Below are 57,671 nucleotides of genomic sequence, written 5' to 3'. Positions count from 1 at the left end.
GCCTTTATTTTCTAAATGGTGGGAAAGTAAGTATAATCCCAGTGCGGCTGCAAAATACGGTTTAGGTCTTATTTTACTTGGAGTCGGTTTTGGCTCATTGGCTCTCGGTTCTACAGGAATCGAAGCAGGGGCACAGGTAGCCTCGGTTAGTTTAATCTGGTTAGTGTTCGCATATCTGTTCCATACATTGGGTGAGTTGTGTCTCTCCCCGGTGGCTTTGTCCTATATCAGTAAATTGGTTCCGGGACGTATGATCGCCATGATGTTCGGGATCTGGTACGTGGCCATTGCGATTGGAAACAAACTTGCAGGTGTTTTGGGAGGGAATATCGACAAGATTACCGCCCAATATGACATGACTACTTTCTTTTTGATCTTTACCATCGTACCTATGGCGTTGGGATTACTTGCTATCATGTTACATCCATTGATCAAGAAACTGATGCACGGTGTGAGGTAACAAAATTTATAAAACTGTTTTAACACCCTTCTTCGGAAGGGTGTTTTTAATTAACTTCGGAATAGTTTTTGCCAAAGAGAAAGAAAAACGATATGCACAGAATATTACTCAGCTTCCTTTTCCTATTTATTACGGTCACAGCTGCGGTAAATGCACAGGAGATCAAATGGATGAGCATGAATGAAGCGCTGAAAGCTCAGAAAAAGGAGCCGAAAAAGATATTTATGGATGCCTATACCGATTGGTGTGGCCCGTGTAAATTACTCGATAGAAACACTTTTTCCAATAAGGATGTGGCTCAATACATCAACAAGAATTATTACCCTGTAAAATTTAATGCTGAAGGAACTGAAGAGATCCAATACCGGGATATGACCTTTGGCAATCCAAATCACGATCCTAACAGAAGAGGCCGTAACAGTCAGCATCAATTTGCTTCTGCAATGAAAATAAAGGCCTATCCCAGTCTCGTGTTTTTCGATGAAAAAGGGAACCTCTTGGGCCCTATTCCCGGTTATCGGACTCCTCATCAACTGGAGGTGTTTTTGAAGCTTTTTGTGGGAGAAGAATATAAGAAAATCAATACAGCTGAAGCCTTTCAGAAATATTCTGAAGATTTCGAGAACACCTTTGAGGTTTCTCAGTAGATCTATTCTATCCTAAAAGCCCCTTTTTCACCGGTGTAGTAAAAGGGGATTCCGTATTTCCTGCAGGTGGCTTCCCATCTTTTTACCGAATTCCAATAGTTGCTCCCGTCGGCGAGTATTAATTCAGGAGTATAGAACTGCAATGTCCTTTCCAGGTTGATCTTTGGGTTTTTTGAAAGTAGTAAAAGATCGACTCCTGAAGGGATGGCCGGTTGCACAGCAGCAGAATCCAGTACCAGCAGTAGTTTTCCTTTGTGGCTATATACATTCCGAAAGGGATTGGCACTAAGACTGTCAAGATCTTCCCCAATTCTGAAATTTGTGATCATTGCGGCCGTTGATGATTCCTCCTGACTAAAGAGGTCAAGTTTTTGCCCTTTTTGAATCCCTATTATAGTATTGTTTGATTTATGAAATAAGATCAAGGCTTCAGAAGTTCTTGAGCTGCTGTAGAGGTAAAAAGATTGTAGTACGATTATTCCGAAGAGAAAAGTCCGTAGATTTTTATAGTTAAAGCTATACAACAGCACAATTCCCAGGATGATAAGAATGTAAAACCCAAAAAGTTCCCACCTGTTAAAGGCGATCTCTGAAACTATAAAGAAATCCTGCTGCGCGATCCACTGCACTAGATCTGTCATTTGTTTTATTAGCCAGCTGTAAGCTTCCATAAAATATGGAGGTAACAGGTCCAGTAAGGACAGGATCACCAGCAGGATTCCCCCGGAGAGCAAGATTCCCATAAAAGGAAGAATGAGCAGGTTCGAAAGAAAGAACAGGCCCGGGAACTGGTGAAAATAATACAGGCTTAGAGGCAGCACCCCAATCTGAGCAGCAAGGGTGGTGGTCAACAAACTCCAGAAATAGGATAAAAAGACATTTGTTGGCTGCCACAATCGGGCGAGCCGCGGTTGAATCAGCACAATTGAAAGTACGGCCATATAACTGAGCTGAAAACCGGGTTCAAAGATGAACTGAGGTCTTATCATCAGCAAAACAAGTAGAGACAGGAAAACCGAGTTAACCGTGCTTGTGCGGCGATTGATCTGCATGCCCAGGCCTATAAAGCTGAACATGGTCACTGCCCTGACTACCGAAGGTGAAAAACCCGCTAAGAGTGCAAAACCCCAAAGAAATATGATGATAAATACAGCCGAAAGGATTTTACCTTTTTTGCTGCGCTTCAAAGGCCCGAAGAGCCAATTGAGAATGAGAAGAATGATTCCCACATGCAAACCCGAAACTGCCAAAATATGAACGGTTCCTGCAGCCGCAAAATTTCTGTAGACTTCGGGGGAAAGGTCCTGTTTTTGTCCCAATAGTAGCGCCTGAACGATTGCGAGTTCATCCTTTTGGAGTCCGTTTTGGGACAGTTTTTCTGTAATAGTTGCTCTCCATTGCGCGGCAAGGCTGCTGATATTTTCCTCTTTTTCAATGGTGATAACTTTATTAGGGTCCGGTTTGATCTGCTTCAAAACTTCTTTGTTTGCCATGTATTGCCGGTAGTCGAACTGGTGCGGATTAAGAGGAGCGGGTATTTCTTCTAAGCTGCCAAAAGTGTAGAAAATGTTCCCGGTTTGCAGCGAATCCTGTGGAATCAGCTTTCTGTACACAAGGATTTTGCCTTCGGAAGGTTTGGAATCTATTGAAAGAACTTCGGCTATATACTTTCTGTTATAAGCATCCGGTTTTAGTACCTCGGAAACTTTTAGCTTTAAAAGGTGTTGTGGTTTTTCAGCTGAAATCTGGTGAATATAATGAGTGTTCTGGTTTTCCGGAAGATGGAGATTGGTGCAGAAAATTCCGAGGAAGAAAAATAGCAACAGGCTGAACATTCCGAAGGAATGATCCTGAAAAAGCATTTTTTTGGCCCTCAGAAAAGTAACCAGTAAGAGAAGTAGGAATAAAGAGAGAGATGAAAACAGGTAAAATAAAGGAATGGCCAGAAAAAAGCCGGTGATGATACCTCCCAGGAACATCAGGGTTAATTTGATCAATGTTGTGTTGAGAGGTTTCATTATCAAGGTCTTAACCAAGATAATGAATTATTCTATGCGGCGTGCCATGATAAAATGTTCCTTCCAGTAAGCCTCATCAAGACTGGAAATGATCACTCCGCGAGAGGTGGTGGAGTGAATAAAATAGATCCTGTTGTCAGCCAATTCAGTGACCAGGCCCACGTGGTTCACTACTTTTCTTTTTTTGCCGGTGTCAAAGAAAACCAGGTCTCCCGGCACCAGTTCTTCAATATTCAGCCTGGTTCCTACCAAAGACATTTCCCTGGAAGATCTCGGGAGCACGATATTTTCCTTCAGAAAAGCGGTGTTAACAAGACCCGAACAGTCCATTCCTTCGGCAGAAGCGCCGCCATACCGGTAACGGGTTCCCAAAAATCCGAGGGCATGCTCTAGGACGAGGGGAACTCGATCTTCGTCGTAGTTCTCAACCTCAGTATTATAAGTTTCTTCCTGTATGAATTCAGGTTCTTCTGTAACAACTTCCTTCTGAATTTCCGGTTCATTGGGGACCGAAGAGATCGCCTGCCGGTGACTACCACAGGACGCAAGAAATAGAGGGAACAAAATAAAGAATAACCTAACCCTCATTAGAACTGATCTTCTCATAAATAAGCCTCGCGGTTTTTTCACTGGCACCCATACCGCCTAATTTTTGTTCCAGTTCGTAATAATCAGAAAATATCTTTTTTCGATGGTCCTCCTCAAGGATCTTGTGGAGTTCCTTTTTTAGATTCTCTTTGTTGAAATCGTTTTGTATCAATTCCTTCACCACTTCCCGGTCCATAATGAGATTTACCAGGGAAATAAAATCAAGATCAATGATCCTTTTTGCGATCTGGTAAGAGATGAAATTACCTTTGTAGCACACAACTTCAGGAACTTTGAACAAAGCTGTTTCCAATGTGGCTGTTCCCGAGGTTACCAGGGCCGCCTTTGAAATTCCTAACAGGTCATAGGTGCGGTTCATCACCAGGTGAACATTCTTCTTTTTGATGAAGGAGTTGTAGAAATCCTCTTCCTGACTCGGTGCACCGGCGATAACGAATTGATAATCTTTAAAATCTTCGGTGATACTCAGCATGATCTCTAACATCTTTGAGATCTCCTGTTTTCTACTCCCGGGCAAAAGTGCGATCACGGGTCTATCATCCAGACCATATTCCTGCCTGAATTTTTGGACATCTACCGGCGGAAGGTCAGAAATGGCATCGATCAACGGATGACCAACAAAGTTCACCGGATAATTGTGTTTTGCCTCGTAAAATTCTTTTTCAAACGGAAGAATGACATAAAGCTCATCCACATCCCGGCGGATGTCTTTTATGCGGTTTTCCTTCCAGGCCCAAATTTGCGGAGAGATGTAGAAATGTGTTTTGTATCCCTTTTTTCGCGCCCATTTGGCAATTCGAAGATTGAAACCGGGATAATCCACAAAAATGATCACATCAGGCTCAAATTCTTCTATATCCTTTTTGCAAAAGGAGAGATTTCCAAGAATGGTGGGGAGGTTCATAATGACCTCGGCAAAACCCATAAATGCCAGGTCACGGTAATGTTTAACCGGTTTACCGCCCTCCTGTTGCATTAGATCGCCGCCCCAAAATCTGAAGGAATAATCTGGATCCACTTTTTTAAGCGCCTTCATTAAGTTTGAGGCGTGCAGATCACCAGATGCTTCTCCTGCTATTATATAGTACTTCATGCCTAAATGACTACGAATTTTAGAATTCCTATAATAAGTGCGGCTAAAATAGAAGCCATTAAAACACCGCGGGCTCGATAGATCTGCTGCTTTTTGAGGAAAACAAAAAAGGGTAAAAAGTTCAGGATCGCGCCTGCTGTGATTAGGGTGCCTAAAAAGCCATTTATGAGTGATTCTTCCAGGGTGTCATAAAGCGAAATATCAGAAAAGATCCATATATACACAATGATCCCGATAATATTGGAAATGATCCCGGTGAGGAAGCCGATAAATATCTCTTTTTTAATCATTCAGATCCCAGGTATTTAAGTCTCTCAGAAATTTGTGGGCGGTAAGGTCAAATTGAATGGGAACTACAGAAACATACCCCTGGGAAAGGGCAAATTCGTCACTGTCTTCTCCCTCATCCTCATTGACAAATTTTCCTGACAACCAGTAGTAATCCCGGCCCTGCGGATTCGTGCGCTTGTCGAATTCCTCTTCCCAGCGTGCGTTGGCCTGTCTACAAACTTTGATTCCTTTTATTTTAGATTCCGGAAGTTTAGGAAGGTTTACATTGAGCACCACTCCTTTTGGAAGTCCGTGTTTTAGTACCTGTCGGGTGATTCTCTTCACATACTTCTTCGCTGGTTCAAAGTCGGCAGTCAGTGAGTAATCCAGCAGGGAAAAACCAATGGCGGGAATACCTTCAATTCCGGCTTCAACTGCGGCACTCATGGTACCCGAATAAATTACATTGATGGAAGAATTCGAGCCGTGATTGATACCACTCACACAAAGATCCGGTTTTCTATGCAGGATCTCCTGGGTGGCGATCTTTACACAATCTGCCGGAGTACCCGAGCAACTATATTCTTTATGCTTAAAACTTTCTTTAACAGTTACCGGATCGCAAAAAAGAGTATCACTAATGGTGATCGCATGCCCCATTCCGCTCTGCGGACTATCGGGAGCCACTACGATTACCTCTCCTATCTGCTTCATTACCTCGATCAATGCCCTGATCCCGGGGGCCGTTATTCCGTCGTCATTTGTTACTAAAATAAGGGGCTTTTCCTGCGACATTTGTGAAAATTTTATGGATGCTAAATTAAACCAATTTCCTGAGGAAAGCATTATATTCGTATTTTAACAAATATGATGCGGCTGTGCATAGGTTGGCATAGTTTTTAATGTAATTACGTGAATAATAATGATGAAAATACGTAGCATAATGAGAAGGAATTATAAATTACTGGTACTGGTGTTGCTCTTTGCCGCAGCTTCTTGCAGTTTCACGACGAAGACATTCAATGACCCCAATAAAGACAAAACCCTGATCGAATTGATCTCGTATGTTCTTAAGAATGGTCATTACGATGCAAAAGACCTTAATGACTCTTTTTCAAGAGAAGTATATAAGGATTACCTCGAGGCGCTTGACCCGCTAAAAAGGTATTTCTATGCCAGTGATATTAAAGAATTCCAGAAATATCAAGATCAGATCGATGATCAAATCAAGAACAAGGAGATCAGCTTTTTTGATCTGACTCATGAAAGACTGGTAAAAAGGATGGCGGAAACGAAAGATATGTACCAGGAGATCCTGGCACAGCCATTTGACTTTAACCAAAAGGAGGTTCTGGATACCGATTATGATAACCAGAATTATGCTGCCAGTAAAGAAGAAATGAAAGAGCGATGGAGAAAGCAACTGAAGTTTACGACCATTGCCAATTTCTACGACAAGAAACAGGAACAGAAAATGGAGCTGGAGAACGATCCGGACTACGAAGCCAAATCTGATAAAGAACTGGAAGCCGAAGCACGGGAACTTACCCTTTCTTCCATGGAAGAATACTTCGACTTTAGTGATGATCTTGAACGTAAAGACTGGTTCTCGATCTATGTTAATGCTATTGTAGAAGAATTTGATCCGCACACCTATTATTTTGCCCCTCAGGATAAAGATCGTTTTGATATGGCCATGAGCGGTAAGCTTGAAGGTATTGGTGCCCGTCTTCAAAAGAAGAATGATAATGTGAAGATAGTGGAGATCATTTCCGGCGGACCTGCCTGGAGAGGCGAAGAGGTAGAAGTGGGAGATGAGATCATTCGCGTGAAACAAGAAGATGAGAAAGAAGCCGTGAGCGTGGTAGGCATGCGCCTGGACGATGCGGTGAACCTTATAAAAGGCCCAAAAGGAACTAAAGTTACCCTTACCCTTAGAAAGGTTGATGGGACTATAGAGGACGTGGTGATCACCCGTGATGTGGTTGAGATCGAAGAGACCTACGCTAAAGCTGCAATGGTAGAAAAGAATGACAGGCTTTACGGAGTGATCAACCTTCCGAAGTTCTATTTTGATATGGAAGATTATTCCGAAAGAAATGCAGCTTCTGACGTGAAAAAAGAGATAATCCGTCTTAAAAAAGAAGGTATGGATGGTTTAGTGATCGACTTGCGTAATAACGGAGGTGGATCTCTTAAAACAGTAGTTGATATTGCCGGTCTATTCATTAAAGAAGGACCAATTGTACAGGTTAAATCCAAACTGGAAGGGCAGGAAGTTCTAAAAGATACAGATCCTTCAATCTTGTGGGATGGCCCACTTGTGATCCTTGTGAACGAATTGTCAGCTTCGGCTTCAGAGATTCTGGCCGCCGCGATGCAGGATTATAAAAGAGCGGTTATCATTGGTAGTAAGCAGACCTACGGAAAAGGAACCGTGCAAAACGTGCTGGACCTTAACCGTTGGGTGCGTAACAATGACCTTGGAGATCTTGGTGCTTTAAAGCTTACGACACAAAAATTCTACAGGGTGAACGGAGGTTCTACCCAGTTGGAAGGAGTTAAGAGTGATGTGGTAGTTCCGGACAGATACAGCTTTATAGACATAGGTGAGAAAGATCAGAAGAACCCATTACCATGGGATCAAATCGAAGCAGCGAATTATCAGGTTTGGGACGGGTACATTGATTTCGAAGATGCACTGGCCAACAGCCAGGCGAGAATGGCAAACAATGAATATATCAATCTTATTCGCGAGAATGCTGAATGGATAAGAGACCAACGTAATAATCATACTTTCCCACTAAGTTTTGAAGACTATCGTGCAGAAATGGAGTCTAATGAAAAACAGGCGGAGAAATTCAATAAACTGTCTGAATACAAGTCGAACCTAACCTTTGAATCCCTGCCTTATGAAAAGGAACTTTTCACAGTAGATACTATATTGGCTGAAAAGAGGGAGAGATGGCATGAAAGCCTTAGCAGTGACCTTTATATGGAAGAGGCTGTGAATGTGCTGGAGGATATGAAGATGAGTAATATCAAAAAGTCTGAGATCGCACAGATCAAGAACTAGGTTTAAATACAGATAAAAAGAAAAAACCTTTCGCGAAGCGGAAGGTTTTTTTATTCCCTTTTTTGAAACCCTTCAGAAAGCTGAAAGATAACTCTCTGATAATTGTTTATTGATAATTGAACCCTGATTCTTACCAGAACGACATACGTTCCGCATCCAGTTTGATGAAGATAAATAGGAGAATGGTGAAGCCCCAAAGTCCGGAGCCTCCATAGCTGAAGAATGGTAACGGGATACCAACAGTTGGTAGAACACCAATTACCATCCCGATATTGACAAAGAAATGGACGAATAGAATTCCTGCCACACTATAACCGTAGACACGATTAAACTGCGATTTCTGGCGCTCGGCGAGGTAAAGAATGCGCAACATCAAAAAGACGAAAAGCAAGATCACTACGGCGCTGCCCACGAATCCCCACTCTTCACCCACGGTGCTAAAAATATAATCTGTATGCTGTTCCGGCACGAAATTTCCTTTGGTCTGGGTGCCTTCGGTCCAACCTTTTCCAAACCAGCTTCCGCTGCCAATAGCGATCTCACTTTGGTTGGTGTTGTATCCAATTCCGCGGTTGTCCACTTCTTTTCCAAGAACAATATTAAAACGGTCCCTGTGCCTTTGTTCGAAGACATTTTGGAAAATGTAATCTACCGAGAAGGAAAGCGATACCACCATTATTAAAATACTGAGGTAGGCTATAGCTCCGGGACGTTTCTTCTTTCTGAAAAAATAGAGGAGAAGGATAGCGATGAGTGCGCCACTGGAAACCCACCAGGGACTGAATACCAGGGTGAGCACAAAGACCAGTACCCCCGTGGCCCCGGCGATCAAATACACCCCTGAAAGCCCTTCCCGGTATAGTGGGAAAAAGAAAGCGGCATATACCATGGCACTTCCCGCATCTGGTTGCGGAAGTATAATAAGGGCAGGCAGAGCAATAATGATAAATGCTTTGAACTGGTCTCCCAGGTTCCTGATATTTGTTTGTATATCCCCAATAAACTTGGCTAATGCCAATCCTGTTGCAACTTTAGCGAATTCGGCGGGCTGAAGGGTAAAGCTTCCTATAGCATACCAGGAAGTGGCTCCATTGATGGTCTTTCCGAAGAAAAAGAGACCGAGAATGGAAATCAGGGAAAAGATATAGATAACACTTGCGAAGCGTTCATAGAATTTTGCTTCGAGAGATAGCAGTATGACTATAAGAAACACACTAAGCAGGATAAACATCATCTGCTTGCCATAGATCTGGTCAAGGTCTAAAAAAGAGGTGGAGGCGTCATCTAATGAAGCAGAATAGATATTTACCCACCCGATTGCAACCAGTAAAAAATAGATCAAAATGGTCAGCCAGTCGAACTGCGAAATGGTTTTGGACATTCTTACTGATTGATTTTAAAAGGTTGCCCACTGTAGGGTTTGGCATATTCGTCTTCCAAACTGTGTGTCATGATCCAGTCTTCCATATCCTTACGGGTGATCTCTCCTTTCAGGTATTTTTCTATTAACAGTCCGGCGATCCTACCGGCGTAGCGACCTCCCCAATATCCATTCTCAACAAACACAGCCAAAGCGATTTTTGGATCATCAACAGGGGCGAAGGCAATAAAGATAGAATGGTCAGTAAGCTGTACCCGTTTTCCGTCGATCTTGGTAAAGTTTTCGGCTGTTCCCGTTTTACCGGCTATTTCAATTCCCGGCACTCCGAGTGCTGAAGCTGTACCGCTTTTGTACACTTGGTGCATCCCTTCAATAACGGGTTCAAAATGACGGGCTTCAATGGTGGTATATTTTTTCTCAGTGAACTCCGGCTTTTTAATAGGATTGCCATCAACTTCTTTTAAAATATGCGGCGTATAGTACCATCCCTTATTTGCAATGGCCGCGGTCATATTGGCCAACTGAATTGGGGTCATTAAAACTTCTCCCTGCCCAATAGCATTCGAAATAGTTGCAGTTGAAAACCACTTGTAAGTTGGGTAGTTGTAAATATTATCATAGTACTCCGAGGTAGGGATCTTACCCGGTCTTCCTGTTGAAAGATCAGATCCTAAATAACCTCCCAAACCAAAGCTTTTCAAATGATTCGCCCAGGTGTCGACTCCTTCTTGAGGGGTAGGATACTTTTCGACGATACGGCGGTACACATTTGCGAAATAAGCATTGCAAGAATGTGCTATTCCCGGAATCATGCTCAAAGGTCCGGGGTGGGCATGGCATCCCAGTTTTCTACCTCTTCCGTAGTAATATCCCTGCTGGCAGGAGAACCGGTCCTGAGTAGTGACCACTCCTTCCTGTAATGCTATAAGAGCATTGATAGTTTTAAACGGAGATCCGGGAGGATATTCTGCCAATAGCGCGCGGTCATATAAGGGTCTGCTTATGGAATCAAGCCAAAGTTTAGTGAAGTTTTCAGATCTTTTTCTTCCCACCAATTGTGCAGGATCGTAATTTGGAGCAGTTACCATTGCGAGGATCTCACCCGAAGCAGGCTCAATGGCAATGATACCACCACGCTTGTTCTTCATTAGCATCTCTCCATACTTTTGAAGCTCAGCGTCTATTGTGATAGTAAGATCTTTTCCCTTTTTTGGAAGGGTATCGTAAATTCCATCCTTATAGGGGCCAATATCCCTGTTAAAACGGTCTTTTTGGATGTACTTTACACCTTTCACTCCGCGGAGCAGTTCCTCATAATAACCTTCTACTCCCTGTCGGCCAATAAGGTCTCCGGATATATAATAAGGATTCTCATTTACTATACGCTGGTTCACTTCTGTGATGTATCCAAGTATATTGGCTCCATGTTCAGTATAATAATCCCTTAGTGATCGCTTCTGGATGTAGAAGCCTTCGTATTTCCGCATTTTTTCCTGCAGATAGGCATATTCACTTTTTGTAAGCTGGGGAACCACTACTGAAGGTAGTCGGGGAGAATATATTTTAGCTTTATCAAGCCTGGTCACCAACTGTTCCGGAGTAAGATTCAGGATCTTGCAGAACTCAGTAGTGTCAAAAGGCTTCAGGTTTCGGGGGATCACCATCACGTCATAAGAAGGCTGGTTACTCACGAGCAATTTTCCGTTCCTGTCGAAAATAAAGCCCCGCTGCGGATAATCATATACTACTTTAATGGCGTTGTTTTCCGAAAGGCCAACGAAGGAATCGTCCAGGATCTGCAGATAAAACAGCCGGGCTACAAATATGAGTCCTGAGGTAATAATTATTATGTAGAGTAAAATCCTTCTCATCTTTTCTTTCCGTTAAATAGTGCTAGCGTTAGAAACACAAGGATTATTGTAAATAATCCTGAAAAAAGTGTTTTCTTAAGTAGTAGCAAGAAATGTGCAAAATTGAAGAACTCCAGCAAAAACAGAACAAAATGGTGCACAAAGACCATGATCGCGATATAACTTATTCGCGAACCCGGTTGGGTGCTTGAGAATTTTATGGTTTGATAATCGTAACTCACCCCAAATGAAAACCGAAGGAGTACAGGCCGTATGTATGCCACTACCAGGCATGCGGCAGCATTGATGCCTCCACTGTCCTCAAAAACATCTACACCCAATCCCAGCAGGAAACTGAGCAAAAGAAAAAGAGTCTGATTTCCGTTAAATGGATAGAGGATCAAAAAAAGCACGTACAGGTACGGATTTATGTACCCCATGAAATTGATGTTATTGAGCAACAACACCTGTAGAAGGAGGAGTAGGATAAACCTGAGCGTATTTGATATGATCACACTATTCATCCTTGTTTAGATCTTGAAGTTCCTCAACATTTTCTTTTTCTGTATTGTCGATGATATACACATATCCAATATTGGTCATATCATTGAACAGGCTGATGTTGATAGTGTAGTAGCTTTCACTCTGATCAGTGTTATAATCCTTTATCGTTCCAATAGGAAGACCTTTAGGGAAGATAAGTGATCGTCCTCCGGTTATAATGGTATCGCCTTCTGATACAGGGGCAATTGCAGGTACATCTATAAGCTGAACCACATTAGGGTCATCGCCGTTCCAAACAAGCGTTCCAAAATGGTTTGATTTTTTGAGCTGCGCATTGATCCGGGAATTTGAATTCAGAATAGAGATTACGGTTGAATAACGTGGAGACACATTTTCTACTATTCCCACAATTCCCTTACTGGTAACCACTCCCATGTCTCTTTCTACACCAGAAGTTGCTCCTTTTTTTAAGGTGAGGTAATTATTTCTGTTGGCGTAGTTGTTATTGATCACTTCGGCTGCCTTGAAGGTGTAATGCCCTTCATAAGAAGTGGTGTCTTTAAAATCTTTGATCAGTAAGGTGTCCTCGTAGGTAGCCAGGCGGGTACGCAGACGTTGGTTTTCTTCCAGCAAACGATTGTTGTATTCCTCCAGGTTGAAATAAGCGTTGATATTGCTGGTCCAGCTGTAGATCCCTCCACTCAGAAAATTTGCGGAGCTGATGAATTTACTTTTTTGATAGGAATGAGCCTGGATAGTTAAAAACAGGGAAAAGCCGAGCAGCAACAAGAATAAGATATTGTTCTTATTGCGAATAAGAAAATTTATTATTTGCTGCATAAGCTAACTCCTACTTTATCAAGATCCCCTTATAACGGTGAAGGGTTTTTAGGCAAATACCGGTTCCGCGCACAACTGCCCGTAGTGGATCTTCAGCGATGTACACCGGAAGATCGGTCTTTTGGGAAAGTCGTTTGTCAAGTCCGCGTAGCATAGATCCACCACCGGCAAGATAGATTCCGGTGTTGTAAATGTCAGCTGCCAGTTCAGGAGGGGTTTGAGAAAGGGTTTCCATCACGGCATCCTCAATACGCAATATTGATTTATCCAAAGCTTTGGCGATCTCCCGGTAGGAGATATTCACCTGTTTTGGCTTTCCGGTCAACAAGTCACGTCCCTGAACGTTCATTTCGTCTGGTGGGACTTCCAGGTCTTCGGTTGCAGCCCCAATCTGGATCTTTATTTTTTCCGCAGTACGCTCACCTACATAAAGGTTGTGTTGCGTACGCATGTAGTATACAATGTCATTGGTGAAAACGTCTCCTGCGATCTTAACAGATTTGTCGCAAACAATTCCTCCCAAAGCGATCACGGCGATCTCGGTTGTTCCACCCCCTATATCCACGATCATGTTTCCTTTTGGCTGCATAATGTCAACGCCAATACCAATGGCAGCAGCCATAGGTTCGTGAATAAGGTAAACCTCTTTACCATTTACCCTTTCGGCACTTTCTTTAACCGCACGCATTTCCACTTCTGTAATTCCCGAAGGGATACAGATCACCATTCGCAGGGCAGGAGTGAACATCTTCTTTTTCAACGCCGGAATTTCCTTAATGAACATGGTCAGCATCTTTTCACTTGCGTCAAAATCTGCAATTACTCCATCTTTTAAGGGCCGTATCGTTTTAATATTTTCGTGGGTTTTTCCCTGCATCATCGCAGCTTCCTTTCCCACTGCAATGATCTTACCAGTAGTTCTATGGCGGGCTACAATAGATGGACTGTCAACCACAACCTTGTCGTTGTGAATGATTAAAGTGTTTGCAGTCCCTAAATCTATAGCTATTTCTTCAGTGAGAAAGTCGAAAAATCCCATGCGTATTGTCGATTATATTGAGGTTTGGTAAATGTACTAAAATTAATGTTTAAAATGTCTTGTACCGGTCATCGCCATAGCGATATTATTTTCATTGCAATAATCGATACTCAGCTGATCTTTAATGGACCCGCCGGGTTGAATTACCGTAGTGATACCCGCTTTACCGGCAATTTCCACACAGTCTGGAAAAGGAAAGAAAGCATCGCTGGCCATTGCAGCTCCCGAAAGGTCGAAATCAAAGGACCTTGCCTTGTCAATACTCTGTCTCAGGGCATCCACTCTTGAAGTCTGCCCTGTCCCGCTCGCCAGTAATTGATGGTTTTTTACCAGAACTATGGTGTTTGATTTAGTGTGTTTACAAATTTTGGATGCAAACAACAGGTCAGATAACTCTTCTTTAGATGGTTTATTGTTAGTTGCAAACGTTAAATCTGCTTCAGAATCTGTTTTAAGATCCTTATCCTGCACCAGAACTCCATTCAGGCAGGTTCGCACCTGTTTTTGAGGAAGTTCGGTTTGTTTTTGTTCCAAAAGAACCCTGTTCTTTTTCCCTTTCAGGATCTCCAAAGCTTCTTCGGAATAAGAAGGTGCGATCACAACTTCGCAGAACAACTCGTGGATCTCTTCGGCGGTAGCTTTGTCGATCTCAGTGTTGCTGATCAGAATTCCGCCAAAGGCTGAAACCGGATCTCCGGCAAGAGCATCTTTGTAGGCTTCTAAAATAGTATTTCGTTGCGCCAGTCCGCAGGCATTATTGTGCTTTAAAATGGCAAAAGTTGGTGCTTCTCCCTGGAACTCGCCCATGAGGTTCACCGCCGCATCTACGTCCAGCAGGTTGTTATACGACAATTCCTTGCCGTGGAGTTTATTGAACATGGCATCAAGGTCACCGTAAAAATGCCCTTTTTGATGCGGATTCTCTCCGTATCTCAATTCCTGTCCGGTTGAAAAACTTTGTTTGAAAGCCAGTTCGTCTTCATTAAAAAAGTTGAAAATGGCCGTATCATAGTTTGAAGAAACATTGAAAGCTTTTGCAGCAAAACGCTTACGGTCTTGCAGGCTAGTAGCTCCGTTACCTTCGGTGATCAGATCGAGGAATTCAGCATATTCATTTACCGAAGCTACACAGATCACATCCTTAAAATTCTTTGCTGCAGCCCTGATCAGAGAAATTCCGCCAATATCAATCTTTTCGATAATATCTTCTTCAGAAGCTCCCGAAGCAACTGTTTTTTCGAAAGGATACAGGTCTACGATCACAATATCGATCTGTGGGATCTGGTATTTCTCAAGTTCAGCCTGATCTCCTTCATGGTCACCCCTGTTCAGGATACCTCCAAAGACTTTGGGATGCAAGGTCTTCACCCTGCCTCCAAGAATAGAAGGATAGGAAGTGACATTCTCAACAGGCACTACCTCAATTCCCAGATCGTTGATGAATTTTTCAGTTCCTCCTGTAGAATAGATCGTGATTCCCAGCTCATTCAGCTTCTTTACAATAGGTTCCAAACCGTCTTTATCAAAGACTGAAATTAAGGCTGATTTTGCCGATTTTAAGTTGCTCATTGTGTTGGTTTTGTTGAGGTTGCAAAAGTAACTATTTCAGCATAAAATTTAAATCCTCACTGCTTTATTTGTAATTTTATTTTGTAACGAATTTTGGAAGTTGGCGTCTTATCCTGTAAGGGTTGAAAAATCTGACCTTAGAAGTTTATGCTAATATATTTAAGGGTACTTAAAGAGAGCCTTTATTTCGCTATCAATGCTCTCAAAAACAATAAATTGCGCACCATGTTGTCTCTTTTAGGGGTGACTATTGGTATATTTTCCATTATTGCTGTTCTGGCGGCTGTAGATTCTCTGGAAAAGGAGATCAAAGGCAGCCTGAGTTCTTTGGACCAGAGCACCATGATCGTTGCCCGATATTCCTTTGGACCTACTGAAATTCCGCAGTGGAAAAGAGAGCAGTTTCCCGATGTTTCTTATGAGGAATACGAGTTCTTGAGCCGCAGCCTTCCCGAAGCGGAAGCGGTGTCTTATGTGCTCAACGTGCCTTCAGAATCCATAAAATACAATGATAACACCGCCACGAATGTGGGAATAGGTGCAGTGTCTGCTGAATATTACGACATTGAAGCCTTGCAGATCGCAAAGGGCAGGTTCTATACAGAGGCAGAGGATGTACGTGCAGCGCCTGTTATTGTTCTTGGCCATGATGTGGCAACAACCCTTTTTGAAGGGGGCGAAGCGCTTGGCAAGGAAGTTCGACTTTATGGCCGCAAGTTAACGGTGATAGGGGTGCTGGAAAAAATGGGCTCGAATGTCTTCGGAAACAGTCATGATACGAATGCATTTTTATCGGTAAATCTGGTTCGCCGGGTCTACGGAAGTAATAACCGCGGTACATTTCCGCAGATTGTGATCAAACCCGAAAGTGGTGTTGACAGCGATGAATTTGTGGCAATGCTTACGCAAAAGCTGCGAACACTTAGAGGGCTTAGAACTGAAGATGTGAATACCTTCTTCGTGAACCAGCTGAAAGGTTTTACCCAATTTATTGATAACATCACCGGACAGATGAATTTCCTCGGACTTATCATTAGCGGATTTTCCCTGCTTGTTGGTGGCTTCGGAATTGCTAATATCATGTTTGTAAGTGTGAAGGAACGCACCAACCTGATCGGGATCCAGAAATCTTTGGGAGCAAAAAACCGCTTTATCCTGTTTCAATTCCTTTTTGAAGCAGTCATTCTGGCTGTGATCGGTGGATTGATTGGTTTGTTCCTTGTCTGGCTGGCTTCAGTCATAATTTCACAATTTACCGGTGATTTCCAGTTCATACTTTCTCCCTGGAACATGTTCATTGGCACGGCAGTTTCGGCAGTGATCGGCTTGATATCTGGTATTATTCCGGCTATTTCAGCCTCCCGACTTGATCCCGTAGAAGCTATTCGAACCGGAATGTAATCCAATTTGTTACGCTGATTTTAAATATAAATAACCTGTGAATTATTATCGGGTTCATTTATTTAGAAAAATTTTAAGAGGTAACATGTATAACATATTACTATTTTTAAGATATTTGCTTGTATAAGACTCTACTAAAGGGTGTCTTAGTGTATCAATCTCAATCAAATCAGTCAAAAAATGAAAAAGTTAATCACCTTCAGTTTTATGCTATTAGTGGCAGTATCACTAACTGCCCAGGACTTTAACCGTGCCAAAATGGACAGTCTTTTTGATGTTATCGAAAAGAATAACAAGGGGATGGGAGGAATTGCCATTCACAAGAATGGAAAACCGGTCTATCAGTACAACATTGGCTATGGCGACATTTCAAAAAATATCGAAGCTCACCCACGCACGAAGTACAGGATAGGTTCCATTTCCAAATCCATTACGGCAGCCATGATCCTGCAACTGGTCGAGGAAGGCAAACTTTCCCTGGAGGCAAAACTTTCAAAGTTCTATCCTGAAATTCCTAATGCTGCGAAGATCACTATTGAAGATCTTTTGAGGCACCAGAGCGGTATCTTCAATTTCACCAATGCTGAAGATTACATGGGTTATATGGAGCAGCCAAAGACCAAAGAAGAATTGTTGAGCATTTTTAAACAAAACGAACCTGCCTTTGAACCGGGAGAAAAGAATGATTATTCTAACACCAATTACGTGTTGCTTTCCTTCATTCTGGAAGATCTCGAGAATAAACCATTTCCTGAAATTTTGAAAGAACGCATTACAAAGCCGCTGGGGCTGAAAGACACTTATTATGGCGGAAAAATTAATTCCGGAAATGCCGAAGCCTATTCCTATAGAAAAATGAAGAACTGGGAACCGGCTAAGGAAACAGATATGAGTATTCCTAAAGGAGCAGGTGCAATAATTTCTACTCCTTCAGATCTAAACACTTTCTACACGGCCCTTTTTAACGGAAAAGTGATCAAACCTGAAACCCTGGAGAAAATGAAGACTCTCACAAATGGGTACGGAATGGGCCTTTTCAGTTATCCTTTCCACGAGAAAACCTTCTATGGACATACCGGCGGAATTGATGGTTTCAATTCCATGAGCACCTATTATCCTGAGGAAGATCTGGCAGTTACATATATCTCGAACGGAACTGATTTTTCTCCCAATGACATTGCCATTGGCGCAATAAGTATCTATTGGGGAATGGATTACAAAATCCCATATTTTGAACCTGCACTGAATGTTCCTGTTGAAAAGTTGAACACCTACACCGGCACCTATGAAGGACCGAACTTTCCTTTTATTGTCACCATTTTTGTCAAAGACAACATGTTAATGGGAGAGGCTACAGGTCAACCTAAATTTCCTCTGGAGGCATTCGATGAAAATAAGTTCCAGTTCAGTCGTGCCGGGGTTAAAATGGAATTTCACCCCGAAGATGATAAAATGCTGCTTTCCCAGGGAGGTAATACTTACGAGCTTTCCCGGAAATAAGAACTGGGAATCACAAAAATTAAAGGCTGCCAAAAATGACATTTTTGGCAGCCTTTAATTTTTAATATTTTTTGGTGTTACAGGATCTCTGCCACCTTTTCATTCACAAATTCGAGGAAGCGCTCATCTTGTTCAGTAAAGGGATCAGGAACATTGGAATCGATGTCGATCTGCCCAATGTTTTCCCCATTTTTGAATAAGGGCACTACAATTTCGGCCTTAACGTGAATGCTGCAGGCTATGTAATTGTCCTGTGCACTTACATCAGGCACCACAAAGTTCTTGTTTGAAACGGCAACCTGTCCGCAGATACCTTTTCCGAAGGGGATGATCGTGTGATCTGTTGGTTCCCCGGCATAAGGCCCCAATTTAAGCTCATTTTTATCTCCGTTCTTGAAGTAGAAGCCTACCCAGGTGTAATATTGGATCTCTGCTTTCAGCAGCTCGCAGATCTCCTGGAGGCGCAGGTCAGTGCTCGCACCCTCTGCGTTTATAATTTCTTCGACCTTAGGTCTTAATTTTTCAAATGACATAAATGGAATTTTGCACAAAAGTATTTAAAAATTAACCGATGCTATACTTTTTAAATTCAATACTTTTGAAAAAACCTCTGCCAGATTTGTTTCAGCTGATAAAGAAATACTCAGCCGTTCTTCGCTTCATATTCACCTTTTTGGGTACCTATCTTGTATTGGCTTTTTTGTACAACCTCTACCTGCACCATTTTCCTTCTGAAACCTATTATCCAGATTTTCTCACGCACCTGGTGGCGCTGCAGAGCGAAACCCTGGTTTCTGCCTTTGGCTATGATGCGCAAGCGGTTTCGGGTTATCCTGAAAGTACCATGCATTTAATGGTGAACGGTCAGTTTGTTGCCCGGATAATTGAAGGCTGTAATGCGGCCAGTATTATTATCCTGTTTGTTTCTTTTATGCTGGCTTTTTTCGGAAAGGTCAAAACCACATTAGTCTTTATCCTGGTAGGAACTGTGGTCATTTATGTTACAAATATTGGAAGAATTGCCATGATGGCGATCGGGATCTACGAATATCCGCAGCAGGCCCATTTTTTACACACTATAGCCTTTCCGCTCATCATCTACGGCGCCGTTTTCATGTTGTGGGTCTTGTGGGTACAGGTATATACAAAACAGATAAGAGGATGAGAGGCTTCAGGAAAATAGCAATAATCGGACTGCTTATAGGGATACTGGCTTTGATCAGGCTATATGAGTACAGGTTCTTTTATGATCCATTCATGTACTTTTTTGAACAGAAGTACCAGGCCGGGGAAGGAATTGATTTTCCCGCGTATATGTTCCTGAATGTTTTTTGGAGATTCCTCCTCAATACCATTATTTCCCTTCTGATCCTGTTCGTCGCCTTCAGGAGTAAGAGCATCATTAAATTTTCTGCCCTCATCTACCTCGGATTTTTCGTGGTTCTCTTTCCTGTATTCATTTATCTCATGAACCACGTGCAACCGGATGAATACCTGGCGGCTTTCTATGTGCGTCGTTTCCTGGCTCACCCGGTTTTAGTACTCATCTTGTTACCTGCATTTTATTATTACCGTCTTCAAAAAGTCGGCTGGGGAGATTAAGTCCGTTAGACCTCCATTTTATCTTTATTCTTTTGCAGCCATTCCCTGAAACTTAAAAGCTCCGGATTCAATTCCCGGGTTTTTTCAATATCCCTTTTTCCGCAGAAGTAGTCCTCAAAGTCAGCTTTGAACTGGAACATATTTCCTAGATCATCGGCACCGGGAAAGTCAAAACTTCTGTATACAGATGGTTCCACGGCATTATAATGAACCTTTTTTCCATAAACCTCAGAAAAGGTCTCTGCCATTTGTTTGCCGGTAAGTTTCTCCCCGGCTATGGCGACGGTTTGGTTCTTGAATTTATCTCCGGCTTTAAAAATTCCGAAGGCACATTTCCCAATATCATCGGCTGCAATGCCCGGTAATTTCTTGTCATCCATAGGGAAGGTGATATACAATTCGCCATCTTCTCCTTTTTGAGGCCCCATTCCGAAATTGATGAAATTGTCCCAATAGAATGACGTAAGCAGGAGAGTGTAGGGTACGCCACTGTCCACAAAGAATTTATCTGCTTCGGCTTTGGCATCGAAATGTGGCACTTTGTAATGTTCCATAAGAGTTGGCATGCGGTCGTCATCCAGCGGCACCCACTTACGGGTATCTTCCAAAGTAGACCATATTACGTGCTGCAACCCTGCTTCTTTCGCTGCTTCGGCCATATTCTTTGCATGTTCTTTTTCTTTTTCGGGAGAGAAATGCTCCCAAAAGAAGGTCACACAATAAGCTCCATAAGCGCCTTTAAAGGCTTTGACCAGGCTTTCTTTGTCAGCAACATCGGCTTCCACCACTTCGGCTCCTTTTTTCCGGAGTTCTTCTGCTTTTTCCGAATCTGCTTTCCGTGTAATCGCTCTCACTTTGAATTCGCTGTTCCTGTCATTTAAGATTGCATGTGCAAGTCCGCCCCCTTGGGATCCTGTCGCTCCTACTATGGCAATAATTTTTTCCTTTTCCATTTGGTTGTTAGTTTTAAAGTTCTGTAATTCATAAAGTTACATTTTAATTTTATTTGAAAAAGGCCTTTTAGAACTTTCGTAAAAGGTTTTATTTTTTTCTGGGTTTCTTAGTATTTAAGGACCAGTACTTTGCTATTAAAAAAATATTTATCTTTGTCCCTCGTGAAAAAGCTAATACAGAAAACAGGATCCTTGTTAATGGCACTTTTGGTGCTGTTCTCTACCATGTCCTTTACCGTAGATAAACATTTCTGCGGAAGCATACTGGTGGACCAGGCTGTGTTTTCTAAAGCCGAAAGCTGCGGAATGGAACATGCCGGAGATATGACGGGAGAAAATGGTTGTAAAGATCAGAAGGTTTCTGTTGAAGGTCAAAAAGATCTGAAGATCTCCTTTAACGATCTGGATCTCCACCAACAAGTGTTCTTAGCATCTTTCACTTATACTTTTGTTGAACTGTTTGAGGAAGTGCCGCAACAGGCAATTCCTTTTTCAGATTATTCACCGCCCTTGCTGGTCTATGACATCCATCTGCTAGATGAGACCTTTTTGATCTGATCTAAAAATTAATTTTTGAAACGTTTCCGAAGAACCGGAAGCGTATTCCTGTATACAAATTTCAAACTTCAGGAGCATCAATAATTAATTTTTAAAGTTCAGAAATGTTCGAAAAAATCATTCATTACTTTTTATACAACCGGCTGGTAACATCTCTGTTACTAATTGCCATGATCGCATGGGGAATTTCGACCTCTCCCTTTGATTGGGATTCTGGGATTCTGCCCAAAGATCCGGTTCCGGTTGACGCTATCCCGGACCTGGGAGAGAACCAACAGATCGTTTTTACCGATTGGCCGGGGCGTTCCCCTCAGGATATTGAAGATCAGATCACCTATCCATTGACCACATCCTTACTGGGAATTCCGGGAGTAAAATCTATCCGGAGTACTTCCATGTTCGGTTTTTCCAGCATCAATATCATTTTTAAGGAGGATATTGATTTCTACTGGTCCCGTACCAGAATTCTGGAAAAGATCAATTCGCTTCCCGCTAACCTGCTGCCGGAAAATGTTCAGCCTACCTTAGGTCCCGATGCTACAGCATTGGGGCAGGTTTACTGGTATACTTTAGAAGGAAGGGATTCACTGGGCAATGTTACCGGCGGTTGGGACCTGCATGAGATAAGATCTGTGCAGGATTTTTACGTTAAACTTGGATTGAGCGGAGTTGATGGAGTCTCAGAAGTAGCTTCTGTAGGAGGCTTTGTTCAGGAGTACCAGGTAGATGTGGATCCCGATGCTTTAAAGGCCTTTAATGTTGGAATTGATGATGTGATGATGGCGGTGAAAAATTCAAACCGTGATATTGGAGCCAAGACAATTGAGGTCAACCAGGTGGAATACCTCGTGAGGGGCCTTGGTTACATTGAGTCTATAGAAGATATAGAGAACACCGTGGTCGCCGTGAATGAGAATAAACCTATCCTTATTTCGGATATTGGAGTGGTAAGCCTGGGTCCGGCACAAAGGCGTGGGGTTCTGGATAAAGCCGGTGCCGAAGTTGTGGGCGGGGTGGTGGTTGCCCGTTATGGTTCCAACCCGCTTGAAGTAATCAATAATGTAAAAGAAAAGATTGCCGATATCGCTCCGGGAATGCCTACTAAGGTCCTGGAAGACGGAACAGTGAGCAAACTGACGGTAGTACCATTCTACGACCGTACCCAATTGATCAAAGAGACCATAGGCACCCTTGAAAATGCCCTTTCTCATGAGATACTTATAAGTATTATCGTGGTGATCATCCTGGTGTTGAACTTACGTGCTTCCATTTTAATTTCTACTCTTTTGCCGGTGGGCGTCCTGCTTACCTTTGTGGCGATGCGATACTTTGGGGTTGATGCCAATGTGGTTGCCCTTTCCGGAATCGCCATTGCTATTGGGGTCATGGTAGATGTGGGGATCGTTTTTGTTGAAAACACGATAAGACATCTTGAATTTCCGAAAAACAGAAATGCGAAGGGAGAAAAGCTTTTGCAGGTGATCAAAAAAGCCACAGTGGAAGTGGGGCCTGCGGTGACCACTGCCCTTGCCACTACCCTGGTGAGCTTCCTGCCGGTCTTCTTTATGGAAAATGCCGAAGGAAAACTCTTCCGTCCCCTGGCCTTTACCAAGACCTTTGCATTGGGAGCTTCCTTTCTTCTTGGACTCATGATCCTGCCTATGCTGTCTTACTATTTCTTTTCTTTCCGCCTTAACAGAAAGAGGACTAGTGTATTGTGGAATTACGGACTTGTGGTTTCAGGAATTTTGTTGGCGTTGCTGTTCCAAATGTGGCTTCCGTTAGCACTTACTTTAATAGGGGTCATTAGGATCTTTGAACCCAAAAGCCGGGGATACCTTGGTAAATACAGTCGGGAAATATCACTTTTCATCATCCTTTCCGTGACCATCTTCTTTCTTACCGAAGAATGGATGCCGCTGGGCTTTGCCAACTCGGTCTTCACGAATTATATTTTTGTGATCATTTTGCTCGGCTTGACCTTAACCGCCTTATTGGCCATTGTGAAATTTTATGAGCCAATCCTAAAATGGTGCCTTAGCAATAAAAAGACCTTTTTGACTATCCCATTGGTTACCATTTTCTTCGGAATCCTGATCTGGCAGGGCTTTCCAAAGCTCTTCGGATTTGTTGCCAACGGAGCAGAAGCTATAGGGATTGAACTAAGGGAGACAGCCGCGTGGGAAGCTGCTTCAGAAACTTTCCCTGGCGTAGGTAAAGAATTTATGCCTTCGCTCAATGAAGGAAGTTTTCTATTGATGCCTACCTCCATGCCCCACTTTGGAATTGAAGGAAGTAAGGAAGTGGTGCAGAAGCTGGATATGGCGGTGACCAATATTCCTGAAGTAGATGTTTCTGTTGGAAAACTGGGAAGGGTAGAAAGCGCGATCGATCCGGCGCCTATTTCCATGTATGAGAATGTTATTAATTACAAACCTGAATACATAGTTTCCGAAAATGGCGAATTGCTGAGGTTTAAAGTAGATGATGATGAAAATTTCATCCTGAAGTCCGGCGATACAATTTCCCACGAAGAAGCACTTAGCAGGAAAATAACTTCCGAAGAACTTATTATTGACGAAGACGGCGAGTTATACCGCAACTGGCGCGATCATATTAACAGTCCCGATGATATTTGGGATGAGATTGTAGCCGTAACACAGTTCCCGGGGATAACTTCAGCTCCCAAACTACAACCTATTGAAACAAGGCTGGTGATGCTGCAAACAGGAATGCGGGCACCAATGGGAATAAAAGTCTATGGGCCCGATCTGGAGACCATCCAAAAATTCGGGTTTGAACTGGAGGATATTCTAAAGCAGGTGCCAAGTGTGAAAAAGGAGGCTGTTTTTGCCGATCGTATTGTAGGGAAACCATATCTCCAGTTAGATATTGACCGTCAAAAGATCGCGCGCTATGGCCTTAGTGTCGAAAAAGTACAACAAACGCTGGAAACGGCTATCGGCGGAATGGAAGTGACCTCAACCGTAGAAGGAAGGGAGCGCTATCCTGTACGGGTGCGATATCCAAGGGAATTGAGAAATTCTCCCGAAGAGATCGAGCAGATCCTGGTTCCAACACCAACGGGTACCCAAATCCCACTTGGGCAGCTGGTAGATGTGAATTATGTTCGCGGGCCTCAGATGATCAAGAGTGAAGACACCTTTTTAGTGGGTTATGTGCTTTTCGACCGCAAACAGGATTTTGCAGAGGTCAATGTAGTGAATGATGCCCAGGAACTTATCAGGAAAAAGATCGCCACCGGGGAATTAACGGTGCCCAAAGGAGTGAGTTTTGAATTCTCCGGAAATTACGAAAACCAGGTGCGTGCCGTAAAACGTCTTGCGCTGGTGATCCCCATTTCCCTGATCATCATTTTTATGCTGCTGTATTTCCAGTTCCATACCATCATTGCTTCCACCATTCACTTTTCGGGAGTTTTTGTAGCCTTTGCCGGCGGATTTATAATGATCTGGTTGTATGGGCAGGAGTGGTTTATGGATTTCAGCGTCTCGGGGATGAATATGAGAGATCTGTTCCAAATGGGTACGGTCAATTTGAGCGTAGCAGTATGGGTAGGATTTATTGCCCTTTTTGGGATCGCGACAGATGACGGGGTGCTTATGGGGACATACATTCACCGGGTCTTTGAAGAAAGAGATCCGCGCACGGTGCCTGCGGTAAGAGCAGCCGTGTTGGAAGCCGGTAAGAAACGGGTGCGGCCTGCAATGATGACAACGGCAGTAGCAATAATCGCACTTTTCCCGGTACTCACTTCAACAGGAAAAGGTGCAGATATCATGGTTCCCATGGCCGTTCCCATCGTGGGCGGAATGTGTATCCAGATCATGACCATCTTTGTAGTGCCTGTTCTTCAGGCGATTTGGAGAGAAAATGTGGTGTCTAAAAGCCCATCAAAAAGTATAGAAGAATGAAAATGAACTTAAAAATGCCCTTTTTGGGGATGCTGATATTTCTGATCTTCGGAATGGCTTCCGAAGTAAAGGCACAAACCTTGTCGGAATATCTGAGAATAGCTGCGGAAAATAATCCGGAAGTGAAAGCTGCTTATTCCGATTTTGAAGCAGCCATGCAGGAAGTGCCCCAAGTAAAAAGTCTACCTGATCCTAACCTGACCATGACTGCATTTGGAAGTATGGTAGAAACGAGGTTGGGACCACAGGAAGCGCGTTTTTCACTGATGCAGATGTTCCCCTGGTTTGGAACCTTAAGTGCAAAAGCCGATGTGGCTACACTCATGGCTGAAGCTAAATTCCAGGAATTTCTCGATGCCAGGAATGAACTTTTCTTCCAGGTGAGCGAGCAGTACTACAAGTTATATGAGCTGGAGCAGAGCCTGGTTTTTCAGCGGGATAACCTGGAGATACTTCAAAATTACAAAGATCTCGCCCTGTCAAGGGTAAGAGCAGGTTCCGGTGCATTGTCAGACGTGCTGCAGGTGGATCTAATGCGTAACGACGCAGAGACGAACCTTGAGATCCTGCAATTGAAGAAACAGCCGCTGCTGGCGAAATTCAATGCTTTGCTCAACAGGGAGAAGCTGCAACCGGTGATCATTCCTGTAGAATTGGATATTGCGATCGACCCGCAATTGATAGCTGAGGTAGCCGTGGAAAATAATCCTAAACTCGCTCAGCTGGAGAAAATGTCGGAGTCGGCTCAAGCCCAGAAGGAAGTTGCAAAAAAGAGCGGAATGCCGATGGTGGGATTAGGCCTCGATTATGTAATAGTGGGTAAACGAACCGATATGGTCGTGGAGGATAATGGAAGAGATGCTATTATGCCAATGCTTTCGGTAAGCCTTCCAATTTTCAGAAAAAAGTATAAAGCAGCACAAAAGCAGGCCGAATTTATGGCCGAAAGTTATTCTCAAAGAAAGGTGGGAGTTGAAAACCGACTAAAAGCCGAGATGGAGGAAGCTCTGTTTCAGGTGCAGCAAGCCCGGGCAATGCTGAATCTCTATGAGAAACAGGTGGAAAGTTCTAACCAGGTATTGAATCTGTTGCTTTCATCCTATAAAAATGCCGCCAGCGATTTTGAAGAAGTCTTACGGGTACGGCAGGAATTATTAAAATATCAGCTGGCTGTAGCCGGAGCAGAGGCAGAGCTCCTAACTGCTGTGGCTAAGATCAATTATTTAACAGGTAAATCGTTCGAGTATGAAAACGAAAACTAAAAATATACTAATTATTGCAGCGACCTTGATCATAGGAATGCTACTGGGATGGCTGTTCTTCGGTGGAAATAATTCTGAGGCAGAGCATGACCATGTCGCTTCGGAAGGAGCTGAAGAGACTGTCTGGACCTGCTCTATGCACCCACAGATACGTTCTAATGAACCGGGGAACTGCCCCATCTGCGGAATGGAACTTATTCCACTGGAAAGTTCAGGAAATGTTCAAAATTTGGCAGCGGTACAAATGACAGATTACGCTATTAAACTGGCCAACATTCAGACGCAAAAAGTGGGTGAGAACTCCGCAGGGCGCGAACTAGCCCTGAACGGAAAAGTAGCGGTAGATGAAAGAATAGTTTACACGCAGTCTACTCATATTCCCGGAAGGATTGAAAGGCTCATGGTAAATTTCACCGGGGAGAAGATCAATCGCGGGCAGGCATTGGCGACAGTGTACTCTCCTCAATTGGTGACTGCACAGGAAGAGTTGCTGCAGGCTTACGCCATCAGGAACTCACAACCCGAACTTTTTGAGGCAGCCAAAGAGAAACTCCGAAACTGGAAGATAAGGGAGAACCAGATCAACAGGATATTGGAAAATGGCAAAGCCAGCGAACGTTTTACCATTTCTGCTGATGTTAGCGGCGTGGTAACTGAAAAGATGGTGGAGCTGGGAGATTACGTAGAACGTGGAATGCCACTTTATGAAATTGCTGATCTCTCAAAAATGTGGGTTCTGTTCGATCTTTATGAGAAGGATATGGGCTGGGTAGAGGTTGGCGACAAAGTTTAATTTACCGTAGCATCGCTGCCCGGAGAAACTTTTGAAGGAAAGATCGATTTTATTGATCCGTTAATTGACCGCCAGACTCGAGTGGCAACTGCACGAGTGGAGGTAGATAACAAGAATGGAAAACTGAAACCCGAGATGTTCGCTTCAGGGGTGATAGAAAAATCAGGAGCTGAACAGACCTCTGCGTTGAGTATTCCAAAATCGGCTGTGCTTTGGACCGGAAAACGTTCCGTAGTATATATTAAAGAAGGCACAGAGAGCAATCCGGCATTCGTAATGCACCAAGTGGTTTTGGGGCCTTCTTTGGGTAATGCCTATGTGGTGGAGGAAGGTCTTTCCGCAGGGGAAGAGATCGTGGTAAACGGAACCTTCACAGTAGATGCGGCTGCCCAACTTGCGGGAAAACCCAGTATGATGAATCCACCCACCAAGATCCAGGACAATAAGATAAGTGCAGAGCAGGAAGATGTAAGGGCTTATCTAAACAACAGTGCTTATGATTTTCGAGGGGTGGCATCGAAGAGTTTTCAGCAGCAGTTAGATCGCCTGGTACAAACTTATTTGCAGTTGAAAGACGCTCTTGTTGTGGGTGACATGGACGCAAGCAATAATTTGAGCCGTGAATTTAAGGAGCAGGTGGAAAAAACATCGCCGGAAGATCTTACGGGAGAAGCGAAAATATTCTGGGAAGAAAAACAGAGCTTCCTGCGGAAACATGCTCAACTGAACCTGGAAGCTGAAGATCTGGCAGGACGCAGAGAGAACTTTATCTATCTCTCCCAGGCTATGATCAAGACAGTATCTGCTTTCGGACTTCAGAACAAAAAGATCTATGTAGATTATTGTCCCATGGCTAATTCTAATAAGGGAGCATATTGGTTAAGCGGAGATCCTGCTATTAAAAACCCTTATTATGGAGAAGCAATGCTCACTTGTGGGGAGATCGTCACTGAACTGCGGTAAAATAGAGCGGAATTAGCACGGAAAAATGGTAAATTGCGGTAACTAATCAAACTTACTAATATGAAAATCGTTAAAGGTATTTTGATCTTTCTTTTACTGGCGCTTATTGTAATACAATTTATTCCTGTGGAAAAGAACAAGTCAGAAAATGTGAATCCTGACATGGCATTTACCAATATCTATGACGTTCCTGAAAAGGTGGAACTTACTTTAAACACTTCCTGTTTTGACTGTCACAGCAACAATACCGAATATCGTTGGTTCGATGAAATTCAGCCGGTGAGATGGTATATAGAAGATCATATTCAGGAAGGAAAGGAAGAGCTGAATTTCGATGAATTCGGTACTTATTCCCAGAAGAAAAGAGCCCATAAAATAGAAGAGGTTGTGGAAATGGTAGAAGACGGGGAGATGCCATTATCCTCATATACCTGGGTACACCCTGATACGAGACTAAATGACAGGGAAAAAGAAGAACTAATTACCTGGTTCAAAAGTCTCTCGAAAAAAGAAGAAGCAATTAACGAAGATGAACACAATCATAATTAATAATTAAACAATGAAAAAAGAAGTTAGAAAAGGAATTTTATTCAGCCTAATGGCAGCAAGTTTAAGTTTAGCTGCCTGTGGAGACAGCAAGAAAGAAAATGAAGCCGATGATGCCTCAATGCCAATGCAAAATGAGATGCATATGGAGGCAGATGAGATGCAGGAAATGGGAGATATGGATCATGGAGACCTGGATAAGGGCGATATGGCAATGGCTCAGGACCTGGAATTCAAAAATGAGAAAATGTCACCTGTTTATGGGCATTACAACCACGTGAGAATGGCGTTGGTGAATTCTGATGCTGCGGAAGCACAGAATGGCGGAAAAATGCTGGTTGCGGCACTACAGGAGGCTAACGGTAGCACTGAAGCTATGGAAGCCGCCCAAAAGATTGCACAATCAGACGACCTTAATGTGCAAAGAACCGCTTTTTCTGATCTTTCTAATGCCATGGAAGGTATGATGACCGGTGCTTTGTCATCAGGAGAGGTCTACAAACAATTCTGCCCAATGGCATTTGAAGGAAAAGGTGGGTATTGGTTGTCTTCTTCTAAAGAGATCAGAAATCCGTATTACGGGGACAAGATGCTTAAATGCGGAAGTGTGAAAGACACTATTAAATAGGATCTTTGAAGCTTTTTATAAAAAATATGGTTTGTAACCGCTGTATTATGGTGGTGAAGTCTGAGCTAGAGAAGTTCGGACTTCATCCCGGTACAGTTACTTTAGGGGAAGCTGAAATTCCTTCAGAACTTTCTCCTCAACAAAAATTGGAGTTGAATGAGAGGCTTCAGGAGCTGGGGTTTGAACTCATAGATGACCGAAAGACCCGGCTGATTGAAGGGGTCAAGACCAGTATCGTCGAGCTGATCCATTCTACAGGAGACCTTCCAAAAATCACATTTTCAGAATACCTTTCCGATAAATTCCATCAGGATTATTCAGCTCTTAGTAAATTATTTTCCGAAGTTCAGGGAATGACCCTTGAGCAGTACGTCATCACTCAGAAGATAGAGAGGGTAAAAGAACTATTGGTTTACGACGAGCTATCGTTGAGCCAGATCTCCCTCCAACTGAACTACTCCAGCGTCTCCCATTTGAGCAAGCAATTCAAGAAAGTCACGGGGTTGACGCCCACCCATTTTAAGCAGGTTAGGGAAAAGAAGAGAATTCCTCTGGACAAGATTTGATACATCTTTAAAGAACCTTTTAAAATCTGCAAATCCATTGAGTTTTACCAAATCTTTATGATGAATTGGTGAACATTTTTCCGAATTTGGTAGTAATCGGGCTACAGGAAATTGAAAAAAAGAATTATTTCAATTTCCGATTAGTCTACATGATAACACTCTACTACCAACCAAAGGACATTAATATGGATGCTAAAGACCACCAAAAGAAAAGCAGTAACTACGGCAGATTTTTCGCTATGCTGGCGCTCTCATTTATTGCCATGTATATCACCATGTACATGAATACCTATGAATTTGACCACGTCTATTTTAGTCTTACCAGGTTTTATATGACCTGCCTGGGAATTTCTGCCATGGCGGTAATCATGTTGTCTCTTATGTTGAATATGTATAAAAACAAGAAAAAGAATATTGGTATATATCTGGGCAGTGCCTTGTTATTCTTATCGGCGCTTACCCTGGTAAGAGCACAGGCCCCAATTATTGGAGATGTGCTTTACATGAAAGCGATGATCCCTCATCACTCTATTGCCATATTAACTAGTAAAAGAGCTGATCTTGAAGATCCTGAAACTAAGAAGTTGGCCAAAGAGATCATTGAGGCTCAGGAGCGGGAGATCGAGCAAATGAAAAAGATCATAGACCGACTGGAACAGCAGGAAAAGTAGTTAGGAAACAATTTTCCAAAATTGTATAACACTGCTGCCTTTATTCCTGCGAACTTTGTACTATAAAATTAGCAGGAAATGAAACATACCTATAATATATCAGGAATGACCTGTAATGGTTGCAGGTCTCGTGTTGAGAAAACCCTTCAGCAGGTGGAAGGTGTGCAAAACGCTACAGTTGATTTGGAGAAAGCTGAGGCTGTAATCCAAATGGAAAACCACATTCCGGTGGAAACCTTTGAGGCGGCACTTCAGAAGGAAGGTGGAAAATATCATATCTCCGCTCCTAACTTTTCCAAAGTTCCAACTGCTGAAAGAACAAAATCTTTTGAAGAAAATAGTTCTTCTAAAGAAAACTTTGGAAAAGTTCAAGAGGCCTCTTCTTCCGAAGCTGAAGAATCAAAGACACCCAAAAATGCCATTTCTGAGCACTCTTCTTCCGAAGAGAAAAGTTCTATGAAGCAACACTACAGCATCACCGGGATGACTTGCAACGGCTGCCGTTCTCACGTTGAAAAGGCGCTACAGCAAGTGGAAGGCGTGCAGGAGGTTACAGTTGACCTGGAGAAAGCTGAGGCTATTATCCAAATGGAAAAGCACATTCCGCTGGAAACCTTTGAGGGGGCCCTTCAGAAGGAAGGTGGAAAATATCATATCTCCGCTCCTAACTTTTCCAAAGTTCCAACTGCTGAAAGAACAAAATCTTTTGAAGAAAATAGTTCTTCTAAAGAAAACTTAGGAAAAGTTCAAGACTCCTCTGCTTCCGAAGCTGAAGAATCAAAGGCCTCCAAAAAGGACATTTTAGAGACTGCTTCTTCTGAAGCCGGAATGACACACACTTACACCATCATTGGTATGACCTGCAACGGTTGCAGGTCGCATGTGGAGGAAACTCTCAACAAGGTTGCGGGAGTGGAACACGCCACTGTCCACCTTGAAAAGGCTGAAGCGGTTATCAAGATGCAGAAGCACATCCCGGTTGGTGTTTTTGAAGATGCGCTTCAAAAGGATGGGGGAAAATATCACATTTTAGACGCCCCGAGGAACGGAAAGCTCGAGCAGCACTTTGAGATCGTAGGTATGACCTGCAGTGGGTGCCGTGAACATGTGCAGGAAGTATTGCAGAAGGTCGCCGGAGTTGAAAAGGCCAGAGTGGACCTGGAAAAAGCGGAGGCAGTTGTTATCATGAAAGAACCCGTACCGGTAACTACTTTACAGGAAGCTTTGCTCGAGGAAGCCGGATCCTACAATATTTTTCTGCCCGGCCAGGATGCTTCGAAATTTAACCTTGGAAAAGTTTCAAACTTTTCCAAGGTTCCCAAGGGCAAAGGCACCGGAACCTTCTATTGCCCCATGCACTGCGAGGGAGATAAGACCTATGATCAACCGGGCGACTGCCCCGTCTGCGGAATGGATTTAGTGGAAGAGGTGAGTCTGCAGGCACAACCGGAGCAGTACACCTGCCCGATGCATCCCGAAATTATTAGAGATGAACCGGGAAGCTGCCCCATCTGCGGAATGGACCTGGTGCGAATAGAGCCGGATGTTTCCGGAGAAAAGAAGACGTATCACAAGCTGCTCAAAAAGTTCAAAATAGCGGTGGCTTTTACATTGCCTATCTTCCTTATCGCCATGGGCGAGATGATTCCAGGGAATCCCCTTTATGACTGGATGGACCTGCAGGCATGGAACTGGGTGCAATTCGCACTATCGCTTCCGGTGGTATTCTACGCTACCTGGATGTTCTTTGAACGTGCCTGGCGCTCTATAGTTTCCTGGAACCTGAACATGTTTACCCTAATAGGAATTGGTGCCGGAGTTGCCTGGACCTTCAGCGTCTTTGGAATGCTTTTTCCGGACTTTTTTCCGGCGCAATTCAAGACCCACGAGGGCACTGTGCATGTTTATTTCGAGGCCGCAACAGTGATCCTTACTCTGGTTTTACTTGGACAGGTGTTGGAGGCACGGGCCCACAGCCGAACCAATTCGGCTATTAAAGAATTACTGAAACTGGCGCCTAACAAAGCTACTGTGGTTGTCAACGGTGAAGAAAAAGTGATCCATACAGATGAGATCCAGGTGGGAGATGTTCTAAGGGTGAAACCCGGAGAGAAGATTCCTGTAGACGGGAGCATTTTAAAGGGAGAGACGAATATTGATGAATCCATGATCACCGGAGAACCTGTTCCGGTGGAAAAAGTTGAGGGCGATAAAGTAACTTCCGGAACCATAAATGGTAACAGAAGCTTTACCATGACTGCTGAAAAAGTGGGAAATGAGACGCTGCTCGCACAGATCATCAAGATGGTGAATGACGCCAGCCGTTCGCAGGCGCCCATTCAGAAGCTGGCAGACAGGATCTCGGGTTATTTTGTGCCCGTTGTGGTTTTGATCTCGGTTCTCACCTTTATTATCTGGGCCATTTATGGTCCGGAACCTCAGTACGTTTACGCCCTTATAAATGCTATCGCGGTGTTGATCATTGCATGTCCCTGTGCGCTCGGTTTGGCGACGCCAATGTCGGTCATGGTGGGCGTAGGTAAAGGTGCGCAGAATGGAGTGCTGATAAAGAATGCTCAGTCCCTGGAACAAATGAATAAAATAGACACCCTCATCATTGATAAGACGGGTACTATTACAGAAGGAAAACCTTCCGTAGAAAAAGTGGTTGCAGTGAATGATTTTACCGAAGAAGAAGTATTGAAACTCATGGCTTCGGTGAATTCACAGAGTGAGCATCCATTAGCTTCGGCTACCGTGAACTTTGCAAAAGAGCGAAAAATTGAACTTTCTGAAGCTTCAGATTTTAATGCCGTTACCGGGAAAGGTGTTACTGGGAAAACTTCGGGAAAAGAAGTTGCCATAGGTAATGAGAAGCTGATGCAGCAGCTGGATGTGGAGGTTTCAGAAGAGCTTCAGCAACAGGTGAAAAATGAGCAGCAACAGGGGAAAACCGTTTCCTTTGTCGCTGTTGATAAGAAAGTGGCAGGCTACGTATGTATTACAGATCCTATTAAAAAGACCAGTCGGCAGGCGATCAAAGAGCTGATAGACGCAGGGGTTGAGGTGATCATGCTTACCGGAGACAACCAGACCACGGCAGCAGCAGTGGCATCAGAACTTCATCTCTCGGATTATAAAGCCGGAATGCTTCCGCAGAACAAATTGGAAGAAGTAGAGAAACTGCAGCAGCAGGGTAAAAAAGTGGCCATGGCTGGTGACGGGATCAATGATGCTCCCGCCCTTGCCAAAGCCGATATTGGTATCGCGATGGGCACAGGAACCGACGTTGCTATTGAAAGTGCGGAGATCACTCTTGTAAAAGGAGATCTGCACGGGGTGGTAAAGGCGCGAAACCTCAGTGAAAAAGTGATGAAGAACATCAAGCAGAACCTTTTCTTCGCCCTGATCTATAATACGCTGGGAGTTCCTATTGCTGCCGGAGTGCTGTATCCTTTCTTCGGAATTTTGCTCTCGCCAATGATCGCAGCGCTTGCCATGAGCTTTAGCTCGGTTTCCGTGATCACTAATGCGCTGAGGTTAAGGAATGCCAAGATAGACTAGTCAAAAAGGGCGTTTTTGAGGGGTCTTTTAAAAAGAAAAGCCGGTTGAAATTTCCAACCGGCTTTTAATTATTGTGCAATTATTGGTTAACTATTTGGATCCAGTATTAAATTCACTCTTTCCAACGCATCTTCCAGGTGGTAACGGGTAAGTGTATCCCTGCTTCGACCTATACTATTGCGTAGATCGCGTTGAAGTTTTTTAAGCTCTCCTCTTACCACAGGGCGTATATCACTCTGCGCCACATCTATATTTGAACGGGTAACCCAAGACCTAAAACGGGCAGGAATTGGATCCTGCTCTTTTTTCATCAGGTATTCCATTCGGTCAATATAGGCACGCTGAAGGTTCCTGCGATAGGTGTCAATGCTCTGACCTCTTCTCAACTCACTCCAGATACCGGTCCTCAGGTCCTGCATCATATCGAGTAGTCCGTATGCATCGCTTCCGTTCATTTCACGGTTCTCGATCAATCTGGCCATTCTTCCGAAGTCAAGAAGGTTATTAAGGGTTCTTTCCTGAGTATTTCTGATCCTTTCAACGCTACCGTCAAATTCGATCCTGTTAAAGATCTCCTGATCGATTAGCCACTCAGGAGTTGAGAACAACTCATCCTGTAGGAAATTCATTGCATTTTTCTGCTTTTCGGGAGTAACGTGAAAATACACGGCTCCTTCCTGATCGTAGGTCTTGGTTTCTTTTATCACACCACCCACATTCGCGGCAACATGGCCCATATACCGATTATACTGTCCAAGAACCTGCTCATACATGGTTTCGAGATCATCATAATCCTTGCCTTTTTCGGCGGTCCATTCGATGAGGTTAGGAACAATTCTCTTAAGATTCTTGATTCCGTACTGGCTGGCAAGAACCGAATCATCACCAAGATCTTCGGTTTGAGAAGTTGGATCGATCACACTGCTTTGCTGGGCACCAAACCTGTAAACAGGATCTCCCGCTTTTTCAAGGATCCAGGAATCAAGGATTTCTTTTTCCTCTTTTCCTTCTTTTTCAGGGATCGGTTTATAACCCCACATGATGGAGTACTTATCGTAGGGCCCAATGTTCGGCATAAGAGCTACATCTCCATCTTCAGGTTGAGCAACGTAGTTGAAACGTGCATAATCCATAATAGAAGGTGCAGTTCCGTACTTTTGAGTAAACTCAGGATCTCTAAGAGATTCTACGGAATAAGCAACACTGCTTCCCATGTTGTGAGGCAGACCAAGAGTATGTCCAACCTCGTGAGAAGATACAAACCTGATCAATCTACCCATGATCTCGTCCTTGAACTCTACTCCGCGGGCATCTTCATTAATAGCTGCGGTCTGAACAAAGAACCAGTTTCTCAAAAGGGTCATTACGTTGTGGTACCAGTTAATATCCGATTCCAGAATTTCTCCGGAACGTGGATCACTTACGTGTGGTCCGTTAGCATTTGGGATTGGGGAAGCCAGGTAACGCACTACAGAATAGCGCACATCTTCAGGGCTCCAGTCCGGATCTTCCTCTTTGGTCGGAGGATCCTTTGCAATGATCGCATTTTTGAAACCTGCCGCCTCAAAAGCTACTTGCCAGTCTTCAATTCCCTGCTTGATGTATGGGATCCATTTTTTTGGAGTGGCACGATCAACGTAGTAAACGATCGGTTCTTTTGGTTCTACCAGTTCCCCGTTCTTAAATTTTTCCATATCCTCGTCCCTCACTTCGAGTCTCCAGCGATCAAGGTAACGCACGGTCTTACTTTCCTGGGCATCGAGTCCGTAATCTGTTTGTCCGGTAGTAAACCAGCCTACGCGCTCATCAAAATATCTTCTTTCCATAGGAACCTTTGGAAGCAGGATCATGGAGTTGCTCATTTTAACTGAAATAGATCCTGTGCTTGAATTTGAAGGTGGTTCCCCAGCATTGTAGGTCTTTACATGACGAACTTCAATGTTCTTAGGGTAACTTCTAATAGTGTCAATATAAGACCTGCTGTCGTCAAGTCGGCTTATTTTATAAGTTTTACGATTTCTTTCTGGAAAACCTAGAGCCTGAACATCCTTTTTGAACAGGTCTGTTACCTTGATCACAGTAGCATTGTTCACAGAATCCTTGTGAAAAGCTTCAATGTCAAAGGAGAATAGGATAGGTTCAAAATTGGAATTTACTACAGCTTCGTGAACAGGAAGTGAATCTGCAGCAAAAACATCGTGAGAAACTACACGAAGAAGAACATTCTTGTTCTTCTTTTCCCATCGCAGTACCTGTTCATTCTGTTTTCCCCCACCAAAACCAATGCCCGATGCAGTTTGGGCAATCCTGGTGACCATAAGCATTTCGCGGTTGAAAAGGCTGTCGGGGATCTCGAAGTAATAATCGTCTTCAACCTGGTGTACGGTGAACAAACCTTTGTCTGTTTTCGCTTTTTTGGTGATGACCTTGTCGAAGTCTTTAATGCCGTTCTTATCTTTTTGAGATGGTTTTGCGGCAGTGGCTACTGTTTTCTTATTCTTTTCAGGTTGAAAAACAGCACAGCTTGTTATTGAAAAAGATAAGCAAACAATAGCAAGCCGAAACAATAATCGGTTGTTCATTAATGTGAATTTTTGGTTAAAAGATGCCCAATGTAAAAAAACAAATCCTGGTTACCTAACAGAAGATTGTTTAAAAACAGGGGGTTGCAGTATGCAATCCTTTGACAGCAGAAAGAGAGAAAGGTTTAAAATTTTAACTTTTTTAAATTTCCGGAAAATTAAAAACCCCAAACACACTCTTGGAAAAAGGGCATTTGGGGGCAAATTTATTTTTACTTCGGGTTTTTAGAACCACTTTTCTACCTCGTCCAACTGCAGGGCAGCGACAGGTAATTTGTTCTTTTTGCGAAGTCCGTTCAGTTTTTGGTGAACCTGTGTAGGTTTCTGTTCCCTCAGTTTAGCAACCGAAGTGAATTCGTGCATTACCACGTCTACCCATTCTTGCGGAATTCCTATCTTAAGGAAATCTTCCGGTTTTGGGGTAGGAGTTTTTTTCTCCGGTTTCATTTGTGGGAAGAACAATACTTCCTGGATGGATTGTTTGTTAGTAAGGAACATGATCAATCTGTCCATTCCAATTCCCAGTCCGGAAGTTGGCGGCATTCCGTATTCAAGGGCACGGAGAAAATCGTGATCGATAAACATTGCTTCGTCATCTCCTTTTTCAGACAATTCTAACTGCTCCTCAAAACGGGCGCGTTGCTCCAAAGGATCATTTAGCTCGGAATAGGCGTTAGCGATCTCTTTTCCGCAGACCATCAGCTCAAAACGCTCTGTAAGTTCAGGATGGTCACGGTGCTCTTTACAAAGCGGACTCATCTCTTTAGGATAATCTGTAATAAAGGTTGGCTGTATGAAATTGCCTTCGCATTTCTCGCCAAAGATCTCATCGATGAGCTTTCCTTTTCCCATAGTATCATCTACTTCGATGCCCATACCTTTGGCAGCTTCGTAGATCTCTTTTTCAGATTTTCCGGTAATGTCAAATCCGGTGAATTTTTTGATCGCTTCGGTCATAGTGACCCTCGCATACGGAGCTTTGAAATCAATTTCGTTTTTTCCGAAGGTAGCTTTGGTCGATCCATTGACAGCAAGCGCACAATGTTCGATCAGGTTTTCGGTGAATTCCATCATCCAGTTGTAGTCCTTGTAAGCCACATAGATCTCCATGGCGGTGAACTCAGGATTATGGGTTCGGTCCATTCCTTCATTTCTGAAGTTCTTTGAGAATTCATAAACTCCGTCAAATCCACCTACGATCAATCTTTTTAGATATAATTCATTAGCTATACGTAGATAAAGCGGAATGTCCAATGCGTTGTGGTGCGTGATAAACGGCCTTGCAGCTGCACCTCCGGGAATGGATTGCAGGATAGGTGTCTCAACTTCAAAGTATCCTTTGTCGTTGAAGAAGTTACGCATGGCATTGAAAAGCTTTGTTCTCTTGACAAAGATCTCTTTCACCTTTGGGTTTACTACAAGGTCTGCATATCGCTGGCGGTAGCGAAGTTCAGGATCATTGAATTCGTCAAAAGTGTGACCTTCTTTATCTGTTTTTGGAAGGGGCAGCGGTTTTAATGATTTGCTCAACAGGGTGAAATTCTTCACCATTACCGTCATTTCCCCTACCTGAGTCTTGAAAAGTTCTCCTTCTATACCAATGAAGTCTCCAATGTCAAGAAGTTTTTTATAGACGTCATTGTATTTGCCTTTATCGTCTCCCGGGCATATCTCATCGCGATTGAAATAAACCTGGATCTTTCCGGTGGAATCCTGAATTTCGGCAAAAGATGCCTTTCCCTGAATCCTTCTGGACATGAGTCGGCCGGCAATAACTACCTTTTTGTCTTCCTCAAAATTCGATTTTATTTCGGCTGTAGTATGATCTACCGGATAAAGCGCCGCGGGATAAGGATTTATGTTCAGTTTCCGAAGAGATTCCAGTTTCTCTCTGCGAATGATTTCCTGTTCAGATAAATGCATATTTCAATTCAATTTAGAACTGGCAAAGATACAGACTATCACACAATCAATCAATTGTTTTTTAAGCCGTTCTTGTTGGCGAGAAATTGTATATTTGGGTCAGTATTATGAGCCTTTGGAGAGTTATATTATCAATTCTGTTTCCGCCCCTTGCAGTGATAGATAAGGGATGTGGATCTGTCCTCATTGTGCTTATTCTCACCTTACTGGGCTGGATTCCGGGAGTGCTTGCCGCACTGATCATTCTGAACAACCGGAGGTAACAAATTTAATGACCGAAGAATTGAACAAGAAAATTGAATTTCAGGAACTGGGGCTGAAGGATTATAAGGATACCTGGGATTACCAGGAAGAACTGTTCCAGAACATCCTGAACCTGAAAATAAAGAACCGGCGCGAAGCCACTTCCGAGGAAACCCCCAATTACCTTCTTTTTGTAGAGCATCCGCATGTCTATACCCTCGGAAAAAGTGGTGATATTAGTCATTTACTTATTAACGAGGAGCAGCTTAAACAAAAAGGCGCGACCTTCTATAAGATCAACCGCGGTGGCGATATTACATATCATGGACCCGGACAAATTGTGGGTTACCCGATCCTTGACCTGGAGAATTTCTTTTCAGATATCCATAAATACCTGCGACTGCTTGAGGAGACAATTATCCTGACTTTGAAAGACTACGGAATTTCTGCGGAAAGAAGTAAGGGTGAGACAGGCGTTTGGCTGGATGTTGGTACTCCATTTGCCCGAAAGATCTGCGCTATGGGAGTACGGGCGAGCCGATGGGTGACCATGCACGGATTTGCATTTAATGTAAATGCCGACCTCGGCTACTTTGACAATATAATTCCCTGCGGAATAGAAGGGAAGGCAGTAACCTCGCTAAATGTGGAACTCGGCGTCAAAGAAGTTCCGGTTGACGAAGTAAAAGAAAAATTAAAAAAGCACTTTTCTGCCCTTTTTGAGGCTGAACTGGTTTGACCCCAACCTCCTGAAGGGGGCTATTGTGGTTGCCGGTTGCAAGTTGTACGTTCTTTTGGCCACGAATTCACGAATTTTTTTTCTTCAGCTGAATCTGATATATCTCAACAGGTAATGCAACTTTTGAACCCTGTCTTTTCTGTGGCCCAAAGGTATCTTTGTGTTCTTCTTTTAAATCTTTGTGTTCTTCGTGTGAAACTATTGGGCCTACAGTGAAGTAGTGATGCTTTGATGAAGTTCTTCGGGAATCTGCGAGATCAGCGGGAAAAATTTCCGGAGTCAAAATTAAAAGAGGTCAAAAATGCCATTTTTCAAACGCTCCGTTCTTCTTTCTCTTAAATATACTAACGTCTAATTTCATATATCAACACCGAATCCTCATCTCCCTGCACCACCAATTCGGGTGCTGAATCACCTTCGGCATTGGCAAGATCAATTACGGAATTTCCGTAGACGGGGAAGCCATTGATAAGTTCTGCATTACTGTCAAAGAGGTATATCTTATGCGTTTGCAGGTCAGTGACACTCACATAGATCTTATTGTTGAGGTAAAAGATCTGGGGAGCAGTATATAGTCCGAAGTCCAGGGTAGCCGTATTGTTTTTGATCTGTAGGATATTATCTGACAGGCTCACAAAAGTCTTTTCGGTTGCAGTGATCTTATGGGTGTCAGAAAGTCCGCGGTCTTCTCTTTTGATTTTTCCATTTTCGCTAATGCTTACCAGTTGTCCCTTGGCATTCGTGGAGACAAAATCGCCGTTGTACTCATACCATTCATTATCTGAAAAAGCGACTTCCTCCTTCACTGCGACCCTGGTTTTTCCTGTCCTGCTTAAAATGTCAATTTTGCCCCCTTCTTCGGCTATGACAATATAGTCTTTGCGCCCAATCCTGATGTGCTTTGGTGGATAGAGGATCCTTTCGGAAGCTTTACGGAATTCAAAACCTTTTACCTGTCGCCCTTTCTTGTCATACATATAAACATCTTTGTTCTGTACGATCACAAACCGGTAATCCCTGTTGTTCTCGTAGTCGAATACAGCAAGCGGTTGGGTGATCTCATCCCGGAACTCCAGCGGAAATGGCTTTACAGGGTTGCCATCGCGATCTATAACGTAAAGTTTATTCTGAGTGGCAAAGGCCAGCTGATATCTACCATTTCTGAAAAGATCTACAGAAGCTATCTCACCCAGGATCCTGGAATCAAGTTTCTTTTTCCAGTAGATCTTACCGGTAGGAGCTATCAGGTAGAGCAGGTTCTCGATGTCCTGCACTGCAACGTCCATTCCGTTCGTACGGTGGTTGCGAAAAAATACAGGCCTTGCCGCCAATGCAGCACCCAGTTTGATTGAAGAAAGCTGGGATGTACCGGTAGCGGCCGGCATATTTTCATTTTTTGATATAATTGCATGTACATGAGCAAAGTCGGACTGGTAGACGAACTGCAGGGCGCTCAAAGGGAAGTCCTCAAAATCCAGTTTTTCCATCTCCTCTTTTAACGCATCAGAACTTGAGTCGGTAAGTTCATTTTTAAAATTTTTGTTATTGGAGACGAGAAGAATGGAAGCTTCTGAGCTCAGGCTTTCAAAAGCTGAAGAATAAGCTTTACTGGTGTTAAGTACCTGCTCGTTTTGAAAAGCAGAGATCACTTCTTTTAAGGCTTCATCAGATTCAGAAAAAATGGCGAACTGATCGAGAACTGCAAAATACTTCAGGTTCTCTGGCTTTAATAATGGTTTTAAAAGGTCTGCAAAAACCTTTGGCTTAGGGTATTCAAAAATGGAAGTTTCCCGAAAACTTTCTGCTAAATTTAGGTCATTCGAAAAAGTGGATGCGAACTCGTTTCCGGGTATGCGGACAGCGAATACTGAAGCTTCAGAAGTGTAGATCATTCCGGCTTCCACAGAATTCTGTAAAAGATCCAGTTCTTTGGATCCTTCAGGCTTCGCATTTCCTTGTAAGGTTTTCAGGTTTTCGCTTAGCTGTTTAAAATCTTTAAACGTAACAGAATAGAAGCCTGTGCTATTCAGCGGACTAATACTTCCCAGTAAATTCTCTGCAGGATTGACATTTTTAAAGACGTTTATCAAACGTGGCAAAGTATCACCGGCAGTGGAAATTCCGTGTAACTTAATTTCGTTTTGAGTGAAATCTGAATCAAGAACCGTCCAGTTACTAAAAGAAGGAAGTTGCGAGAAGGTAGAGTTGGGAAACCATTTTTGAATTAAAGGTTTTGCTTTTTTGTGATGAATATATATGGAAGGTTTTTTTGAGGAAGCTGCCTTCAATGCTTTTTCAAAATCGGGCAGATCCATCAAAGTGGTTTCTTTATTTAAGCTTTCTTTCAACAGGTTACTGGAATTGCTCAAAATGAGTACGCTATCTTTCACAACAAGGTATGCCTGTCTCCCATTGAATTCTAATTCTGTTATCTGTCCGTCTTTTTCAGTGATTTCAGTGGAGTCGGTCGCGCTGATTCGGCTTTGTTTGGTGATAAAAGTGAAATGAAGAGAATCCTTTTGGGAGAAACTGAAACTTAGGAACGCGGGATCTTTATGCGGAACGAGATCCAATATTTTCGTTTCTGCTGCTATCTGACGATAGAGCGGAAAATTTTTGTTTTTCTTTAAGAATTCGTTGTTCTGAAGATTACTGAAAAAAAGATCCGGATCCTGAAGTTTTAGAATGACTCCTGAAGAGGCAGGAATGAAATCGGTCAGTTCCCCGGCTCCCTGCCTGTCTTTAGTGCAACTAAGCAGAGCTGCAAATACAAGGAGCAAAAGATATTTTCTCATAAGAGCTGTTTTCCTACAAAAGTAGTATTTACAGGGGAAGTTCCAACTGTTCGGGGAGTAGTCTGAAGCTTTTACGGTGATATGGGGTGGGACCGTACTCTTTTAACGCCTCCCGGTGCTCTTCAGTTGGGTATCCTTTATTCTGTTTCCAGTTGTACATAGGATATTCTTCATGGATCTTTGCCATAAATTCATCCCGATAAGTTTTTGCAAGGATCGAGGCGGCCGCAATGTTAAGATATTTTCCATCTCCTTTAATGATGCACTCATACGGAATGTTTTGGAATGGTTTGAAACGGTTACCGTCCACAGAAATAAATTCCGGAACAGTGGTCATGGTTTCGATACATCGATGCATAGCCAGAATGGAGGCGTTCAAGATGTTGATCCTGTCAATCTCCTCCATATATACGTGTTGAACCGAATAACAGACTGCTTTCTTTTCGATCAATTTCCGCAGCTCAATCCGGTTCAGGCTATTTAATTTTTTGGAGTCATTGATAAGCTTGTTCCTGAATGATTTGGGAAGGATAACTGCTGCAGCTGTCACAGGTCCTGCCAGGCAACCTCGTCCGGCTTCATCGGTCCCGCACTCGAAGAGAAATTTGGTGTGACTTTTTTTTAGCATTGCTTCCGGTTCAAAGTGGTTCTCAAAACTGACCTTTTGAGGTGACAAAGTTAGAAGAAGATTTTTGAATTCAGGTCCTTTAACGATGAAAAGCTCCTTTCATAAGGGTGTTTAAATTTTTTACATTTTTGTGATAAATGTTTTATTTACGTTTAAAATTGATAAAAACTGATTTTAATATGGCATTTACTTCTTTATTCTGAGAATAGTTCTGAAATGTATTTAACCTGAAAAATTTTACTTAAAAAATTAACAATTAAGTTGTTATCTTCCTTTTGGTTTATTAAGAATTAATTATGATTTTTGGCGCTGGCTAATTCTAATAAATTACAAAATGAAAAAAAGATTAAGTGGAATCCTAACACTATTGCTGGTGTTAGTTGTGCAAATTTCCTTTGCACAGGAAATGGTCATTACCGGTACAGTGACTGATGATACCGGAATGCCTTTACCTGGTGTTAATGTTGTTATTAAAAATACCAACAGGGGTACCCAAACAGATTTTGATGGATATTACAGCATCAATGCGAATCAAGGGGAGATGTTGGTGTTTTCCTTCGTAGGTTTTGAGACTGCTCAACATTTGGTAGGAAGAACTACAAGAATTGATGTTACCATGAAGGTAGATGCTTCTGAACTTGAAGAAGTAGTAGTTGTAGCCTATGGTACCCAAAAAAGAGGTGCTATTGTTGGTTCGGTCTCTTCAGTAAATGCTGAAACAATAGAAGAAGTGCCTATCGCATCTTTTGATCAGGTACTTAAAGGGCAGGCTCCTGGTCTACACGTTATTTCAGGATCTGGACAACCCGGTAGTGCCGCAAAAGTTAGAGTTCGTGGTACTCACTCTATAAATGGAGGTTCTGCTCCCCTATATATATTGGACGGGGTGCCAATTACAGCTGCTGACTTTGCAACTTTGAACCCAAATGATTTCGAAAGTGTTTCCGTTCTTAAAGACGCGGCTTCTACATCTATCTATGGTTCCAGAGGTTCTTCAGGTGTTATCCTGATTACCACAAAATCAGGAAACTTTGAAACTCCTACCAGTATTCGATATACTACTCAGTACGGGGAGTCACAAATAGGGCAGAAGCGTTTCAACCTGATGGATGCTCCTCAAAAAATGACTTTTGAGAACATTCTTTCTCCAGGGAAATGGACAGATGCTGATATTGAAAATGCAGAATCAACTGACTGGACTGATTATTTCTTCAGAACAGGTACTACAAAGACACACAACCTCTCTATGAGCGGTGGTAGTGCTAAAACTCGCTTTTATACTTCCCTGGCATATTACGATCAGGAAGGTATTGGGATTAGATCAAACTTACAGAGGTTTACCTATCGTATGAACCTGGATCATAAAATGAATGACAGGATATCATTTGGTGGTAATATGGCTATGGGATATTCAAAGTCAAACTTTATTTCAAGTGAGGCTGGAATCAACCTTAACAACCCGTTTGCTGCTGCTTACTTAGCATTGCCTTATCAAAAGCCTTTCCGCGAAGACGGTTATTACAATGTAGGTGGAGGTTTAGTAGGAGGTAACTCCCTGGAAAACCTTAACAGGAACATAAATAAAGAGGCTGACCTAAAATTATTAGCCAATTTTAATGGTCAGATCGAGGTATTGAAAAATGTTACTGCCCGTGTTGATGTAGGTTTAGATTATATTGGAAGAACTCTTGAAGGCGCTTCAAGTCCTGAAACCTATTTTGGACAGAATGCCGGTTTTAGAGGAAATAAAGGTCATTATTCGTATAATAACCAATATCAGGCGAATATTAACACTATTACGTCTCTACGATATGACAATCAATTCGGTGAGTTACACAATGTATCTCTTGGACTGTTTACAGAATATTATAAGTCTCACTTCCAGAGAGGTAATTACACTGGATATGGGATAAACCCTAAATTGGTAGGATATGCAACCGGTATTACTCCGGGAGATGCTTCTAATGGATTTATTCCACAGGTAGGAGGAGCAGTTTCTGAACTTGGACTATTCTCTTACTTTGGAAATGCTAAATATAATTTTTCTGAAAAATACTTTTTTGAAGCTACTCTAAGACGTGATGCTTCTTCTAGATTCTCTGATGCTAACAAATGGGGTACTTTCTGGGCTGTTGGAGCTTCATGGAATATTTCAGATGAGGCATTCCTTGAAAATGTTGATTGGATCAATAATCTTAAGTTAAGAGGAAGTTATGGTACAACCGGTAACCAGGCTGGTATTGGTGCGTTCCAGGATGAAGGTCTTTATGGTACTACATCTTATGGAGGTATTCCCGGGATCATTGCCACTTCTGTTGGTAACGACCAGTTGAAATGGGAAGAATCTGCCAAGTTTGACGTAGGGGTTGATTTTGATTTCTTCAACGGAAGACTTGTTGGTGCAGTTGACTACTACATCGAGAACATTAGTGACCTTTTCATCAACCAGACACTTTCAGCATCTTCAGGATTTGGTTCAATAGATTCCAATGCCGGTAAAATGGAAAACAAAGGGGTGGATGGATTCTTAAAAGGGGATATCATCAGAACGCCTGATTATGGTTTCAGTCTTCATGGAAACTTTAACTATAACAAGAACGAAATTGTTGACCTTGGTCAGGAAGAAGAATATGAGTTAGGAACTTCTATTATTAGAGAAGGTCTTCCATTTGGATCTCATTATATAGTTGGATGGGCCGGTGTGAACCCTGCAAACGGGGAGCCGCTTTATTATGATCTTGACGGGAATATCACCAATGTGTATAGTGCTTCAAACAGTACTGCACAGTGGGGAAGTTATGAGCCGGTTTGGACAGGAGGATTTGGTGGAGAAGCCAGATACAAAGGATTTAGTGTATCTGCTTTGTTCACATTTGCTGAAGACTACTTCAGGTTCAACAACCAGTCTTTCTTCCAGGAAAACGTTAACTTTAATGCCTATAACCTTTCTACGGAAATGTTAACTATGTGGCAGTTCCCAGGTCAGGTTACCGATATTCAGGGAGCGGCGTATAACAGACAATTTACTTCAAAAGATATTGAAGATGCATCTTACACAAGATTGACAAACCTTACTCTATCTTACAGGTTGCCTACAGAATATCTGGAAAGAAATACATTGTTTGACGGAGTTCGCGTTTTCCTTATCGGACAAAACCTTTATACCTGGACAAGGTTTACAGGATTTGATCCGGAAGATGACAACAACATCGCTTCTTATGAGTATCCAACACCACGTACAATTACTTTTGGTGTCGACCTAACTTTCTAAAAAAATAAAATACTATGAAATATTTTAAAATCTCTTTTTTATTCGCATCGCTTCTACTCCTTGGGAGTTGTGACAATGCGATTGATGTGGCGCCCGCAGATGAGATCGTGGAATCTAACGCCATAACCAATGTAAAAGATGTAGGTGATGCTGTGATAGGTGTTTACTCAACAGTGTCTAATACCAGCGATCTTTATTGGGACGCTCTTTTTACTGATGAGTTAACCATTGCCCCTCAAAACAATGGTCAGGGAATTCAGGTTCATACCTGGTCTATCACCTCTGGTGAAGGAAATGGTATCTATGGTTCACATAGCACAACCATTAACCGGATCAACCGTGTTTTAGAAGCTATCGAGGGGATCACTGCCGATACTCCTGAAGAAGAAGCTTTACTTCAACGTTACAAAGGAGAACTTTTAGGTCTTCGTGCTTATTCACATTTCCAGATGGCTGTTTATTACACGCCTTCTATGACAGATTTGAATGCACTTTCTGTTCCATATGTTGACTACGTTGTAGTACTGCAAACTCCTAACCGAAATACTTTAGGAGAGGTTTTGGCAGGAATAAATTCAGATTTGGATCAGGCTCAAAGCTTGATACCTGATTCTTTTGAAGAAGTTTACTTCTTCAATGCTGACGCGATTACAGCTTTGCGTTCTCGTATTGCTTTATATACCCGCGATTATGCAGCTGCAATCAATTATTCAACTCAGTTGATCAACAAATATAGCTTGCCAACTATTTCTGAGTATCCTTTGGTTTGGACTGACGATATCGTGAAAGGACAGATCTTCAAATTAGCCAGAGTTGCAGGTGATGGAGCTGTGGGACAATTATTTAATCCAAACCCATCTCTTACTTACTTCAATCCTTCTACTAAATTACTTGAAGCTTACCAGGCAGATGACGTAAGAAAGGACGTATTCTTTGATGCCCAGAACAGGATCGTAAAATATCCTGGAACTGCTGCTGTTATCGGGTTGAACGACCTTAAAATCTTCCGTATTTCTGAGCAGTACCTTATTAGAATGGAGGCTTATTTAAGACAAAGTTCTCCAAACATAGCTGGGGCTGAGGCAGATTACAATACTCTTAGAAGAAACAGGATCCCTAACTACGTAGATGCTGATTTCACCACTTCAGCTGCTGCTATACCTCAGGTTCTGGAAGAGAGATACAGAGAGTTGGCTTACGAAGGATTCAGATTTATTGACCTGAAGCGAACTGCAAGACCTGTAGATCGTAATGACGCAGATTGTGAAGACCTGGCTGCAGATGCTTGTTTCCTTGAAGCATCAAGTTATCTATGGGCTCTTCCAATCCCGCAAAGTGAGATCTTTGTGAATGACGAGATGATTCAAAATCCTGGATATTAATACTAAAAAAGAAACCATGAAAAAAATTAAAATATATTCACTCTTTTTGTCGGCGCTGCTGTTGTTAGCTTCTTGCCAGGAAGAGGAAAAGCCGAACCTTGGGCGTGATACCCAATGGTTGCAATTTGGAGAGGCTTCCTATGTAGTTACCGAGAACTCGACAGATCCTCTTGTGGTGGATGTACTATATGGTGCAGAAACTAATCCAGATGGTGTGACTGTCAATTTTACAGTAGTTGGTGATAATCCATCTGCCTACACTATTTCTCCTGCTGATGGAACTTTAGAAATCCCGGCTGGGGAGTTTGTAGGTCAGATCACCATAACTCCAATTGACAATGCTGAAACTGACGGCAACAAGGAAATTACCATTTCTTTAGACAATGATGATATTCCTCTGGGAATTGCTGGTGAAGGTAAATTTAATACCGAAACTACCGTTACCATTACCGATAATGATTGTGAGCTTGACATGTCTTCTTTCGAAGGGACTTATTTGGCTAACGAGTTCGGATATTGCGATGGTTGTTATGAAGTGTCTATTACTTATGACGCTGCCAATGATGTATTGGTGCTTGATAACCTTTATGAAACAGGAGGAACTACCTACATAGGTCTTGATAATTCTGATCCAAATAATCCAAAGGTAAATTTCAGAAGTCGTGAACTTGGTGGTGTGCTTTATGTAAACTCTACTTATGGAGATGTATGGGCAACCAATCCTTCCGGAGGAAATCAGTCTTCCTTTAGAACTTGTGATCAATTTATGGACCTGGTGTTCAGAAGATGTGTTTCTGCCGGATGTTTTTCCGGAACTGTTCGTATTCAATTAACCAAAATTTAAACACTTGAAGATGAAAAAAATATTAAGTTTATTAGTACTGGTTTCATTGTTCATTACGTCCTGTAGTGACCTGCAAGAATACGAATTGCCATACGATCTTTCACCTACAACAGGTGTGACTTTGTCAACTAATGTTACTGCTGCCAATGCAGTATGCCCTGCGCCAACGGCTACTATTACTGTTGATTCTGAATCAACAGTGTATTACGTGGTGCAGCCTGCTGCAGATGATGCATTGACTTCAGATGATGTTTTTGACGACGGAAAGGAAGTGAACTTTACAACTGCTGGGTCAGAAGAGGTTGATCTTACAGGTCTTGCCCTGGGTGGATCCTATACCATTTATGCTGTTACTGTAAATGTTGACGGTACGAGATCTGAGGCTGTGACCACTACTTCTTTTACCATGCCTACTTTCTCTGAAGTGGTTGATCCGACTTTTGGACAAGATTATACAGGAACTGTCTACTACGGTACTAGCCCTTTTGAACAGTTTGACGTTACTTTAAGTAATGATGGTAGCTATGCTTTCTCTGCAGTTAGTTTGTGGGGAGATGCTATTGCCGGATTGACTGGCAATGCTGCATACGCAGGGATGTTCCAGTACCCAGGTGTAATCACCCTTGACGATGATTTCTCTCTAACTGTAAATAGTGAATCGGGCTACGCGCTTGGTGGTGCTGGTGAGTACGACTCTTGTACAGGTACGTTTACCTATGAGTTGTCAACAAGTCTATTTGATGATCCTGACACCGAAGAAGTAGAATCTCTTGAGGTAACAGTAGAGCTTGTGCCGGCTGAATAATCTTCAGTTCCAATAATTAATAAAACCGCCCCAACTGGGGCGGTTTTTTTTGCTTCATTTTGTTTTCCCTTGAAGACTTTTTCAGTTTGAACATAAAATTCTTTAAGGTAAATTAAAATTTAACACTTCTCCTTCTCCTTATTTTAAGATTGAATTTTAAATAATAAGGAAGGTCATTGTAATTCTGAAAAATTGGGAAATTGTGTTAAAATAAATAATTGAGCCAAAGCAGGTTACGAAAGTCAATTTCGAGTATTTCTTTAGTAAAAGGCTAGCAGTACTGAAGGGTTCGTTTGTTGCCGCTTTTTATGCGAAATTAGAATGTTTTCTTAAATTTTATCGATTAGGTGACTAAAATCTCTTGTAATTTTTGGAAATAATTAAGAATTTTGAAATCGGCTAATTCAAATAACTTAAAAAATGAAAGAAAAATTAAGTGGATTTCTAACACTTTTATTAGTGTTAATTGTGCAGACTGGTTTTGCACAGGAAAAAACTGTTGCGGGACAGGTGCTCGATGACACAGGTTTTCCATTAGTTGGTGTTAACGTTATTGAAAAGGGGACCGCTAACGGTACCCAAACGGATTTTGATGGAAATTATGAGCTTTCTGTAGAAGTAGGCGATATCCTGGTATTTAGTTACGTGGGATTTGTTACGAAAGAAATACAGGTTGGCTCTGCAGATGTTTATAATGTTACACTTGCGGTTGATACCGGAACTCTTGAAGAGGTAGTGGTAGTTGCTTATGGAACCACAACAAAAGAAGCTTTTACAGGTTCTGCTTCTGTAATTAAGTCAGAAGAACTGGAAATGAGGACTCTTACCTCACCAATTTCTGCTATTGAAGGTAATGCTACCGGGGTGCAGTTCCTTTCTGCATCTGGACAACCAGGTTCTTCCCCGGGTATCGTCATTCGCGGTGTAGGTACCTTAAATGGAAGCACCAGCCCGCTGTATATCGTGGATGGAATTCAATATGAAGGTGGTCTGACTACATTGAACCAGAATGACATCGAGTCCATTACTGTATTAAAAGATGCGGCTTCTACCTCACTTTACGGTTCGCGTGCGGCGAACGGAGTAGTTATGATCACTACCAAAAATGGTAGATTGGGCGCTGATCTTTCCGTGACTGTTAACTCACAATATGGAGTTATTACTAAAGCTATTGATGAATATGATGCCGTTACTCCCGGTCAATATTATGAATTGATGTGGGAGGGGTATAAAAACTCCCTTACAGGCCCGGACGCTGCAGCAGAAGCCTCGGCTACAATTTATAACCGTTTGGGTTACAACCCGTTCAATGTACCTAATGATCAAATTGTGGATGTAAACGGGCAGTTAAATCCAAATGCGCAAGTGATCTTTAAAGGACTTGACTGGTATGATGCTCTTGAACGCACCGGAAGCAGACAAAGTCATAATATGAATGTATCCGGAGGAGGTGAAAATCACAGTTTCTTCTTCTCCGCCTCTCATTTAGATGAACAGGGATATGTCATTGAAAGTGATTTCGAGAGAACTACAGGCCGATTAAATGGAGAGTTCACACCTACTAAATGGTTAACGCTGGGAGGTAACATGAACCTGTCTTTATCAACCACTAATGGTCCATCTTCCAGAGGAAGTTCCATTGCCAACCCATTCGGTTTTGCTAAAAACATGGGATCTATTTACCCTGTATATCTTGTTGATCCTGCAACTGGTGATTTTATTCTGGATGCTGACGGCAACCGTCAGTATGACCGTGGAGAAGGTTATCCGGATTATGGTATTGTTTCAAGACCAACAAATGTTGGACGTCATGCGATTGAAGAAGCGATCCTTAACAATGACGTTTCAGAAGTCAACAACTATGGATTTAGATATAAGGCAGGAGTTCAGATCATTGAAGGACTTGAAATGACCTTATTATATGGACGTGATATTAATGACTATATCAATAAAGAATACGAGAACAACCTGGTAGGGGATGGAGCACCTGCAGGACGGTACAGCGAATTAAGGTTCAGAAGAACTGTTGAGAACTTCAACCAGATCCTGAACTATGCCAAGTCACTTGAGGAACATAACTTCGAACTTACCTTAGGTCATGAAAGTTTTGACAGGCACTATTCTCAAATGAGCGGATTTAAGAATACCCAGACTGCGGTAGGTATTTACGAATTCGACAACTTCTCTACTATTTCTGATCTTTCAGGATATAGTTCAGATAAAACATTGGAAGGATACTTTGCGAGGTTGAACTATAACTTTGGAGAGAAATATTACCTGAGTGGATCTGCAAGAAGAGATGGTTCTTCAGTATTCAGCAAAGATGTGCGCTGGGGTAACTTCTATTCTGTAGGTGGAGCCTGGAGAATAGATCAGGAAGAATTTATGGATGATGTTGCTTTCGTGAACAACCTGAAACTTAGAGCATCTTACGGTGAAGTAGGTAACGACGACCTTCTTGATTTCTACATTTCTCAGCCACGTTATTCCCTCCTTCCAAATGCGGGAGAACCTGGAATTTTCTGGTCTGATCTTGGAAACCTTGGTTTGACCTGGGAGACTGTTGAAAGCTGGGATGTAGCTTTAGAATTTGCTTTATTCGATTTCCGTCTAGACGGAAGTGTGGAATTCTATAGAAGAAACTCTTCTGACCTGCTTTACAATGTGCCGTTACCACTATCAATGGGTCTTAGTGAAGGTCCTGCGAACATTGGAGACATGTACAACCAGGGTATCGAAATTGGTTTGAATGGTCGCGTTATTGAGAATGCAGATTTCCAATGGCAAATTGGACTTCAGGCCTCTACCCTTCAGAACAAGATCACCTTCCTGCCAGATCCTTTTGTAACCGGATCTAAAAGATGGGCTGAAGGTCGTTCCAGATTTGATTACTATTTGTATGACTATGCCGGTGTAGATCCAGACAACGGTGATGCGTTGTATTATATGTACGACGAGGATCCTGAAACCGGAGAAAATGTTCCTGTTTTAAATGAGGATGGAACTCACGCAACTACGAATGATTATAACGACGCAAACCGTGCTTACGTAGGTGCGAGTTCTGTGCCTGATCTAATTGGTTCTGTGAAGAACTCTTTAAGCTATAAGAACTTTGATCTTGATTTCTTGTTTACCTACCAGCTTGGTGGTAAGATCCTTGATTATGGTTATGCTGCTATGATGCACGAAGGTGAGTATGGAGAATCACTTCACCCGGACGCCCTAAAAGCGTGGCGTAGTCCTGGAGACGTAACAAACGTTCCAAGACTCGAAAATGGAAATCCTAACCAGTCTGTTTCTTTGTCAGATCGTTTCCTAACAGATGCTTCATACTTATCGCTAAGAAATGTAAATTTAGCTTACAATCTTGATGAAAACCTTAGAGATCAACTAGGTCTTGACAGATTACGCGTATTTGTATCTGGAGAGAACCTCTTCATGTGGGCTGAAAGAACAGGACTGGATCCTCAGTACAACCTGGCTGGTACACCTGCTGGTAATGACTATAATCCTAACAGAGTTGTCTCTGTAGGAGTAAATCTTGCTTTTTAAGAAAAAGAAAATTTAAAAATTTAGAAAAATGAGAATTAGATTTAAAAAATGTTTGTTGCTGCTTTCTGTGGCGGCAATGACTTTAAGTTGTTCGGAGGACTTCCTGGATACCGTGCCAACTGATTCGATCTCTGCCGAGGCGGCTTTGTCAACCCCGGAAAATATGATGTTGGTTTTGAATGGACTACACAGACAAATGTATGCTCAAAGTCCGCTGACTGGTGCTACGTGGAGTAGGACCGGTGAGAGCCATTTTCTTCCTTCTTTAGATGCTATTGGTGGAAGTATAATTCACTCTTCTCCAGGTAACGGATGGATGAGAGCAGATCTTCAATGGTTGAACCATACCAATCCTAACTCCACTACAGTGACAAACTTCTGGTTCCAGCGTTATCACTTTATTGCCAGCGCGAACTCCATTATCAATAAAATCGAAGAAGGAAGTTTTGCTCAAACTCCTAAGTTGAATAACATTCTTGGGCAGGCGTATGCATACCGGGCATGGGCATACCACAGACTGGTAACAACTTTTGCTAAAGGTTACTTGGTAGGGACCCCTTCAACAGATCCTGGTGTGCCAATCGTATTGGCAACAGAGCCACCTTATGATAGTGCTCCAAGAGCAACGGTGGAGGAGGTATATGTTCAAATCGAAAGTGATATCAATAATGCGATTGATTATTTAGCAGAAGCAAGTGCTCCGGCTAACAAATCTCACATCTCCATTAATGCTGCTCAAGGGATTAAGGCTCGGATAGCTTTATCTAAAGGAGATTGGGCTGTAGCAGCTGAAGCTGCGGCGAAAGCAAGAGAAGGTTATCCGCTACTGTCAGAATCTGAGTGGAAATCTGGATTCAACACCTATGATCTTTCCGAAGTAATTTGGGGAGGAAGGGTAATTGACAGTGAAACCAATTACTTCGCTTCATTCTTCTATTATGTGTCCCCAACTTTCAACGGAAGCCAGAACAGAAGTAATCCAAAGATCATCAGTTCTGAGTTGTACAACGAGATTCCTGATACAGACTGGAGAAAAGATGCGTGGTTGCCATTAGCTCCAAATACTAACCCTGCAGCTTCTAATGGTCAGGGTGGAAGTTTTGAATCTGATCCTAATTATGACAATGAAGATGATTTCTGGGCAGCCTGGCAAAATGTTGTTGAAACCTATGGTATGACTTATGGTCACAACACGCATCCTTATATGAATGTTAAGTTCCTTCAGAAGAACCCCGGTACGATTGATCCAGATGATGTGATCTATATGCGTTCAGCTGAAATGGTGTTGATCGAAGCTGAAGCACAAGCTATGATGAATGATATCTCAGCTGCACAGGAGACATTGGCTATTCTTGCTGAATCCAGAGACCCTGCCTGGGATAAATCGGAATTCGATACTCAGGAAAAACTAATGGAAGAGATCAAATTCCAGAGGAGAGTTGAATTATGGGGTGAAGGCTTTAGCTATCACGACCATATTAGATGGGATGAGCCTTTGGATATGTCTAATACAGGAGCTTCACAGGTTCTTTACCAGGATGGATTCTTCCAGGAAAGACCTTCTGTAAATGATGACTGGATCTGGAAGATCCCACAGGCTGAAATCGATGCCAACCCATATATTTCAGAAGGTGACCAAAATTAATTCACTTCTGTAAAGAATAAGATTTAATCATATTTCTTAAACCGCCCCAACTGGGGCGGTTTTTTTGTTTTATATATCCAGTTTAACGCATTTATCATACTTTTGCTTCAGTCCATTCAGGTATGAAACACTATTTTATTCTAGCCGGTTTACTTTTGATGCCATTCGTGGTTCTTTCGCAGATAGAGAGACCAAAGAAGCCTGTGAGGCAGAAAAATGAACGGCTCACAGAGCGTAATCAAAATACCGGGTTTCAGGATCAGGACCCTCAGCAGGATAGAAAAGAATCTTCCGTAGAAAAAGCGCCGATCAACCTGTACAAGATCATTTCTTTTGATCATGACACCACTTTTGTTGATACTTCCTTACATATATATAAAGACTACCGTTTCAATTATCTTAGGAAGGATAATTTCGGACTTCTACCGTTTTCCAATGTTGGCCGTCCCTATACCAGGCTTACCTATGACTTTGCTAAAGATGACGGGTTGCTTCCTGAGATGGGTGCCAGCGCCAGGCATGATGCCTTTATGGAAGTAGAAGATATTTACTATTACCACGTACCCACCCCTTTTACTGAGCTATACTTTAAGACCGTTTTTGAACAGGGCCAGACCCTGGATTCTTTCTTCACAATAAATCCTTCTGAAGATCTGAATATTTCGTTGGCCTATAAAGGTTTAAGATCACTTGGTATCTATCAGCATACCTTAGTGAGCTCCGGAAATTTTAGAGCCACCGTCAGTTATGATGGTTTCAAAGACAGGTATCACCTGCGGACACATTACGTGGCCCAGGATCTGCTCAACCAGGAGAATGGCGGACTGACCGACAGGTCGCTGCAACAGTATATTTTAAAAGATTCCGAATTTCAGGACCGGGCCAGACTTGATGTTAATTATGAAGATGCTGAAAATACCCTTTTTGGAAAGCGATTTTACCTGGACCATTCCTTTGATCTTATCAACACAGGAGATTCCATTAGTCGCAAAACGGTCAAAGTTGGACATAGGCTGAATTTAAGTGATAAAAAATACGTTTTTAAGCAGGCTGCCGCCAAAGAAATTTTTGGGCCATCTTTTGAAGAAGTTGAGATCTCTGATAAAACCGAACTCGAGACATTCGATAATGAAGTTTTTGTCAGCTTTCAAAATCCCCTTTTAGGAAAGTTAGAGGCAAAGGCCGGTTACGAGCACTATAACTATGGGTATAATGCGGTGCTGGACCTGGAAAGTGGTTTCATCCCAAATCGTTTGACAGGAAATATCCTTTCGCTAGGAGGGGAATACGAAAATCAGCTGGGAGCATTTCTTGTTGCTGCAAGGGGAGAAATGAATCTTTCCGGAGACTTTGATGGGTATGATCTTGAGGCCTCTGCAGGCTATCTTTTGAGTAAAGATATAATGGCTGTAGTGGGTGCAGAAGTTCAGGACCGGGCTCCAGATTTCAATTACGTGTTGTACCAGAGCGATTATATCAATTACAACTGGCGTAATGATTTTTCCAATCAGAATCTTCAGCAACTCAGCTTGTCTCTAGTCGCACCCAGCCTGGTGAACGTAAAAGCAGATTATTCCCGAATAGGGAATTACACCTATTTTGGAACGAACGAAGAAGGCTTTGTCAAACCGTTTCAATACGATGGGGATGTAAATTACCTGCGGGTGAAGGCACAGCGGGAGTTCACTTTTGGGAAGTTTGCTTTTGACAACACCATATTATACCAGACGGTTCTTAATGGCGGTGAGGTTCTCAATATCTCCAATTTCGTTACCAGAAATTCATTTTACTTCAGTGATCACTGGTTTAGAAAGGCGCTGTTTCTTCAAACCGGCTTTACCGTGAATTATTTTCTCGATTACTATATGGATGCGTATGATCCCGTGCTTGCTGAATTCTATGTGCAGAAGGACCAGGAGCTGGAGGGATTAAAAGGCTTGGACTTTTTCTTTAACGGAAAGATCAGGCAAGCCAGGATCTTTTTCAAGCTTCAAAGACTGGATGCTTTACTTCTGGGGAATAACAACTTTGCTGCTCCCGGATATCCTTATCGGGACTTCGCCATAAGGTTCGGCCTTGTCTGGAATTTTTTCATGTAATTTTTTCTGGCGTTACTTCTCCCGCTTCAGCGGGATAAGTCGCGTGTTCCGCTGTATCCCTGATGGCTATCAGGGGATGCCGCTTCACCCGCTAACGCGAAACGAATTACGAAGGAAGAAGTACGAGGTTAGAAGTTTGGGTTGGAATAAAGAATAGTGTCTTATTTCCCATTCTTCAGTTTGCTATTCTAACTTCTACCTTCGTAAATCTAACTTTTTATTTTCTGTCAAAAATGTCATTTTCAGCACCTTATAATGGGGGCTTAAAAAAAGGGTAAAAAAGTTTGATTAGGGACTTGCGGGAATGGAAAGTGGGTGTATATTTGCACCCGCTTTGAGAAACAACAAACGGTAAATGTACCGCCAGTTGTGAGCCCAGCAGGGGTGAAGCTTGAAAGCGAAAAACGGTCCTTGAAAAAAGTTTGAAATTTTGTTTGTTTTGTACGGGAAAAAGGTTGTAAGTTTGCATCCCCTTAGTCATCCGAAGCTTTAGCGAAGGATGAGCCGTTCTCAACTAAAAAGCTTCTTCGGAAGCTTTGAAAAAAAATAAAATTTTTTTCTTGCGAGTTTTAAAATCGGTTGTATATTTGCAGCCGCTTAGAACAGGAGCGAAGTTCATTAAGAAGTACTGAATAATAAAGATCCCGGGAGGGCATATCAGAAGAGGTTCAACTCCTTTTATCTTACCGAGAAACATCCTTCCGAATACGGAATGATCCTCACCCTTTAGGGGGAGGTGCCGAAGACGGAGGGGGTGATGTTCATTGACATATTGAATTGACAGCGCGTATCATATTAGCGATAATATGATAAGCAAAATAAGAATTAAGACTAGAAAACGTCTTTGAGCTTTACCCTGAACTTG

General features: G+C 42.6%; 43 protein-coding genes (1 of these 43 running past the window's edge). 26 read left to right on the top strand and 17 right to left on the bottom strand.

The window, feature by feature from the left end:
- Positions 1 to 460, top strand: partial view of a peptide MFS transporter gene (locus ACNORC_RS00220; RefSeq protein ID WP_418333562.1) — the 3' portion only. Its footprint begins 1,646 nt before the window's first position; 460 of the gene's 2,106 nt are visible here — the last part of the coding sequence; the start codon falls outside the window, past its left edge; its stop codon occupies positions 458 to 460.
- A 92-nt stretch (positions 461 to 552) separates the two neighbouring features.
- Positions 553 to 1,107, top strand: a complete 555-nt coding sequence (locus tag ACNORC_RS00215; protein ID WP_418333561.1) for a thioredoxin family protein — start codon at positions 553 to 555, stop codon at positions 1,105 to 1,107.
- Between the two features lie 2 nt (positions 1,108 to 1,109).
- On the opposite strand, the gene ACNORC_RS00210 is transcribed toward ACNORC_RS00215, so the two are convergent.
- The 5 genes from ACNORC_RS00210 to surE are packed head-to-tail and all read right to left on the bottom strand — an operon-like array spanning position 1,110 to position 5,892.
- Positions 1,110 to 3,125 carry a ComEC/Rec2 family competence protein gene (locus ACNORC_RS00210; RefSeq protein WP_418333560.1) on the bottom strand — a complete coding sequence of 672 codons (2,016 nt, stop codon included), beginning with the start codon at positions 3,123 to 3,125 and terminating at the stop codon, positions 1,110 to 1,112.
- A 27-nt stretch (positions 3,126 to 3,152) separates the two neighbouring features.
- Positions 3,153 to 3,731 (bottom strand): C40 family peptidase, encoded by a 579-nt coding sequence (locus ACNORC_RS00205; RefSeq protein ID WP_418333559.1) that lies wholly within the window; start codon positions 3,729 to 3,731, stop codon positions 3,153 to 3,155.
- Complete coding sequence (lpxB, locus tag ACNORC_RS00200) at positions 3,703 to 4,827, bottom strand: lipid-A-disaccharide synthase (RefSeq protein WP_418333558.1); 1,125 nt, start codon at positions 4,825 to 4,827, stop codon at positions 3,703 to 3,705. The genes ACNORC_RS00205 and lpxB overlap by 29 nt, the downstream gene beginning before the upstream one ends.
- Before the next feature lie 2 nt (positions 4,828 to 4,829).
- Positions 4,830 to 5,117 (bottom strand): hypothetical protein, encoded by a 288-nt coding sequence (locus ACNORC_RS00195; RefSeq protein ID WP_418333557.1) that lies wholly within the window; start codon positions 5,115 to 5,117, stop codon positions 4,830 to 4,832.
- A complete protein-coding gene (surE, locus tag ACNORC_RS00190; RefSeq protein WP_418333556.1) occupies positions 5,110 to 5,892 on the bottom strand; it encodes a 5'/3'-nucleotidase SurE in 783 nt (260 codons plus the stop codon). The genes ACNORC_RS00195 and surE overlap by 8 nt, the downstream gene beginning before the upstream one ends.
- A 148-nt stretch (positions 5,893 to 6,040) precedes the next feature.
- Between surE and ACNORC_RS00185 the strand changes: the two genes are divergently transcribed.
- A complete protein-coding gene (locus ACNORC_RS00185) occupies positions 6,041 to 8,173 on the top strand; it encodes a carboxy terminal-processing peptidase (protein WP_418333555.1) in 2,133 nt (710 codons plus the stop codon).
- A 130-nt stretch (positions 8,174 to 8,303) separates the two neighbouring features.
- Here the strand turns inward: ACNORC_RS00185 and rodA are convergent, their stop codons facing one another.
- The 6 genes from rodA to purH are packed head-to-tail and all read right to left on the bottom strand — an operon-like array spanning position 8,304 to position 15,356.
- On the bottom strand, positions 8,304 to 9,554 hold the full coding sequence (gene rodA, locus ACNORC_RS00180) for a rod shape-determining protein RodA (protein WP_418333554.1): 1,251 nt from the start codon (positions 9,552 to 9,554) through the stop codon (positions 8,304 to 8,306).
- Positions 9,555 to 9,556: 2 nt separating this feature from the next.
- Positions 9,557 to 11,425: a penicillin-binding protein 2 gene (gene mrdA, locus ACNORC_RS00175; protein ID WP_418333553.1), complete on the bottom strand. Its 1,869-nt coding sequence runs from the start codon at positions 11,423 to 11,425 to the stop codon at positions 9,557 to 9,559.
- Positions 11,422 to 11,928, bottom strand: a complete 507-nt coding sequence (locus ACNORC_RS00170; protein ID WP_418333552.1) for a rod shape-determining protein MreD — start codon at positions 11,926 to 11,928, stop codon at positions 11,422 to 11,424. Before ACNORC_RS00170 ends, mrdA begins: the two co-directional genes overlap by 4 nt.
- Positions 11,921 to 12,748: a rod shape-determining protein MreC gene (mreC, locus tag ACNORC_RS00165; RefSeq protein ID WP_418333551.1), complete on the bottom strand. Its 828-nt coding sequence runs from the start codon at positions 12,746 to 12,748 to the stop codon at positions 11,921 to 11,923. Before mreC ends, ACNORC_RS00170 begins: the two co-directional genes overlap by 8 nt.
- 10 nt (positions 12,749 to 12,758) lie before the next feature.
- The gene (locus ACNORC_RS00160; RefSeq protein WP_097055686.1) at positions 12,759 to 13,787 is read right to left on the bottom strand and encodes a rod shape-determining protein; all 1,029 of its coding nucleotides are present in this window, start codon (positions 13,785 to 13,787) and stop codon (positions 12,759 to 12,761) included.
- 42 nt (positions 13,788 to 13,829) lie between these two features.
- Entirely contained in the window at positions 13,830 to 15,356 is a 1,527-nt protein-coding gene (gene purH / locus ACNORC_RS00155; protein WP_418333550.1) for a bifunctional phosphoribosylaminoimidazolecarboxamide formyltransferase/IMP cyclohydrolase, read from the bottom strand.
- A 147-nt stretch (positions 15,357 to 15,503) separates the two neighbouring features.
- Between purH and ACNORC_RS00150 the strand changes: the two genes are divergently transcribed.
- A complete protein-coding gene (locus tag ACNORC_RS00150; protein ID WP_418333549.1) occupies positions 15,504 to 16,757 on the top strand; it encodes an ABC transporter permease in 1,254 nt (417 codons plus the stop codon).
- 180 nt (positions 16,758 to 16,937) lie between these two features.
- Complete coding sequence (locus tag ACNORC_RS00145; RefSeq protein ID WP_418333548.1) at positions 16,938 to 18,257, top strand: serine hydrolase domain-containing protein; 1,320 nt, start codon at positions 16,938 to 16,940, stop codon at positions 18,255 to 18,257.
- 77 nt (positions 18,258 to 18,334) lie between these two features.
- On the opposite strand, the gene ACNORC_RS00140 is transcribed toward ACNORC_RS00145, so the two are convergent.
- Complete coding sequence (locus tag ACNORC_RS00140) at positions 18,335 to 18,790, bottom strand: XrtF-associated fRMsr-like GAF protein (RefSeq protein ID WP_418333547.1); 456 nt, start codon at positions 18,788 to 18,790, stop codon at positions 18,335 to 18,337.
- Positions 18,791 to 18,855: 65 nt separating this feature from the next.
- Between ACNORC_RS00140 and xrtF the strand changes: the two genes are divergently transcribed.
- Complete coding sequence (gene xrtF, locus ACNORC_RS00135) at positions 18,856 to 19,422, top strand: exosortase family protein XrtF (RefSeq protein WP_418333546.1); 567 nt, start codon at positions 18,856 to 18,858, stop codon at positions 19,420 to 19,422.
- Entirely contained in the window at positions 19,419 to 19,859 is a 441-nt protein-coding gene (locus ACNORC_RS00130; RefSeq protein WP_418333545.1) for an exosortase F system-associated membrane protein, read from the top strand. The genes xrtF and ACNORC_RS00130 overlap by 4 nt, the downstream gene beginning before the upstream one ends.
- A 5-nt stretch (positions 19,860 to 19,864) precedes the next feature.
- Here the strand turns inward: ACNORC_RS00130 and ACNORC_RS00125 are convergent, their stop codons facing one another.
- Positions 19,865 to 20,812, bottom strand: coding sequence for an NmrA/HSCARG family protein (locus tag ACNORC_RS00125; RefSeq protein ID WP_418333544.1), 948 nt, complete (start codon positions 20,810 to 20,812; stop codon positions 19,865 to 19,867).
- A 162-nt stretch (positions 20,813 to 20,974) separates the two neighbouring features.
- Between ACNORC_RS00125 and ACNORC_RS00120 the strand changes: the two genes are divergently transcribed.
- From ACNORC_RS00120 to ACNORC_RS00070, 10 genes are all read left to right on the top strand, one after another.
- Positions 20,975 to 21,370 carry an HYC_CC_PP family protein gene (locus ACNORC_RS00120; protein ID WP_418333543.1) on the top strand — a complete coding sequence of 132 codons (396 nt, stop codon included), beginning with the start codon at positions 20,975 to 20,977 and terminating at the stop codon, positions 21,368 to 21,370.
- A 104-nt stretch (positions 21,371 to 21,474) separates the two neighbouring features.
- The gene (locus ACNORC_RS00115) at positions 21,475 to 25,305 is read left to right on the top strand and encodes an efflux RND transporter permease subunit (RefSeq protein WP_418333542.1); all 3,831 of its coding nucleotides are present in this window, start codon (positions 21,475 to 21,477) and stop codon (positions 25,303 to 25,305) included.
- Positions 25,302 to 26,567, top strand: a complete 1,266-nt coding sequence (locus ACNORC_RS00110) for a TolC family protein (RefSeq protein ID WP_418333541.1) — start codon at positions 25,302 to 25,304, stop codon at positions 26,565 to 26,567. Before ACNORC_RS00115 ends, ACNORC_RS00110 begins: the two co-directional genes overlap by 4 nt.
- Positions 26,551 to 27,360, top strand: a complete 810-nt coding sequence (locus ACNORC_RS00105; RefSeq protein WP_503473622.1) for a heavy metal-binding domain-containing protein — start codon at positions 26,551 to 26,553, stop codon at positions 27,358 to 27,360. The genes ACNORC_RS00110 and ACNORC_RS00105 overlap by 17 nt, the downstream gene beginning before the upstream one ends.
- Positions 27,361 to 27,375: 15 nt before the next feature.
- Positions 27,376 to 28,323 carry a DUF3347 domain-containing protein gene (locus tag ACNORC_RS00100; RefSeq protein WP_503473624.1) on the top strand — a complete coding sequence of 316 codons (948 nt, stop codon included), beginning with the start codon at positions 27,376 to 27,378 and terminating at the stop codon, positions 28,321 to 28,323.
- Positions 28,324 to 28,383: 60 nt separating this feature from the next.
- The gene (locus ACNORC_RS00095) at positions 28,384 to 28,872 is read left to right on the top strand and encodes a heme-binding domain-containing protein (RefSeq protein ID WP_418333540.1); all 489 of its coding nucleotides are present in this window, start codon (positions 28,384 to 28,386) and stop codon (positions 28,870 to 28,872) included.
- Between the two features lie 10 nt (positions 28,873 to 28,882).
- Positions 28,883 to 29,497, top strand: coding sequence for a DUF3347 domain-containing protein (locus ACNORC_RS00090; protein WP_418333539.1), 615 nt, complete (start codon positions 28,883 to 28,885; stop codon positions 29,495 to 29,497).
- A gap of 47 nt (positions 29,498 to 29,544) precedes the next feature.
- Positions 29,545 to 30,063 (top strand): helix-turn-helix domain-containing protein, encoded by a 519-nt coding sequence (locus ACNORC_RS00085; RefSeq protein ID WP_418333538.1) that lies wholly within the window; start codon positions 29,545 to 29,547, stop codon positions 30,061 to 30,063.
- A 185-nt stretch (positions 30,064 to 30,248) separates the two neighbouring features.
- A complete protein-coding gene (locus ACNORC_RS00080; protein ID WP_418334618.1) occupies positions 30,249 to 30,734 on the top strand; it encodes a DUF305 domain-containing protein in 486 nt (161 codons plus the stop codon).
- Positions 30,735 to 30,812: 78 nt separating this feature from the next.
- Positions 30,813 to 34,298: a heavy metal translocating P-type ATPase gene (locus ACNORC_RS00070; protein WP_442777770.1), complete on the top strand. Its 3,486-nt coding sequence runs from the start codon at positions 30,813 to 30,815 to the stop codon at positions 34,296 to 34,298.
- Between the two features lie 86 nt (positions 34,299 to 34,384).
- Here the strand turns inward: ACNORC_RS00070 and ACNORC_RS00065 are convergent, their stop codons facing one another.
- Both ACNORC_RS00065 and lysS read right to left on the bottom strand, forming a co-directional pair.
- Positions 34,385 to 36,880, bottom strand: coding sequence for a zinc-dependent metalloprotease (locus ACNORC_RS00065; RefSeq protein ID WP_418333537.1), 2,496 nt, complete (start codon positions 36,878 to 36,880; stop codon positions 34,385 to 34,387).
- 225 nt (positions 36,881 to 37,105) lie between these two features.
- Positions 37,106 to 38,803, bottom strand: a complete 1,698-nt coding sequence (lysS, locus tag ACNORC_RS00060; protein ID WP_418333536.1) for a lysine--tRNA ligase — start codon at positions 38,801 to 38,803, stop codon at positions 37,106 to 37,108.
- A gap of 107 nt (positions 38,804 to 38,910) precedes the next feature.
- On the opposite strand from lysS, the gene ACNORC_RS00055 reads away from it, so the two are divergent.
- Both ACNORC_RS00055 and lipB read left to right on the top strand, forming a co-directional pair.
- Complete coding sequence (locus ACNORC_RS00055; RefSeq protein ID WP_418333535.1) at positions 38,911 to 39,066, top strand: YqaE/Pmp3 family membrane protein; 156 nt, start codon at positions 38,911 to 38,913, stop codon at positions 39,064 to 39,066.
- Between the two features lie 8 nt (positions 39,067 to 39,074).
- On the top strand, positions 39,075 to 39,785 hold the full coding sequence (gene lipB / locus ACNORC_RS00050; RefSeq protein WP_418333534.1) for a lipoyl(octanoyl) transferase LipB: 711 nt from the start codon (positions 39,075 to 39,077) through the stop codon (positions 39,783 to 39,785).
- A 344-nt stretch (positions 39,786 to 40,129) separates the two neighbouring features.
- Here lipB and ACNORC_RS00045 read toward each other — a convergent pair whose 3' ends face one another.
- The gene (locus ACNORC_RS00045; protein WP_418333533.1) at positions 40,130 to 42,580 is read right to left on the bottom strand and encodes an NHL repeat-containing protein; all 2,451 of its coding nucleotides are present in this window, start codon (positions 42,578 to 42,580) and stop codon (positions 40,130 to 40,132) included.
- A gap of 28 nt (positions 42,581 to 42,608) precedes the next feature.
- Positions 42,609 to 43,208 (bottom strand): ribonuclease HII, encoded by a 600-nt coding sequence (gene rnhB, locus ACNORC_RS00040; RefSeq protein WP_418333532.1) that lies wholly within the window; start codon positions 43,206 to 43,208, stop codon positions 42,609 to 42,611.
- A gap of 334 nt (positions 43,209 to 43,542) precedes the next feature.
- Between rnhB and ACNORC_RS00035 the strand changes: the two genes are divergently transcribed.
- From ACNORC_RS00035 to ACNORC_RS00005, 7 genes are all read left to right on the top strand, one after another.
- Positions 43,543 to 46,479: a SusC/RagA family TonB-linked outer membrane protein gene (locus ACNORC_RS00035; RefSeq protein WP_418333531.1), complete on the top strand. Its 2,937-nt coding sequence runs from the start codon at positions 43,543 to 43,545 to the stop codon at positions 46,477 to 46,479.
- Between the two features lie 14 nt (positions 46,480 to 46,493).
- Positions 46,494 to 47,861: a RagB/SusD family nutrient uptake outer membrane protein gene (locus ACNORC_RS00030; protein WP_418333530.1), complete on the top strand. Its 1,368-nt coding sequence runs from the start codon at positions 46,494 to 46,496 to the stop codon at positions 47,859 to 47,861.
- 16 nt (positions 47,862 to 47,877) lie between these two features.
- Positions 47,878 to 48,705: a hypothetical protein gene (locus ACNORC_RS00025; RefSeq protein ID WP_418333529.1), complete on the top strand. Its 828-nt coding sequence runs from the start codon at positions 47,878 to 47,880 to the stop codon at positions 48,703 to 48,705.
- 10 nt (positions 48,706 to 48,715) lie between these two features.
- Positions 48,716 to 49,510, top strand: a complete 795-nt coding sequence (locus ACNORC_RS00020) for a hypothetical protein (protein ID WP_418333528.1) — start codon at positions 48,716 to 48,718, stop codon at positions 49,508 to 49,510.
- A 420-nt stretch (positions 49,511 to 49,930) separates the two neighbouring features.
- Entirely contained in the window at positions 49,931 to 53,062 is a 3,132-nt protein-coding gene (locus tag ACNORC_RS00015; protein WP_418333527.1) for a SusC/RagA family TonB-linked outer membrane protein, read from the top strand.
- A gap of 28 nt (positions 53,063 to 53,090) precedes the next feature.
- Positions 53,091 to 54,707 (top strand): RagB/SusD family nutrient uptake outer membrane protein, encoded by a 1,617-nt coding sequence (locus ACNORC_RS00010; RefSeq protein WP_418333526.1) that lies wholly within the window; start codon positions 53,091 to 53,093, stop codon positions 54,705 to 54,707.
- 122 nt (positions 54,708 to 54,829) lie between these two features.
- Positions 54,830 to 56,806 carry a putative porin gene (locus ACNORC_RS00005; RefSeq protein ID WP_418333525.1) on the top strand — a complete coding sequence of 659 codons (1,977 nt, stop codon included), beginning with the start codon at positions 54,830 to 54,832 and terminating at the stop codon, positions 56,804 to 56,806.
- Positions 56,807 to 57,671: the final 865 nt, after the last annotated feature.

This window comes from Salinimicrobium soli, from assembly GCF_048323655.1.
GTDB classification, from domain to species: Bacteria; Bacteroidota; Bacteroidia; order Flavobacteriales; family Flavobacteriaceae; genus Salinimicrobium; species Salinimicrobium soli.
Note: the sequence above shows the minus strand (reverse complement) of the source record. Positions and strands in the feature narration are given on the sequence as shown.

Bases quoted from the DNA above. Each gene is read 5' to 3' on its own strand.
- ACNORC_RS00095 (WP_418333540.1), top strand. From the start codon at position 28,384: ATGAAAATCGTTAAAGGTATTTTGATCTTTCTTTTACTGGCGCTTATT.
- ACNORC_RS00130 (WP_418333545.1), top strand. From the start codon at position 19,419: ATGAGAGGCTTCAGGAAAATAGCAATAATCGGACTGCTTATAGGGATA.
- lipB (WP_418333534.1), top strand. From the start codon at position 39,075: ATGACCGAAGAATTGAACAAGAAAATTGAATTTCAGGAACTGGGGCTG.
- ACNORC_RS00055 (WP_418333535.1), top strand. From the start codon at position 38,911: ATGAGCCTTTGGAGAGTTATATTATCAATTCTGTTTCCGCCCCTTGCA.
- ACNORC_RS00145 (WP_418333548.1), top strand. From the start codon at position 16,938: ATGAAAAAGTTAATCACCTTCAGTTTTATGCTATTAGTGGCAGTATCA.
- lysS (WP_418333536.1), bottom strand. From the start codon at position 38,803: ATGCATTTATCTGAACAGGAAATCATTCGCAGAGAGAAACTGGAATCT.
- ACNORC_RS00025 (WP_418333529.1), top strand. From the start codon at position 47,878: ATGAAAAAAATTAAAATATATTCACTCTTTTTGTCGGCGCTGCTGTTG.
- ACNORC_RS00010 (WP_418333526.1), top strand. From the start codon at position 53,091: ATGAGAATTAGATTTAAAAAATGTTTGTTGCTGCTTTCTGTGGCGGCA.
- ACNORC_RS00115 (WP_418333542.1), top strand. From the start codon at position 21,475: ATGTTCGAAAAAATCATTCATTACTTTTTATACAACCGGCTGGTAACA.
- ACNORC_RS00150 (WP_418333549.1), top strand. From the start codon at position 15,504: ATGCTAATATATTTAAGGGTACTTAAAGAGAGCCTTTATTTCGCTATC.
- ACNORC_RS00065 (WP_418333537.1), bottom strand. From the start codon at position 36,880: ATGAACAACCGATTATTGTTTCGGCTTGCTATTGTTTGCTTATCTTTT.
- ACNORC_RS00085 (WP_418333538.1), top strand. From the start codon at position 29,545: ATGGTGGTGAAGTCTGAGCTAGAGAAGTTCGGACTTCATCCCGGTACA.
- ACNORC_RS00090 (WP_418333539.1), top strand. From the start codon at position 28,883: ATGAAAAAAGAAGTTAGAAAAGGAATTTTATTCAGCCTAATGGCAGCA.
- ACNORC_RS00195 (WP_418333557.1), bottom strand. From the start codon at position 5,117: ATGATTAAAAAAGAGATATTTATCGGCTTCCTCACCGGGATCATTTCC.
- ACNORC_RS00070 (WP_442777770.1), top strand. From the start codon at position 30,813: ATGAAACATACCTATAATATATCAGGAATGACCTGTAATGGTTGCAGG.
- ACNORC_RS00140 (WP_418333547.1), bottom strand. From the start codon at position 18,790: ATGTCATTTGAAAAATTAAGACCTAAGGTCGAAGAAATTATAAACGCA.
- surE (WP_418333556.1), bottom strand. From the start codon at position 5,892: ATGTCGCAGGAAAAGCCCCTTATTTTAGTAACAAATGACGACGGAATA.
- rodA (WP_418333554.1), bottom strand. From the start codon at position 9,554: ATGTCCAAAACCATTTCGCAGTTCGACTGGCTGACCATTTTGATCTAT.
- lpxB (WP_418333558.1), bottom strand. From the start codon at position 4,827: ATGAAGTACTATATAATAGCAGGAGAAGCATCTGGTGATCTGCACGCC.
- ACNORC_RS00105 (WP_503473622.1), top strand. From the start codon at position 26,551: ATGAAAACGAAAACTAAAAATATACTAATTATTGCAGCGACCTTGATC.
- purH (WP_418333550.1), bottom strand. From the start codon at position 15,356: ATGAGCAACTTAAAATCGGCAAAATCAGCCTTAATTTCAGTCTTTGAT.
- ACNORC_RS00185 (WP_418333555.1), top strand. From the start codon at position 6,041: ATGAGAAGGAATTATAAATTACTGGTACTGGTGTTGCTCTTTGCCGCA.
- ACNORC_RS00035 (WP_418333531.1), top strand. From the start codon at position 43,543: ATGAAAAAAAGATTAAGTGGAATCCTAACACTATTGCTGGTGTTAGTT.
- ACNORC_RS00110 (WP_418333541.1), top strand. From the start codon at position 25,302: ATGAAAATGAACTTAAAAATGCCCTTTTTGGGGATGCTGATATTTCTG.
- ACNORC_RS00210 (WP_418333560.1), bottom strand. From the start codon at position 3,125: ATGAAACCTCTCAACACAACATTGATCAAATTAACCCTGATGTTCCTG.
- mrdA (WP_418333553.1), bottom strand. From the start codon at position 11,425: ATGAGAAGGATTTTACTCTACATAATAATTATTACCTCAGGACTCATA.
- ACNORC_RS00160 (WP_097055686.1), bottom strand. From the start codon at position 13,787: ATGGGATTTTTCGACTTTCTCACTGAAGAAATAGCTATAGATTTAGGG.
- ACNORC_RS00015 (WP_418333527.1), top strand. From the start codon at position 49,931: ATGAAAGAAAAATTAAGTGGATTTCTAACACTTTTATTAGTGTTAATT.
- ACNORC_RS00205 (WP_418333559.1), bottom strand. From the start codon at position 3,731: ATGAGAAGATCAGTTCTAATGAGGGTTAGGTTATTCTTTATTTTGTTC.
- rnhB (WP_418333532.1), bottom strand. From the start codon at position 43,208: ATGCTAAAAAAAAGTCACACCAAATTTCTCTTCGAGTGCGGGACCGAT.
- ACNORC_RS00005 (WP_418333525.1), top strand. From the start codon at position 54,830: ATGAAACACTATTTTATTCTAGCCGGTTTACTTTTGATGCCATTCGTG.
- ACNORC_RS00215 (WP_418333561.1), top strand. From the start codon at position 553: ATGCACAGAATATTACTCAGCTTCCTTTTCCTATTTATTACGGTCACA.
- mreC (WP_418333551.1), bottom strand. From the start codon at position 12,748: ATGCAGCAAATAATAAATTTTCTTATTCGCAATAAGAACAATATCTTA.
- ACNORC_RS00030 (WP_418333530.1), top strand. From the start codon at position 46,494: ATGAAATATTTTAAAATCTCTTTTTTATTCGCATCGCTTCTACTCCTT.
- ACNORC_RS00045 (WP_418333533.1), bottom strand. From the start codon at position 42,580: ATGAGAAAATATCTTTTGCTCCTTGTATTTGCAGCTCTGCTTAGTTGC.
- ACNORC_RS00080 (WP_418334618.1), top strand. From the start codon at position 30,249: ATGGATGCTAAAGACCACCAAAAGAAAAGCAGTAACTACGGCAGATTT.
- ACNORC_RS00020 (WP_418333528.1), top strand. From the start codon at position 48,716: ATGAAAAAAATATTAAGTTTATTAGTACTGGTTTCATTGTTCATTACG.
- ACNORC_RS00170 (WP_418333552.1), bottom strand. From the start codon at position 11,928: ATGAATAGTGTGATCATATCAAATACGCTCAGGTTTATCCTACTCCTC.
- ACNORC_RS00125 (WP_418333544.1), bottom strand. From the start codon at position 20,812: ATGGAAAAGGAAAAAATTATTGCCATAGTAGGAGCGACAGGATCCCAA.